The organism is Hyalangium sp. (genome assembly GCF_045802625.1).
GTDB lineage: Bacteria > Myxococcota > Myxococcia > Myxococcales > Myxococcaceae > Hyalangium.
Genome location: NZ_JBJMQP010000075.1, coordinates 1 through 42,286, shown reverse-complemented (window position 1 = coordinate 42,286; position 42,286 = coordinate 1). Strand labels below are relative to the sequence as shown.

32 protein-coding genes and 2 pseudogenes are annotated in these 42,286 nt (G+C 68.3%); 16 read left to right on the top strand and 18 right to left on the bottom strand.

The genetic code is table 11. From position 1 onward, the window contains the following. The 3 genes and pseudogenes from ACJ8AT_RS14965 to ACJ8AT_RS14955 form a co-directional block, all read right to left on the bottom strand. Positions 1–225, bottom strand: a pseudogene (locus tag ACJ8AT_RS14965) (glycogen debranching enzyme GlgX); the annotation flags it as partial. Next, a complete protein-coding gene (gene treY / locus ACJ8AT_RS14960) occupies positions 222–3,320 on the bottom strand; it encodes a malto-oligosyltrehalose synthase (RefSeq protein ID WP_407738400.1) in 3,099 nt (1,032 codons plus the stop codon). The gene treY and the pseudogene ACJ8AT_RS14965, both read right to left, overlap by 4 nt. 153 nt (positions 3,321–3,473) lie before the next feature. Further along, the gene (locus ACJ8AT_RS14955; protein WP_407738399.1) at positions 3,474–3,800 is read right to left on the bottom strand and encodes an SWIB/MDM2 domain-containing protein; all 327 of its coding nucleotides are present in this window, start codon (positions 3,798–3,800) and stop codon (positions 3,474–3,476) included. A 252-nt stretch (positions 3,801–4,052) separates the two neighbouring features. Here ACJ8AT_RS14955 and ACJ8AT_RS14950 point away from each other — a divergent pair, with 252 nt between their 5' ends. From ACJ8AT_RS14950 to ACJ8AT_RS14930, 5 genes are all read left to right on the top strand, one after another. After that, the gene (locus tag ACJ8AT_RS14950; protein ID WP_407738398.1) at positions 4,053–5,030 is read left to right on the top strand and encodes an NAD-dependent epimerase/dehydratase family protein; all 978 of its coding nucleotides are present in this window, start codon (positions 4,053–4,055) and stop codon (positions 5,028–5,030) included. Between the two features lie 89 nt (positions 5,031–5,119). Next, entirely contained in the window at positions 5,120–5,785 is a 666-nt protein-coding gene (locus tag ACJ8AT_RS14945) for an HAD family hydrolase (RefSeq protein WP_407738397.1), read from the top strand. An 11-nt stretch (positions 5,786–5,796) separates the two neighbouring features. After that, positions 5,797–7,410 carry a lactate racemase domain-containing protein gene (locus ACJ8AT_RS14940; protein ID WP_407738396.1) on the top strand — a complete coding sequence of 538 codons (1,614 nt, stop codon included), beginning with the start codon at positions 5,797–5,799 and terminating at the stop codon, positions 7,408–7,410. Positions 7,411–7,438: 28 nt separating this feature from the next. After that, the gene (locus ACJ8AT_RS14935) at positions 7,439–11,851 is read left to right on the top strand and encodes an AMP-binding protein (protein ID WP_407738395.1); all 4,413 of its coding nucleotides are present in this window, start codon (positions 7,439–7,441) and stop codon (positions 11,849–11,851) included. After that, positions 11,848–12,876, top strand: a complete 1,029-nt coding sequence (locus ACJ8AT_RS14930; protein ID WP_407738394.1) for an NAD-dependent epimerase/dehydratase family protein — start codon at positions 11,848–11,850, stop codon at positions 12,874–12,876. The genes ACJ8AT_RS14935 and ACJ8AT_RS14930 overlap by 4 nt, the downstream gene beginning before the upstream one ends. A 19-nt stretch (positions 12,877–12,895) precedes the next feature. On the opposite strand, the gene ACJ8AT_RS14925 is transcribed toward ACJ8AT_RS14930, so the two are convergent. Both ACJ8AT_RS14925 and ACJ8AT_RS14920 read right to left on the bottom strand, forming a co-directional pair. Then, a complete protein-coding gene (locus ACJ8AT_RS14925; RefSeq protein ID WP_407738393.1) occupies positions 12,896–13,981 on the bottom strand; it encodes an ATP-binding protein in 1,086 nt (361 codons plus the stop codon). Beyond that, the gene (locus ACJ8AT_RS14920; RefSeq protein WP_407738392.1) at positions 13,978–15,414 is read right to left on the bottom strand and encodes an RAD55 family ATPase; all 1,437 of its coding nucleotides are present in this window, start codon (positions 15,412–15,414) and stop codon (positions 13,978–13,980) included. The genes ACJ8AT_RS14925 and ACJ8AT_RS14920 overlap by 4 nt, the downstream gene beginning before the upstream one ends. A gap of 250 nt (positions 15,415–15,664) precedes the next feature. On the opposite strand from ACJ8AT_RS14920, the gene ACJ8AT_RS14915 reads away from it, so the two are divergent. Together ACJ8AT_RS14915 and ACJ8AT_RS14910 are read left to right on the top strand one after the other, a co-directional pair. Beyond that, the gene (locus ACJ8AT_RS14915; protein WP_407738391.1) at positions 15,665–16,942 is read left to right on the top strand and encodes a DEAD/DEAH box helicase; all 1,278 of its coding nucleotides are present in this window, start codon (positions 15,665–15,667) and stop codon (positions 16,940–16,942) included. A gap of 139 nt (positions 16,943–17,081) precedes the next feature. Then, positions 17,082–18,191, top strand: a complete 1,110-nt coding sequence (locus ACJ8AT_RS14910) for a pyridoxal phosphate-dependent aminotransferase (protein WP_407738390.1) — start codon at positions 17,082–17,084, stop codon at positions 18,189–18,191. A gap of 18 nt (positions 18,192–18,209) precedes the next feature. Here the strand turns inward: ACJ8AT_RS14910 and ACJ8AT_RS14905 are convergent, their stop codons facing one another. Both ACJ8AT_RS14905 and ACJ8AT_RS14900 read right to left on the bottom strand, forming a co-directional pair. Continuing rightward, complete coding sequence (locus tag ACJ8AT_RS14905) at positions 18,210–18,968, bottom strand: MBL fold metallo-hydrolase (RefSeq protein WP_407738389.1); 759 nt, start codon at positions 18,966–18,968, stop codon at positions 18,210–18,212. A gap of 3 nt (positions 18,969–18,971) precedes the next feature. Beyond that, positions 18,972–19,853 carry a diguanylate cyclase gene (locus ACJ8AT_RS14900; protein WP_407738388.1) on the bottom strand — a complete coding sequence of 294 codons (882 nt, stop codon included), beginning with the start codon at positions 19,851–19,853 and terminating at the stop codon, positions 18,972–18,974. Positions 19,854–20,117: 264 nt separating this feature from the next. Between ACJ8AT_RS14900 and glgC the strand changes: the two genes are divergently transcribed. Further along, complete coding sequence (gene glgC / locus ACJ8AT_RS14895; RefSeq protein ID WP_407738387.1) at positions 20,118–21,347, top strand: glucose-1-phosphate adenylyltransferase; 1,230 nt, start codon at positions 20,118–20,120, stop codon at positions 21,345–21,347. A 7-nt stretch (positions 21,348–21,354) separates the two neighbouring features. After that, a complete protein-coding gene (locus ACJ8AT_RS14890) occupies positions 21,355–21,900 on the top strand; it encodes a GNAT family N-acetyltransferase (RefSeq protein ID WP_407738386.1) in 546 nt (181 codons plus the stop codon). 45 nt (positions 21,901–21,945) lie between these two features. Here ACJ8AT_RS14890 and ACJ8AT_RS14885 read toward each other — a convergent pair whose 3' ends face one another. Together ACJ8AT_RS14885 and ACJ8AT_RS14880 are read right to left on the bottom strand one after the other, a co-directional pair. After that, positions 21,946–22,401 (bottom strand): hypothetical protein, encoded by a 456-nt coding sequence (locus ACJ8AT_RS14885; protein WP_407738385.1) that lies wholly within the window; start codon positions 22,399–22,401, stop codon positions 21,946–21,948. 137 nt (positions 22,402–22,538) lie between these two features. Next, positions 22,539–23,963 (bottom strand): RtcB family protein, encoded by a 1,425-nt coding sequence (locus tag ACJ8AT_RS14880; protein WP_407738384.1) that lies wholly within the window; start codon positions 23,961–23,963, stop codon positions 22,539–22,541. Between the two features lie 315 nt (positions 23,964–24,278). Between ACJ8AT_RS14880 and ACJ8AT_RS14875 the strand changes: the two genes are divergently transcribed. Together ACJ8AT_RS14875 and ACJ8AT_RS14870 are read left to right on the top strand one after the other, a co-directional pair. Further along, on the top strand, positions 24,279–25,766 hold the full coding sequence (locus ACJ8AT_RS14875) for a hypothetical protein (protein ID WP_407738383.1): 1,488 nt from the start codon (positions 24,279–24,281) through the stop codon (positions 25,764–25,766). Between the two features lie 3 nt (positions 25,767–25,769). Next, positions 25,770–26,963: a murein transglycosylase A gene (locus ACJ8AT_RS14870; RefSeq protein ID WP_407738382.1), complete on the top strand. Its 1,194-nt coding sequence runs from the start codon at positions 25,770–25,772 to the stop codon at positions 26,961–26,963. On the opposite strand, the gene ACJ8AT_RS14865 is transcribed toward ACJ8AT_RS14870, so the two are convergent. The 4 genes from ACJ8AT_RS14865 to ACJ8AT_RS14850 all read right to left on the bottom strand — a co-directional run bounded on the left by ACJ8AT_RS14865 (position 26,957) and on the right by ACJ8AT_RS14850 (position 31,579). Next, complete coding sequence (locus ACJ8AT_RS14865; protein ID WP_407738381.1) at positions 26,957–29,029, bottom strand: family 43 glycosylhydrolase; 2,073 nt, start codon at positions 29,027–29,029, stop codon at positions 26,957–26,959. The genes ACJ8AT_RS14870 and ACJ8AT_RS14865 overlap by 7 nt on opposite strands. 69 nt (positions 29,030–29,098) lie before the next feature. After that, on the bottom strand, positions 29,099–29,986 hold the full coding sequence (locus tag ACJ8AT_RS14860) for an alpha/beta fold hydrolase (RefSeq protein ID WP_407738380.1): 888 nt from the start codon (positions 29,984–29,986) through the stop codon (positions 29,099–29,101). Positions 29,987–29,990: 4 nt separating this feature from the next. Then, positions 29,991–31,115, bottom strand: a complete 1,125-nt coding sequence (locus tag ACJ8AT_RS14855; protein WP_407738379.1) for an alpha/beta fold hydrolase — start codon at positions 31,113–31,115, stop codon at positions 29,991–29,993. 17 nt (positions 31,116–31,132) lie between these two features. Continuing rightward, positions 31,133–31,579 carry a hypothetical protein gene (locus ACJ8AT_RS14850; RefSeq protein WP_407738378.1) on the bottom strand — a complete coding sequence of 149 codons (447 nt, stop codon included), beginning with the start codon at positions 31,577–31,579 and terminating at the stop codon, positions 31,133–31,135. Between the two features lie 188 nt (positions 31,580–31,767). On the opposite strand from ACJ8AT_RS14850, the gene ACJ8AT_RS14845 reads away from it, so the two are divergent. Next, on the top strand, positions 31,768–33,177 hold the full coding sequence (locus ACJ8AT_RS14845) for a serine/threonine protein kinase (protein ID WP_407738377.1): 1,410 nt from the start codon (positions 31,768–31,770) through the stop codon (positions 33,175–33,177). A 607-nt stretch (positions 33,178–33,784) separates the two neighbouring features. Here the strand turns inward: ACJ8AT_RS14845 and ACJ8AT_RS14840 are convergent. Further along, complete coding sequence (locus ACJ8AT_RS14840; RefSeq protein ID WP_407738376.1) at positions 33,785–34,246, bottom strand: immunity 26/phosphotriesterase HocA family protein; 462 nt, start codon at positions 34,244–34,246, stop codon at positions 33,785–33,787. A gap of 5 nt (positions 34,247–34,251) precedes the next feature. Next, positions 34,252–35,112, bottom strand: coding sequence for a hypothetical protein (locus ACJ8AT_RS14835; RefSeq protein ID WP_407738375.1), 861 nt, complete (start codon positions 35,110–35,112; stop codon positions 34,252–34,254). 358 nt (positions 35,113–35,470) lie between these two features. Between ACJ8AT_RS14835 and ACJ8AT_RS14830 the strand changes: the two are divergent. Next, positions 35,471–35,683, top strand: a pseudogene (locus ACJ8AT_RS14830) (tyrosine-type recombinase/integrase); the annotation flags it as partial. Here the strand turns inward: ACJ8AT_RS14830 and ACJ8AT_RS14825 are convergent. Both ACJ8AT_RS14825 and add read right to left on the bottom strand, forming a co-directional pair. Further along, entirely contained in the window at positions 35,649–36,428 is a 780-nt protein-coding gene (locus ACJ8AT_RS14825; RefSeq protein WP_407738374.1) for an SDR family NAD(P)-dependent oxidoreductase, read from the bottom strand. The pseudogene ACJ8AT_RS14830 and the gene ACJ8AT_RS14825 overlap by 35 nt on opposite strands. 58 nt (positions 36,429–36,486) lie before the next feature. Continuing rightward, entirely contained in the window at positions 36,487–37,647 is a 1,161-nt protein-coding gene (gene add / locus ACJ8AT_RS14820; RefSeq protein ID WP_407738373.1) for an adenosine deaminase, read from the bottom strand. A 57-nt stretch (positions 37,648–37,704) separates the two neighbouring features. On the opposite strand from add, the gene ACJ8AT_RS14815 reads away from it, so the two are divergent. Continuing rightward, a complete protein-coding gene (locus tag ACJ8AT_RS14815; RefSeq protein ID WP_407738372.1) occupies positions 37,705–38,778 on the top strand; it encodes a PQQ-binding-like beta-propeller repeat protein in 1,074 nt (357 codons plus the stop codon). Here the strand turns inward: ACJ8AT_RS14815 and ACJ8AT_RS14810 are convergent, their stop codons facing one another. Then, positions 38,779–41,103, bottom strand: a complete 2,325-nt coding sequence (locus tag ACJ8AT_RS14810) for an ATP-dependent helicase (protein WP_407738371.1) — start codon at positions 41,101–41,103, stop codon at positions 38,779–38,781. A gap of 194 nt (positions 41,104–41,297) precedes the next feature. Between ACJ8AT_RS14810 and ACJ8AT_RS14805 the strand changes: the two genes are divergently transcribed. Next, positions 41,298–41,945 carry a hypothetical protein gene (locus tag ACJ8AT_RS14805; protein WP_407738370.1) on the top strand — a complete coding sequence of 216 codons (648 nt, stop codon included), beginning with the start codon at positions 41,298–41,300 and terminating at the stop codon, positions 41,943–41,945. Between the two features lie 7 nt (positions 41,946–41,952). Beyond that, the coding region (locus ACJ8AT_RS14800) for a hypothetical protein (protein ID WP_407738369.1) at positions 41,953–42,286 on the top strand (334 nt) is incomplete at its 3' end.

The window sequence follows — 42,286 nt, the reverse complement described above, 5'->3', positions numbered from 1 at the left end:
GTAGAGGGTGCCCGGCTTCAGGCCGGGGACATAGCCGTGCCAGACCTGATAAGTCGTCTCCGGCAGGGAGATGCGGTGGGTCTCACGGGTGGGATCGCCCGGATCGAAGAGGCAGACCTCCATCTTCCGGGCATGCTCGGCGAAGACGGCGAAGTTGACCCCAGCACCGTCATACGTGGCGCCCAGGGGGTACGGCTTCCCTGGCAGCACCTCCGCCCTCCTCATCCCGTGCTCCTCTCCAGCAGGACGACCGGGAAGCTCGCGAGGAGCGGCGAGAGGGGCAGCACCACGCCACCCGTCTTCCCGCGCTCCGTCCGCACCTCGCGCCCGGTGAAGACGTCCCGGAACATCATGCCCGCATAGGCGTCCGGAAGGGTCACGAAAGTGCCTTCGTAGGCGCGGGAGAGCCCGCCCTCCCGCTCCAGCGCGGCGAGCGTGAAGCGCGGTGCGACGGCCAGTACGACCGAGTCCTCGTGCTCGCGAGCCATGGCCACGGCGGCCTGCCCCCGGGGCCCCTGCACCTCCAGCTCCCGGTAGCCGCCGGTGCGGAAGAGGGTGGCCTGGCGTTGGCGCAGCCGCAGGCCCTGGGCGAGCGTGTAGAGCTTCACCCGCCCATCGTCCATGTGGGCCGTCAGCTGGGCGCACAGGAGGGCACTGTCTCGCGCGGCCTCGCGGTCCAGTTCCTCCAGCAGCCGCGAGCGCAGCCCGTAGTCCACCGGGCGCCGGTTGTCCGGGTCCACGAGCGACAGATCCCACAGTTCGCAGCCCTGGTACGTGTCCACCACGCCGGGCGAGGCCAGCTTGAGCAAGAGCTGCCCCAAGGCGTTGAGCTGTCCGGCGGGCTCCATGCGGCGCTTGAACTGGCGCACCTGCTCCAGGAAGGCGGCGCTCTTGCTCCGGTCGAAGCACGCGTCCACGAAGCGCCCCATCGCCGCGTCGTACTCGGCATCCGGGTTGGTCCACGAGGTGCGGACCTTGGCCTCCTTGATGGCCTTGGCCATGTACTCGCGCACCCGGCGCTGGAAGTCCTCCAGCTCCGAGTCCGAGAGGGACTCGCCCATGGGCCAGGCGCCTACCACCGTCTGGTAGAGGAAGTACTCGTCGTTGCGAGAGGGCGCCGGGCCGCTGGGGAGCTTGGAGACGTGGGGCGCGTTGAGCTTCGCCCAGCGCTCCACCTGCTGGCTCCACTCCTCGGGCAGCTCGGTGAGCACGTTGAGCCGCGCCCGCACATCCTCGCTGCGCTTGGTGTCATGGGTGCTGGTGGTGAGCAGGCTGGCCGGCCAGTGCTCCACGCGCTCGCGGTTGCGCTGGTGGAACGAGGCGGGGCGCGTGCCGAAGTGCTCGGGCTCTCCGCCCACCTCGTTGAGCGAGACGAGCCGGTTGTAGATGTAGAAGGCGGTGTCCTCCAGGCCCTTGGCCATCACCGGCCCCGTCACCTGCTGCAGCTTCATGGCGAAGCGCAGCATGACGGCCCGCTCGTTCTCGTCGAGGTGCTCCGGGTAGCGCCGCAGGAGGATGTCCTGGAGGAAGTCATAGATGCTGACGTTGGTGGTGGCGTTGCGCTCCTTGGCGCGGGCGATGGTCCACTCGATGTATTGGATGTCACGCGCGTCCAGCTCCGGCCGCCAGCCGTCCACGTAGGTGCGGTAGACGGGGAACAGGGCGATGAACTCCACCAGCGCCCGGCGCAGGCTGTTGAGCGTGAAGTCCCGCGTGCGCCGGTTCATCTCCGAGATGCGGTTCAGCTCGTGAGCGAGCATGTTGAGCTCGCTCGACATGGCCGTGCTCATGATGAGCAGCTTCTTCTGGCGGACCAGCTCCTCGAAGTCCGGCGCCTCGCCGATGAAGCGGTGGTAGCTCTCCGTCAGGGGCTTCTCGGCCTCCGGCCGCACGAAGACGCCGCCCACCGAGTTGGCGAAGCGGTAGCCGGTGGTGCCGTGCACGGCCCACGCCTCGGGGATGCGCTCGCGGCCGCCCTGGATCTTCTCCACCACCACGTAGAGCGCCTTGCGCAGCGGCGAGTTCGGGTCCTCCGCCACCTCGGTGCGCCAGCGCTCCAGCAGCCGCGGCTCCACCACGGACCAGCGGGTGTCGCTGCCGCCGAACTCCGCCTCGAAGTGCTCGCGCGCCCGCGCCAGGAAGAAGCGCTCCTGGAGCCGGAGGAAGTAGGCCGTCGGATCGAACAGCCCGTCCGGGTGATCGATGCGCAGGCCGGTGACGTAGCCCTCGCGCAGCCAGTCCAGGATGCGCGCGTGGGCCTCCTCGAAGACGTCGGGGTCCTCCACGCGGATGGCGGCCAGCCCGTTGATGTCGAAGAAGCGCCGGTAGTTGATCTCCTCGCCGGCCACGCGCCAGTGCGCCAGCCGGTAGCTGCACCCGGCCAGCAGCGCATCCAGCCTGTCAAACGAGCGCGGGTTGCCCTGGGTGCCGTTGCAGGAGTCCACGCAGGCGTTCACGAAGGTGGCCACCTCGGGGCTGACCTCCACCACCGCCGCGAGCCGCCGCTTGATGACCTCCTTCTCGCGGTTGCGCTCGATGACCTTGGCGCGCTCTATCTCCGTGCGCGAGGGCAGGTGCTCGATGGCGGTGAGGATGGACTGCAGCTCGATGAGGTGCGGGTTGCTGGGGCCCAGCCGGGCCTCCAGCTCTTGCAGGCCCGGCCGCAGCACATGGCCGTACTGCCGAGGCGCCAGGGGCAGCAGGTGATCGTAGTAGTGGATGAAGAAGGCCCCGTCCCGGTAGCCCAGCTTCAGCTCGCCGTTCTCCAGGACGATGCCGTACTGGTCTCCGAGGATGGGCAGGAGCACCTTGTCGCGCAGCTCCGCCTTCACCGGCGCCCAGTCGATGTCGAAGTACTTCGCGTACATGGAGGCCGGACCGTTCTCCAGCACGTCGAACCACAGGGCGTTGAAGCGCTCGATGCCCATGTGGTTGGGCACCACGTCCAGCACCTGGCCCAGCCCCTGCTCGCGCAGCGCCTGACACAGCGCCTGGTGGTCCTCGGGCGAGCCCACCTCGGGGTTGAGGTGCTGGTGGTCCACGCAGTCATACCCGTGGGTGCTGCCGGGCGTGGCCTTCAGGTAGGGCGAGGCGTAGAAGTCGCTGACGCCCAGGCGAGCCAGGTACGGCACCACGGCCCGGGCATCCTGGAAGGTGAACTCCTTGTAGAGCTGCACCCGGTAGGTGGACAGCGGCGTCGTGCGGGCGCGCGCCAGCAGCTCCTCGCGGAGGCGCGCGAACAGCCTGTCGGCGATGGATGCTCCACGCTCCGCCGCATCCGCCGCGGTGGCACTCCCCTCTTCCAATCCTTGGAGAAACATGGCCTTGGAGAGGTAGGAACTTCCGAGGGCGTTGGCCAGTGTGCAGGCGCCGGTTCGCCCTATTTCCAACGCTCTCCAAAAGCAGAGGGCTCGCCGTTGCGTGGCGAGCCCTCGGTGCAACGCGCGCCCGGGTGCGGGCTGGCGCGTGGCGGACTACTCCTTCAGGTGCTTGAAGGCCCCGGCGACCTCGGTCATCTTGATCTGCTTCTTGTTGCCGTAGATCTTCTTGAGGTTGTCATCCAGGTTGATGAGCTGGCCCTGGTTCAGACCGTTCTTCTTGAAGTAGTCCCAGAGCTTCTTGACGACCGCGGTGCGCGGCAGCGGCTTGTCACCAACCACAGCGGCAAGCTCGGGCGACGGATTGAACTCCTTCATGAACGCGGCGTTCGGCTTGCGCTTGGCACCACCAGCGGCCTTCTTCGCAGCGGGAGCCTTCTTCGCAGCAGTGGTCTTCTTCGCAGCAGCCTTCTTAGCGGCCATTCTGTGTCTCCTCCCCTCCGAAGGGGACGTTGAGTACGGCGTTGATGAAGCTAAGCCGTGCGCGGCGTAGTAGCACGGCCGGAGCCGAAAAACAGCCTTTCCGTGCGCATTTCCCTCTGAAAACCGCGCGCTGATCGCTGCCTCACACTCGGCGGTGGGGGGGCGAGGCACCGTTTTCCCCTCGGAAAAACGCTGATCGCCCTCCGGATTTCCCCTTGCCGGGCTCGCCTCTTTGGTCTTGAAGACGAGCCCATGAACACCCTGCTCACTGGTGGCAACGGCTTCCTGGGAACCTGGCTCGCGAGGGCGCTGGCCGCTCGGGGAGACACCGTGGCGTGCCTGCTGCGCCCCTCCAGCGACGCCTCGGGGCTGGCCGGAATCTCCTACAGCCGCGTGGAGGGAGACGTGACGGATACGGCCTCGCTGGAGCGCGCGGTGCCCGGCCGGGACGTGGTCTTCCACCTGGCCGGTATCCGCCGCGCCGCCACGCGCGACGAGTTCATGCGCGTCAACGCCGAGGGCACCCGCAACGTGTGCGAGGCCCTGCTGCGCGCCGGAGGCAAGGCCCGGCTGGTGCTGTGCGGCTCGCTGGCCGCCTCGGGCCCCTCCTCCGCGGGCCACCCCCACGTGGAGGAGGATCCCTTCCACCCCGCAGAGTGGTACGGCGAGAGCAAGGCCGAGGCCGAGCGGATTGTCCTCGCCTACGCGGACCGGCTGCCGGTGACGGTGATTCGCCCCCCGCGCATCCTCGGGCCGGGCGACCACGAGAACCTCACCTTCTTCAAGCTCATCAAGAAGGGCATCCGGCTGGAGATTGGCGGAGGCCCGCGGCCCCTGACACTGGTGGACGTGGAGGACGTGGTGGACCTGCTGCTGGTGCTGGCCGAACGGCCGGAGGCGCTCGGGCAGTCCTTCTTCTGTGGCGGGCCGCAAGACTTCACCATGGAGCAGCTCCAGGACATCGGCGCCCGGGAGCTGGGCGTCCACCCGCGCACCGTGAAGCTCTCGCCCTGGATGCTCAAGGGGCTGGCCGCCGCCGCGGATATGGTGACGCAGGCCACTGGCCGCAAGCTGCCGCTGAATCGAAAGCTCGCGCGCCAGCTCCTCGCCCCCGCCTGGACGTGCTCGGGCGCCAAGGCCGAGCGGCTGCTCGGCTTCCGGCCGAAACGAGACTTGGAGGACTCCATCCGCCGCAGCGCCCGCTGGTACCGGGAGCAGGGCTGGCTGTGAGCCCACCTGCGCGCTTGCCCGAAGAATTCCCACCCATCCGGCGTCGTTGACTCTCCCGTACAGGAGTGTCAGGAAGCCCGCCCAGCCCCATGCCCGCCAAAGCTGCCTTCTATGATGTCGACGGGACGCTCGTGAGGACGAACATCGTCCACGTCTATGCCTATTACGCGATGAACCGCGGTTCATTGCTGGGCATGGCGGGGCGTTCGCTCGGCACGGCCGCCAGCCTGCCCCTGTTCGGCGCCCTGGACGTCATCAACCGCAAGGTCTTCAACGAGTTCTTCTACCGCTACTACGAGGGGCTCACCGAGGACCGCCTGCTCACCGTGGCCGAGGACATGTTCGAGGACGTGCTCAAGCCCGCCCTCTACGAGCAGTCCAAGGATCTCATCGCCGAGGCCCGGCGCGCCGGCTGCCGCATTGTCCTCGTCACCGGAGCGCTGGACTTCACCATGCGCCCGCTCGCCCGCTACCTGGGCGCCGACGAGCTGATCGCCAACAAGATGCAGTTCGTCGGCGGCAAGGCCACCGGCAAAGTGATTCCCCCCATCATCGAGGGCGCCAACAAGGCCAACTCCATCCGGGACTACTGCGTGCGCGAGGGGCTGTCGCTGGCCCACTGCCACGGCTACTCGGACAGCGCCTCGGACTACGCCATGCTGGCCATCGTCGGCCGGCCCACGGCGGTCAATCCGGACATGCGCCTGCGCTCGCTGGCGCGCGCCTACAACTGGCCCATCCTCGATCTGAAGTGACGAAACCTCCTATGCGCCCCATCAAGACGCTCCAGAAGCTCTACGACGAGGAAAGTCAGGTCGTCATCACCGAGAAGGGCAGCCCCCCGCGCGTGCTCTTCTCCGGAGAGAACTTCCTCCTCGAGGATCTGCCCGTCGGCACCCGGGTCATCTTCCCCCGGCCTCCCATGGCCGGCGTGCCCAACGTGAAGGCCGCGATCCGCTGGGCCATCAACCACCCCGAGGGCATGGAGCCGCTGCACGCGCTGATGCGCCCGGGGATGAAGCTCACCTGCGTCATCGACGACATCTCCGTGCCGCTGCCGCCCATGGTGACGCCGGACGTGCGCCAGAGCATCCTCGAGGTGGTGCTGGAGCTGGCCGCCGACAGCGGCGTGGATGACATCCACCTGATCATCGCCAACGCCCTGCACCGCCGGATGACCGAGGCGGAGATGCGCCGCATGGCGGGCCAGAAGATCTTCGACGCCTACTACCCGGACCGCTACTACAACCACGACGCCGAGGACCCGGACGGCATCGTCGAGCTGGAGCGCACCAGCCACCAGGAAGTCGTCGCCATCAACCGCCGCGTGGCCGAGAGCGATCTGATCGTCTACGTGAACGTGAACTTCGTGCCCATGAACGGCGGGCACAAGTCCATGGGCACCGGCGTGGCCAACTACGCGAGCCTGCGCTCGCACCACAACCCGAAGACGATCCGCGAGTCCGACAGCTACATGGAGCCGAAGGCGAGCAAGCTCTACACGAGCAACGCGCGCATCGGCAACGTCATCGACAAGCACCTCAAGGTGTTCCACATCGAGACGACGCTGAACAACCGCATGTTCGGCGCGCCCATGGAGTTCCTCGGCAAGCGGGAGGAGGACTACACCGAGGGCGACCGGCTCAAGCTCCAGGCGGCGCTGTTCGCCCTCAAGCACGCCCCGCGTGCGGCGGCCCGGAAGATCTTCAACGCCGTGCCGGCCCCGTATGACGTGACGGGCATCTTCGCCGGCGCCACCGAGCCGGCCCACGCCAAGACGCTGGAGATGAGCTGGAAGCAGTACTCGGTGCCGGTGGAGGGGCAGAGCGACATCGTCATCTTCCCCATCCCCTTCATCTCGCCCTACAGCGTCAACTCCATCCTCAACCCGCTGCTGTTGCAGGTGATGGGGCTGGGCTACTTCTTCAACCTGAACCGCGGCGTGCCGCTGGTGAAGAAGGGCGGCGTGCTCATCTTCCTGCACCCGGCGTTCGACGAGTTCGATCCCGTGCAGCACCCCAGCTACATCGAGTTCTTCAACCGGCTGCTGCCGGAGACGCGCGACTCGATGAAGCTGGAGCACAAGTACGAGCGCGAGTTCGCCGAGAACCCCTCGTACGTGCACCTGTACCGCAAGGGCAACGCCTACCACGGCGTGCACCCCTTCTATATGTGGTACTGGGGCGAGAACGGCCGCCAGCACGTGGGCAAGGTCATCGTCGCCGGTGCCGAGAACAACCACGTGCCCGCGCTCTTGGGCTGGGACCGGACCGACACCCTCACCGAAGCCATCGAGGAGGCCCGCGGTTTCATGGGCCGCTCGGCCACCATCAGCCTGCTGCGCATCGCGCCCACCCTGCTCGCGGACGTGAAGCTCTGAGCCACGTGCCGCAGCACCCGAGTTGCACATGACTCCGCTTCCCGAACTGAACGTCTCCCAGGTCTTCACAGGCAAGCGCCTGCTCTTCGCCGGCGCCACCGGCTTCGTGGGCAAGGTCACCCTGAGCATGCTCCTGGCCCGCTACGGGCAGGAGCTGGACAAGCTCTACGTGCTCGTGCGCAAGGGCAGCTCCGCCTCCGCCGAGCGCCGCTTCTTCGACAAGGTCGCCACCAGCGAGCCCTTCCAGCCGCTGCGGGACGCCTACGGCGACGAGGGAGCCCTGGAGTTCATCCGCAAGAAGTGCGAGGTGCTGGACGGCGACATCACCGATCCGCTCATGGGCCTGGAGGCCGCTCAGGCCGACGAGCTCACCGGCAAGGTGGCCGCCATCGTCAACTGCGCGGGCCTGGTGTCCTTCACCCCCTCGCTGGAGGTGGGCCTCAACGTCAACACCCACGGCGCGAAGAACGTGGTGGAGCTGGCGCTGAAGTGGAAGGCGCCCCTCATCCACATGTCCACCGCCTTCGTCGCGGGCAACCGCAGCGGGCTCGTCTTCGAGGACGAGGAGGTGCTGGGCTACTTCCCCAAGAAGGACGAGCTGGACGGGCGCGACTTCAGCCTCGAGCAGGAGCTGAAGGACGCCGAGCGGATTGTCGCCCGGCTGCGCGAGCAGGCCGATGACAAGGCGCTCACCTCGCTGTTCCGCAAGAAGGCGCTGGACCGGCTGGCCGAGGAAGGCCGCGACGTCTCGGACGAGAAGACGCTGCGCCTGGCCGTGGGCCGCGAGCGCAAGCTGTGGCTCACCAGCGAGCTGGTGCGCGCCGGCATGGAGCGCGCGCTGCACTGGGGCTGGCCCAACACGTACACGTACACCAAGAGCCTGGGCGAGCAGGTGATGGCCGCCACCCCGGGCCTGCGCTACTCCATCGTCCGGCCCTCCATCGTCGAGAGCGCGCAGCACTTCCCCTTCCCCGGGTGGAACGAGGGCTTCACCACCTCCGCGCCCCTGGCCTTCGCGGGCCTCAAGGGCCAGCGCGGCATCCCCGCGGGCGAGCGCACCATCCTGGACATCATCCCCGTGGACCATGTGGCGGGAGCCACCATCGGGATTACCGCGCACGCGCTCACGGTGGAGGAGCGGCGCGTCTACCACCTGGCCTCCGGCGACGTGAACCCGTTCTACGCTACCCGCTCGGTGGAGCTGGTGGGCCTGTACCGCCGCCGCTACTACCGCCAAAAGGAGTCCGGCAACGCGCTGATGAACGCGGTGCGCTCGCGCGTGGAGCCCGTGCCCGTCACGCGCCAGGCCTTCGAGCGCTTCAGCGCCCCCGCCTTCATCAAGGGCGCCCGGCTGCTCAAGCAGGTCATCGACGAGGTGCGGCCCACCTGGGGGGCCCCCGGCGTGCAGGCCCTGCTGGACCGGGCCAAGGTGAAGCTGGACGGCGTGGAGGAGCAGGTCTCCAGCCTGGCGGGCCTGATCGAGCTGTTCCTGCCCTTCATCTGGGAGAACCGCTACGTCTTCCGCTGCGACAACACGCGCTCGGTGTACGCGCGCATGGCGCACGCGGACCGGATGAAGATCAACTGGGCTCCGGAGCACATCGACTGGCGCACGTACTGGCTGGAGACGCACCTGCCCGGCCTGGAGAAGTGGGTGTTCCCCGGCCTGGAGGAGGAGACGCAGAAGCGCACCGTCATCCCCGCGCACCGCGATCTGCTGGAGCTGTTCGAGGCCTCGGTGCACGCATGGCGGCACCGCGTGGCCTTCCGCATGTTCTCCGACGAGAAGGAGGAGCGCGTCACCTACGGCGAGGTCCACCGCTACGCGGGACGCGTGGGCAGCGCGCTGCTGCTCCACGGGGTGAAGCACGGAGACCGGGTGCTGCTCGTGTCGGAGAACCGGCCCGAGTGGGCCATCTCCTACTTCGGCATTCTCCGCGCGGGCGCCACCGTCGTCCCCGTGGATCCGGCGCTCAGCGAGGCGGAGGTGGTCAACATCGCCCGCCGCGCCGAGGCCAAGGCGTGCCTCATCTCCGAGCAGGCCATGGAGGACTTCCCGGGCCTGGTCTCCTCGCTGACCCAGGGCGAGCGCCCGACGCGCGTGCTCAGCCTGGCCGAGGCCATGTCCGGAGATCCGGCGTTCCCGGATCGCATCGGCCCGGTGCGCAAGACGGCCGCGGCGGATGACGTGGCCAGCCTCATCTTCACCTCCGGCACCACGGGCACGCCCAAGGGCGTCATGCTCACCCACCGCAACTTCGCCGCGCTGGTGGCGAAGCTGGCGGGGGCCTTCAACATCGGCGTGGGGGACGGGCTCGTGTCCGTGCTCCCGCTGCACCACACCTTCGAGTTCTCCGCCGGCTTCCTCACGCCGTTCTCGCGCGGCGCGGAGATCACCTATATCGACGAGCTGACGGCGGACCGGCTGGGCGACGTGTTCGAGACGGGCCGCGTCACCGCGATGGTGGGCGTGCCGGCGCTGTGGCAGCTGCTGCACCGGAAGATCACCCAGGAGATGGCCAGCCGCCCGCCGGTGGTGGAGCAGGCGCTCAAGGCGCTCATGGCCTCGCACGGGGAGCTGCGCAACCGCAGCTCGCTCAACCTGGGCAAGCTGCTGTTCTGGCCGGTGCACCGCAAGTTCGGCGGGAAGATCAAGTTCCTGGTGTCGGGCGGCTCGGCGCTGCCGGACGACGTGCACAAGGCCTTCCACGCGCTGGGCTTCAACATCACCGAGGGCTATGGCCTCACCGAGGCGGCGCCGGTGCTCTCCGTGGCGGAGCCCTCCAACAAGCGCCAGCCGGGCACGGTGGGCAAGGCGCTGCCGGGCATCGAGTTCCGGATTGATCAGCCGGACAACGACGGCATCGGCGAGGTGCTGGCCAAGGGCCCCAACATCATGGCCGGCTACTTCGGGGACCGCGAGGCGACCGAGGCCGTCATCAAGGAAGGCTGGCTGCACACCGGAGACCTGGGGCGGCTGGACGCCGAGGGCCGGCTCTACCTGGTGGGCCGCAAGAAGGACGTGATCATCGACGCCAACGGGAAGAACGTGTACCCGGACGAGCTCGAGGATCTCTACGGCACCCATACGCACATCAAGGAGCTGTCCATCGTCGGCCTGCCCGAGGATGGCGGGGGCGAGAAGGTCGCCTGCCTGTGCGTGCCGGACTACAAGGAGCGGCCTCGCGAGGAGGTCCGCCGCGAGTTGGAGGAGCACTTCCGCAACGTGAGCGCGGACATGCCCTTCTACCGCCGGGTGAAGCTCTTGCGCTTCTGGGACGGCGAGCTGCCGCGCACCTCCACGCGCAAGGTGAAGCGCAAGCTGGTGGTGGAGGAGCTCAAGCGCCTGGAGCGCCTGGCCTCCACGGGCGAGAAGGCTCGCGAGAAGGTGACACACCCGGGCACGGGCGGCGTGAGCGACTGGCTCTACCCGCTCATCGCCGAGGTGGTGAACCGGCCGGTAGCGGACGTGCGGCCGGACGCGCGGCTCTCGGTGGATCTGGGCTTCGACTCGCTGATGCTGACGGAGCTCTCGGTGGCGCTGGAGCAGGCCGGCGTGCCGCTGCCCGCGGTGAATGATCTGACGCAGATCCAGACGGTGGAGGACTTGCGCAAGCTGGTGGTCGCCTCCGGGCGCAGGCCGGCGGTGGAGGCTCGGGCCAAGGAGATCACCGAGGACCACAAGCGCTCCGAGGAGATGGAGATCCCCGTGCCCGAGGTGGTGGCGAACCTGGGCCGGCAGCTGCTCAGCTTCGGGCAGAAGGTGCTGTACGGCGGCATGTTCGAGGTGAAGGTGACGGGCAAGCAGTTCGTGCCGCAGAACCGGAACTTCCTGGTCATCGCCAACCACGCCAGCCACCTGGACGCGGGCCTCATCCGCACGGTGCTGGAGGAGCAGGGCCAGAAGACGGTGGCGCTGGCGGCGCGGGATTACTTCTTCGACACGCCGCTCAAGCGCGCCTACTTCGAGAACTTCACGGACCTCATCCCCATGGATCGCCACGGCAGCCTGCGCGAGTCGCTGCGGCTTGCGGGCGAGTCGCTGCGGCTGGGCTACAACCTGCTCATCTTCCCCGAGGGCACGCGCTCCACCACCGGCGAGCTGCTGGAGTTCAAGCCGACGCTGGGCTACCTGGCGCTCACCTATGAGGTGGACGTGCTGCCGCTGTACCTCAAGGGCACCTTCGAGGCGCTGCCCAAGGGCACCATGTTCCCCAAGTCCAAGGAGCTCGAAGTCCACATCGGCCCGGCGCTGCGGTACGCGGACCTGAGGACGAAGACGCAGGGCATGGCGCGCTCGGAGAGCTACCGCTACGCCACGCGGCTGGCGGAGGAGGCGGTGAAGGCGCTGCGGGCCGGCCGGGTGCTGAACCTGGATGCGGCGGCCACGACGGAGGAGCAGCGGCGCGCGCTGGGCTCCACGGGAGGACAGGACGCGTGAAGCTGCTCGTGACGGGAGGCTCCGGATTCCTGGGCACCCACCTGGTGCCGCGGCTGCTCGAGGCGGGCCACGAGGTGCGGCTGATTGGCCGGACTCGGCCCTCGGCGCCTGGGTCGGCGCGTGCGGAGTTCCTCCAGGGAGACCTGAAGAACCGCGAGACGGTGCGCCGCGCGCTGGAGGGCGTGGAGGCCGTCTACCACCTGGCGGGGCTGGTCTCGTTCCAGGACAAGGACGCGCGGCGGATGTACGAGCTGCACGTGGACGCCACGCGCGAGCTGCTGCGAGACGTGCGCGAGGCGGGGGTGAAGCGCGTCATCCTCGCGTCCAGCTCGGGGACGGTCGCCGTATCCAAGGAGGAGCGGATCGGCACCGAGGAGGACGACTACCCCATCGCCGTGGTGGGCCGGTGGCCGTACTACCTCTCGAAGATCTACGAGGAGAAGCTCACGCTGGAGTACTGCCGCAAGCACTCCATCCCGCTGGTGGTGCTCAACCCGAGCCTGCTGATGGGGCCGGGGGATGACCGGCTGTCCTCGACGTGGACGGTGGTGAAGTTCCTCAACAGGGAGATCCCCGCGATGCCCGGGGGCGGCCTGTCCTTCGTGGACGCGCGGGACGCGGCGGAGGCGTTCTTCAACGCGCTGACGCGGGGCGAGCTGTACGGCCGCCACCTGATGGGCGTGAACATGTCCCTGGCGGACTTCTTCGACCGGCTCGAGCGGCTGACGGGGGTGGCGGCGCCGCGGCTGCGCCTGCCCTCGGACGTGACCGTGCTGGCCGGGAAGCTGCTGGAGCGGTGGGCGAAGTTCCGGGGCACGAAGCCGATGCTCGATCCGCAGGAGGTAGACATCGGCGAGCACTACTTCTACCTGGACGCCTCGAAGGCGGAGCGCGAGCTGGGCTTCCGCGCGAGGGATCCGCAAGAGACGCTGCACGACACGGTCCAATACATCTACACGAAGATGCCGCCGCGGGACCTGCCCGGCATCAAGGGCCAGCTCGCGGAGAAGCGCGAGGGCACCTGAGGCCGTCTCCCGAGCGGACTCAGTGGGACAGCGGCAGCGAGAGCGTGAAGGTAGAGCCCTCCCCCCGCTGCGAGCGCACCTGCAGTGTCCCTCCGTGCAGCTGGGCCAGCGCCGACGCGATGTAGAGCCCCAGCCCGTGCCCCTGGCCCGTGCTGCCTTCCGCACGGTGGAAGCGATCGAAGATCCGCGGCAGCTCGGAGGCGTCCATGCCCTTGCCGAGATCCGTGACCGCGATGAGGGCTCGCCCGGGGGAGCGCTCCAACGTGATCTCCACCCGTGCGGAGGCCCCCCCATACTTGACGGCGTTCGACACCAGGTTGTTGAGGATCTGCCGGACCCGCTCGGCATCGGCCACGGCGATGACGGCCTCGGACGGGAGCTTCAGGACAAACTCGAAGTCTGGCCGAGTGTCCCGCCAGTACCCCACCACTCCCTGCAGGAAGGACTTGAGCTCGCACGGCTCGCGCTGGAGCTTGATGCATCCATCGGCCAGCTGCGACGCCTCGAGCACGGAGCTGACCAGCGTGGCCATCCGATCCAGCTGCTGGAGCGCCACCGCGCCCCGCCTCCGCTGCGCCTCGTTCGCGCCGCTGCCCAGGTGCCGGATCATCATCTCCAGGTTCAGCCGCGCCGAGCTCAGCGGCGTCTTGATCTCGTGCGACACCCAGCTCAGCATCTCCGCGCGCGCCAGGTTCAACCCGTTCTCGGGCGCCTGCGTCAGCGGCGCTCCCTCCCGCTGACTGTCCCTCTTGCGAGAGGAGGCGCGGAGCCCTTCCTGCACCGCGCGCTCGAACGTCTCCAGCGACACCGGCTTGGGCAGATAGGCGTTCGCCTCGTGGGCGCCTTGAGGCTGCGCCGCGCTGACCAGGATGAAGGGCGTATCCGCCAGCCGCTCGTCCCCGCGCACCGAGCGCAAGAACTCCACGCCCGTCATCCCCGGCATCATGTGATCACTGATGATCAGATCCGGCTGGTGGGCCTGGGCGAGCCCCAGCGCCTCGTCCCCGGCGTGCGCCGAGAGCACGGTGTGTCCCAGCTCCGAGAGCACGGACGAGAACACGTCCAGGAGCGCCTCTTCGTCATCTACGACCAGGACGACCTTCAAGGCAGCACAGGCTCCTCTGCCGGCGGGTGGACCGGGCGCGCCATGCCCGTCAGCAGCCCTTCGGCGGCGTTCAGGGGCTTCAGGACCCGGAGCCCCTCGTTGCGAATCTCGAACTCACGCAGGCTCGAGTCGAACTGGCTGTTGCGCAGGTTGAGGATGGACAGCACCCGGTGCAGCCGGCCGCGCAGCTCGACCTGACGCAGGAACAGCAGGTTCTCGGCGATGTTCGCCAGGGGAGACTCACTGAAGTCCAGCTCGGGCCCCACCAGCTTGGAGATCTTCCGGGTGAACAGCGAGGTGATGCCCATGGACCGCAGCCGGATCAGCAGCGCGCCAAAGAAGGCGCGAGCCCGCGCGGGGTTCTCCAGCGAGCGCTCGATCGCATCCACGTCCTCGAACACCAGGCGTTTGGCCCCGGAGCGCTCGAGCTCGGCCAGCACCATCGCGGCGATCTCGTCCGCCTCGATCTCGAAGCAAGGATCATAGCGCACGCTCAACGCCCCCGAGGAGATGAGCGGCTGGAGCTCGAGGTTGACCCGCCGCGCTCTGGAGACAAGGCTGGCCACGGGCTCCGCGGAGGAGAACACGAGCGACTTCTCTCCGCGTGCCGCCCCCGCCGCCGCGAAGTGCATCCCGAGCAGCGTCTTCCCCACCCCCGTGCTCCCGGCGATGAGCGCCGCGCTCTGCAGGGGCAGGCCCCCCTCGAACAGCCCGTCGAGCTCCGGCAGCCCGAACTGGGCGCGCCCTGGGGGCGGAACGAAGTCCACATCGGCCACGGTGACCGCCTCCGCGCGAGGCAGGATGCGGATACCGGGGGTGTCGATCCGCAGCACGTGCCGGCCGGGGAGGTGCCTCATGCCGCGAAGCTTCACCACCTCCGCGCGCCGGACTCTCCCGGAGCGGCTCTCGTCGAAGGAGAGGGAGACAATGCCGTCCACCGTGGTGGACTCGGGGAACTCGATCAGCTTGTCGAGCGGATACTCGGTGATGAAGAGGGCGGTGCAGTCCACCGTCGCCAGTCCCACCGCGAGTTCATAGAAGAACTCGCGCAGCTTCGCCTCGTCCTGCCACAGGTCTCTCACCGAGCGCAGCCCATCCACCACGAGCAGCCGCGCCTTCCGCTCCCGGACGGTGTTGATGAGGATCTCGCGCGCCTCCCGGGCGCCCTTCTTGAGCCACGAGTAGATGCTGAGGAAGAAGAGCTCCTCGCCCAACCTCTCGCGGGTGAAGAAGGAGAAGCCGGCGAGATCCTCGAGCAGCTTGGCCTGGGACTCGGAGGTGGTCGTGGCCAGCACCACGGGGGTGCGCTGAGCCGCATGGTGGAAGGCGATCTGGCTGGCCAGCACCGTCTTCCCCGTGCCGGGCTGCCCGGTGATCAGCACGGATTGACGGACAGGCAAGCCCCCGCCGAGGAGGGCATCAAAGCCAGGCACACCAGTGGAGAGAACTTTTCTGGAGGAACTCACGCATGCCTTTCGGTTTCAACGAAGTGCCTTTACCGAACATCTGTCCTCGGATGAGAGGGCCGCTACCCTGCCGGAAAAAATTCCAGCCTTGGGCATATTCACCAGATAACAACTCTTGCCCACCTTCCCGGCATGAACATGGGAGCAGGACGCCTCGACTCCCCGTACGCCCGCGGCGAGCCCCCTGCTCGCCGTCATGGCATGGTAGGCCCACCCCGTGAGCACCCCCTTCGCCCAGCTTGGCCTCTCGCCCGAAGCCCTCGAGGCCCTGCGCCGCGCGCGCTTCACCCAACCCACTCCCATCCAGGCCCGGACCATTCCTCCGGCGCTGGCGGGCAAGGATGTCATCGGCTGTGCCGCCACCGGCACGGGCAAGACGGCCGCGTACGTGCTGCCCCTGGTGGAGCGCTTCGCCGGGAGGCAGGGCACCCTCGGGCTGGTGCTCGCGCCCACACGCGAGCTGGTGCAGCAGATCTCCGAGCCCGTGCGCTTCTTCTCCGAGCCTCGCGGCCTCACACACGCCGTGGTCATCGGCGGCGAGGACATGGCGGCCCAGGTGGAGGCGCTGAAGCAGCGGCCCTCCTTCGTGCTCGCCACGCCGGGGCGGCTGGTGGACCTGATGGAGGCGGGGGCCGCCGCGTTCCCTCACCTGGAGAGCCTGGTGCTCGATGAGGCGGACCGGATGCTCGACATGGGCTTCCTGCCTCAGATCGAGCGCATCCTCGCCGCCCTGCCTCGCCGCCGGCAGACGCTGCTGTTCTCCGCGACGCTGGGCCCCGATGTGAGCCGGTTTGCCCGCGAGCGGCTGCGCGCCCCGGTGCGCGTGGAGGTGACTCGCAGCGGCACTCCCGCCGAGCGCGCCGAGCAACGCCTCTACCGGGTGAAGCCCGAGGAGAAGTCCCCGCTGCTGCTCGCGCTGCTGGCGCGCGATGAGGCCACGGCGCTCGTCTTCACTCGCACGAAGGAGCGCGCGGACAAGGTGCATCAACTCCTGCAACGGGCCGGCTATCGGTGCGCGGTGCTCCATGCCGATCGCACGCAGAACCAGCGCAAGCAGGCCATGGAGGGCTTCCGCGAGGGCACCTACCGCTGCCTCGTGGCCACCGACATCGCGGCCCGCGGGCTGGATGTGGAGGACGTGGGGCACGTCATCAACTACGATCTGCCCCACGCGCCCGAGGACTACGTGCACCGCATCGGCCGCACCGCGCGCGCCCAGGCCAGCGGCGTGGCGTCCACCTTCGTCACCTCCAAGGACGAGCAGATGCTCGCCCACATCGAGCGCATCATGCGCGCGAAGATTCCAAAGGCTCCCATGCCCCGCGAGGACGCGATCTTCCAGCAGGAATGGGAGCGGGTGCTCGCCGCGCAGCGGGATCCCGGCCCTCGGCAGAAGGACCACGGGGTGCCAAAGCGCGAGCCAGGGCAGCAGCCCGGGCGTCACGCGAGGACGCACAAGCGGCGCCCGCCCGGAGGCTCTGGCAGTCCAGGCTGAGCCCGGTCTGACAGCCAGACAGGTTCTGGCTATCGTGCACCCCGCGGGCGACGCTCCGGAGTCATCGGGAGCCGCCGACTCCTCTCGGTCCAGGTGCTCCATGCCGCGCCATCCTTCCTACGCTCCGTCCATCGCCAGCATGTCGGGCTCGGTGTACAGCGCGCTCACGGCGAAGCTCGAGCACATGGGCGGTGAGGTGTACCCGCTCTACGTGGGCGACACGTGGCTGGAGCCGCCCGAAGGCTGCCGCATGGAGGATCTCCGGGAGGCCGAGCACCCAGGGCTGCACCGCTACAGTCCGGTGCAGGGCCATCCCGCGCTGCTGGACACGATCGTCGAGCACGTCCGGGCCCACGTGGGCATGCCCACCGAGCGCTCCCAGGTGCTCGTCACCACCGGCGCCACGGGCGGGCTCGGCGCCATGGTGGGCGCACTGCTGAAGCCCGGCGAGGAGGTGCTGCTCCTGGCGCCCTACTGGCCGCTCATCGCCGGCATCGTCCAGGCCTTTCACGGAGTCCCGGTGGCCGTGCCGTTCCTCGGGCTGGGCAGCGCCGAGGAACTGGTGGAGGCCGTGCGAGCGCGGCTCACCGAGCGCACGGTGGCGCTGTACCTCAACACCCCGAACAACCCCACGGGCCAGGTGCTGCCCCGCGCCTGGGTGGAGGCCCTGGCCGAGCTGGCCCGGCGCGAGCACCTGTGGCTGCTCACGGACGAGGTGTACGAGCACTACGTCTACTCGGGCGAGCACGTCTACGCGCGAGCGCTGGCGCCCGAGCGCACGCTGTCCACCTGGAGCTTCAGCAAGGCCTACGGAATGGCCGGCAACCGCTGCGGCTGGGTGGTGGGCCCCACCGAGGCCGTGGCGCAAATGCGCAAGGTGAGCACGCACTCCTTCTACAGCGCGCCCACCGCCGCGCAGCTCGCGGGGATGAGGGCGCTCCAGGGCCCCGGGCTGAAGTGGGCCGCCCAGGCAGCCCAACAGTACGAGGACGTGGGACGCAAGGTGGCCGCCCGGCTGGGAGTGCCTCCACCGCAGGGCAGCACCTTCCTCTTCGTGGACGTGTCCCAGCACCTGGACGAGCGCGGGCTGCAGGGCTTCCTGGAGCGCTGCGTGGAGCACCGCCTGCTCGTGGCGCCGGGACCGATGTTCGGGCCCTTCCCCCACCACGTACGGCTTTGCTTCACCGGCTCGCCGCCAGCGGTGGTGCTCCGAGGGGCGGACGTGCTCGCGCGGTTGATGGGGCGCTGAGGCCCGGCGCTCCCGCCTCTACTTCAGCGTCTGGAGCAGCTGCTCCTTCGCATCCACCGTGAGCCCGGCGTGCCCGTCCGCGACGCGGGAGAAGCCCACCTCACGCAGCTTGCGCAGGGACTCGCGGCCCTCCTCGGTGTCCTCCGAGAAGAAGGACGGCGAGGTCGTCAGGCCCTTGTGGCTGTGCACCAGCGCGTCTCCGGTGAAGAGCACGTCCCTCCACAGGTACGCGGCGCTGCCCGGGGTGTGCCCCGGCAAGGTGATGACGCGGATCTTCTCCCCATCCACGTCCAGCTCCTGCCCGTCCTTCACCTCCTCGAGCTTCGAGGGCAGCGGGGGCCTCTTCATGGAGCGCGTGAGCCGGCCGGCCAGGCTCTTCTCGGGATACTCCCCGCGGATCAACGCCGCCTCGCCCGGCCCCGCCAGCACTCGCGCGTGGGGGAACAGGTGCGCGGCGGCCCAGTGGTCCATGTGCCCATGGGTTAAAAGCACGGTGTGCACCTGCTCGGGCTTCACGCCCCGCGCCGCCAGCACCTCCAGCAGGTCCTTGCCCTGGGGATCGGCTCCCGCATCCACGAGCGCGGCGCCGTGCGGCGTCTGCAGCACCCAGGCATACGCGTACCCGTTGCAGAGCACCCCCGTCAGCCCCTGGCCCGCGTCGATGCGAGCCCCGCCCCGCTCAGGCAGCTGAGGCCACAGCCACGCGGCGCCCAGCAGCCCCAGTCCCAAGAGGATGAACAGGGCGCGCGCCAGCCGCGATGGCGAGTCCTTGGCCACCGCCTACCCGACCACCCGGTTCCGTCCCGACTTCTTGGCCTTGTACAGGTTGGCGTCCGCCACCTTGATGAACTGGGTGGGCTCGGTCATGTCGTGCTCCATCTCCGCCACGCCGATGGAGACGGTGACGGGGATCTCCTTGTCCTCGAAGATGAACGTCTTCTCCTCGATCATCTTCCGGATCTTCTCCGCGAACAGGCGCGCCTTGTCCGGCCCGTCCTCGGGCATCACCAGCGCGAACTCCTCGCCGCCGTAGCGCGCGAAGCACTGCTCGCGCCGCACCAGCCGCTTGATGGACTGGGCCAGCTCGCGCAGCACGTAGTCCCCCGCCAGGTGCCCGTGCACGTCGTTGATCTTCTTGAAGTGGTCGATGTCGAACATCATCAACGACAGCGCCCGGTGGTAGCGGTGCGAGCGCCCCATCTCCCGCTCCAGGTACTCCAGGAAGAAGCGCTTGTTGTTGATGCCGGTGAGGCCATCCGCGATCGTCAGCGTGTAGATGGTCTCGTGGTACTGCGTCTCGATGTTGGCCCCGTCCAGGAACTTGAAGATGGAGCCGCCCACCTTGACCAGATCCCCGCTGCGCAGGGGCTGCGCGCCCAGCACCTCCTGATCATTCAGGAAGGTGCCGTTCGTGGACTTCAGGTCCTCCACGAACATGCGATCGTGACTGCCAAAGATGCGCGCATGGCGGCGCGATACGTTGTCCAGGTCCACGACGATCTGGTTGTTCTCGTCCCGGCCGATCGTGTACTCCCTGTCGTCCAGCACGTACTTCTTGCCCAGCTCGGGGCCGTGGATCTGAACGAGGCAGCAATCCCGGTTGACCGCGCTGGGAGCCTTGACCGTGGTGATCTTGGTGACCCGAGTCTCGTCGGAAGCCATCGAAAACGAGGAATACCACGCTCGCCCGGTGGAAGCCATGTAGGCAGGGGGTAACCCACCCAGGGAGTAGGCGGGAGCTTCCCTGGGAGTCGGGGTCAAGACCTACACCCCCGGCGCCCAGGGCTTACGCCGGGAGCGGAAATGGGCCCGGGCGTTGGCCAGCCGCCAAGGGAGAGCCCGGCGCGGTTGGGCACTCAACGAACGCAGCGGGAGCGGCGAGGGCGCCCTTGTCGGAGGAAAGCGCGCGGCTAACGTCCGGCGCCTATGGCAAAGCTGCTGGCGATGATTCTGGCAGGTGGTGCAGGGACCCGGCTCGAGCCGCTCACGCGCGAGCGCGCGAAGCCGGCGGTCCCCTTCGGGGGCCGGTACCGCATCATCGATTTCGTGCTCTCCAACTTCGCGAACTCCGGTGTGTACCGGATGAAGGTGCTCACGCAGTACAAGAGCGACTCGCTCAACAACCACCTGTCGCGCGCCTGGAGGATGACGGCCTTCCTGGGCCACTACGTGGAGTCGGTGCCGGCGCAGATGCGCACCGGCCTGGACTGGTACAAGGGCAGCGCGGACGCCATCTACCAGAACCTCAACATCATCACGGACGAGGAGCCGGACTACACCTTCGTCTTCGGCGCGGATCACGTGTACCGGATGGACGTGCGGCTGATGCTGGACTTCCACCTGGCCAAGAAGGCCGCGTGCACGGTGGCGGCGATCCCCGTGCCCATCGAGGAGGGCAAGGAGTTCGGCATCATCGACGTGGGGCCCAACGGGGAGATGCGCGAGTTCCTGGAGAAGCCCAAGAACCCGCCGCCCATGCCGGGCAACCCGAAGATGTGCCTGGCGTCCATGGGCAACTACATCTTCTCCACGGACACGCTGGTGCAGGAGGTGGTGCGGGACGCGGCGGACGAGGGCAGCGCGCACGACTTCGGCAAGTCCATCATCAGCCAGCTCTACAAGCGCGCGCCGGTGTTCGTGTACGACTTCGCGCAGAACCGGGTGCCCGGCCAGGAGGAGAAAGAGCACGGCTACTGGCGGGACGTGGGGAACATCGACGTGTACTACCAGTCCAACATGGATCTGGCGGAGGTGGACCCCATCTTCAACCTCTACAACGACAAGTGGCCCATCTACACCGCGCCCCACAACCTGCCGCCGGCCAAGTTCGTCTTCGCGGACAAGGCCAACAAGCGCGTGGGCAACGCCACCGACTCGCTGGTGGCCGAGGGCTGCATCATCTCCGGCGGCTCGGTGAACCGCTCCATCCTCTCGCCGAAGGTGCGCGTGCACTCGTACTCGGAGGTGGAGGACTGCATCCTCTTCGAGAACGTCTCCATTGGCCGGCGCTGCCGGATCAAGCGCGCCATCATCGACAAGAACGTGGAGATCCCCCCGGGGATGACGATTGGCTACGATCTCGAGGAGGACAAGCGGCGGTTCCACGTCACCTCCGGCGGCGTGGTGGTGATTCCCAAGGGCATGAAGGTCTCCTGAGGCCGCGGTGGCACGAGGCCTGAGCCTGCGCCCAGCGGCCGTGGAGGACCGGCACGCGCTGTGGCGGATCCACTCCCGCTCCGTGGCGGCGCTCTGCAAGGGCGCCTACTCCTCCCGCGAGGTGAGGACGTGGGTGGAGCTGCTGCGCGAGGACGGGTACCTGCGGCCGGAGCAGGCTCGCACGGTGCTGGTGGCCGAGCGCGGGCGGCACCTGGTGGGCTTCGGGCAGCTCGACACGTTCCTGGGAGAGCTGGAGGCCCTGTACGTGGTGCCCGAGGAGGTGGGCCACGGCGTGGGCTCGGCGCTGCTGGCCTCGCTGGAGGAGCTGGCGTGGCGGGCCGGGGCGCAGGTGATGAGCCTGGATGCCAGCCTCAACGCGGAGGCCTTCTACCGGGTCCGGGGCTATGTGCGGCTCCACGCGGCCAAGCGCGTGCTCACCCCGGAGGTGCAGCTGGCCTGCGTGAGGATGCGCAAGCAGCGGCCAGTGCTGCCGCGGCGGCTTGGCGGAGAGCGCCGGAGCGAGGCCTCGAGTTCACCTCGCCCCGAGCCCTGAGCCACGGCCCGGTGGGTGCCGGACCGGGCTCCGAGTCATGGCCCGCTATGACGGCCGGAAGCCGGCCTTCACCTCGGGCTTGTTGAGCACGATCAGCGACCAGATGCCGACCGGAATACCGATGCAGCAGCACGAGCCGATGCAGGGGATCACCGCGATGATGGAGGCGGCCATCGCCAGCCCGTAGCTCTCCAGGTTCTTCATCTTCAGCCCGCCAAAGACCGTCACACCGCCGAGAACGAGCTCGATGATGTTGACGAAGATGCCGCCCTTGGTCATGCCGGCGAGCATGGACCTGGCCCCCTCGGGAATCTGCGGGTTGGCCAGCACCTGCTCCATCTGCGCGGCATTGGTGCCCATGAGGTTCTGGACCACCCCCCACAGCGCGGCCGCGACGGTGATGCCACCCACCACCATCAACAGGATGGCGGGCGTGCTCACCATGTTCCGGGCATTGCTGCCCCCTGCCCCCGCTTCGGGGTTACCGAAATTGTTGGTCATCTTCCCCTCCCTGAATCCGCTTCGATGCGGTTCCGTGACGGGCCTGGGCCCGTACGGGGGAGATTCCACATGGCGAGCGCCATGTTCGCCAGTGAATTAACGCGGACCGGCTCATTCCCTGCTCCCTCCGGCGGCGCTCAGGCCTTGAACGTGAGCAGCGGGGCCAGCCGCGCCACCTCGCGGACGAGCCCGGCCTCCACCTGGGAGGCCACCACCGGTCCGATGGGCTTGTACGCGGCGGGGGCCTCCTCGATGCGGCGCTCCTCGCGCAGGGTGATGCAGTCCACGCCGGTGAGCCCCAGCGCCTCGTCGCGCCGGTCCGCCCCGCCCCGCGCCATGGAGAAGCGCGAGCGCGCCCGCCCCGCCCCGTGGGAGGCCGAGGCCAGCGACGCCGTGTCTCCACACCCCACCATCAGATAGGACAGCGCGCCCATGGAGCCGGGGATGATGACGGGTTGGTCCGCCTCGGCGGGGCAGGCCCCCTTGCGCGCCAGCCAGCCGCCCTCCCACGGCAGGGTGATGTTGTGGGGCACGTCGTAGACGAGCGGGGCCTCCACCTCGCCGAACAGCTCGCGCAAGGTGTGCCGGAGCAGCTCCGCCAGCAGCAGCCGGTTGAGGAACGCGTAGTTGGAGGCGGTGGCCTCGGCCCGGAGGTACTCCGCGACGAGCGCCGGATCCGCCAGCGGGAGGATGCCGCTCTCCGGGAAGGGCTCTCCCGCGGGCCAGGCCTCGCGCGCACGAGCCTGCCAGGCCATGCCCACGTGCTTGCCCACGTCCCGAGAGCCGGAGTGGATCATGAACGCGAGCTGTCCCTCGCGCACGCCCCACTGCCAGGCCCGCGTCCGGTCCACCACGGACTCCACGCGCTGCACCTCGACGAAGTGGTTGCCGCCGCCGATGGTGGCCAGCCCCGCGTCTCGCACGACGCCGGGCTTGATCAGCCCCGAGGGAGCCCAGCGCGGGTCCCCCTCCAGCGCCCCGCCCAGGTGGATGCGGGTGGACTCGCGATCGAGCTGCGTCAGGTCCGCCTTCGCGGCGCAGCCCAGCGGCCGGTCCAGGGTCTCCAGGAGCCAGCCGGGGATGCCGTCGCGCATGAGCGCCTCGGCGGCCCGAGAGGACATGGCCACGTCTCGCGTGCCGAAGAAGTAGTGGCCCTTCATGCGCTCCACGAAGGCATCGCGGCGGGAGAGGAACTGCTCCACGCCCAGGTCGGCCACGTGCAGGCGCATGCCGCAGTTGATGTCGGTGCCCACCGCGGCGGGCACCACCATGCCGCGCGTGTGCAGCACCGAGCCGATGGCCACCCCGGAGTCACCCGGGTGGAAGTCGGGGGTGGCGCGCACGCGCAGCACAGCGCCACCGCTGGGGTGCTTCAGGGAGGCGAGGTGGGCGAGCTGCCGGAAGGCCTTGCCCTCCACGGGCAGGTCCGGCGGGAGGAGGACCTCGGCGGGCGGCGCGTTGGCGTCACCCTGGAGGCGGACGGTGTAGAGGCGACCGTCATAGGTCACCTCGAGCCCCTCGCGGGCAAGCGCCCGCAGGAGCCGATTCAGTTTCGGCTGCATGACCCAACTCGGAGCTACCTCGCGCCCGGAAGAGCACGAGGGGACGTGGACGAATGAGGGAGACCTCGGGTCAGCAGCCGCGGTCGCGGGACGGCGCGAGGCCATCCTTCGGGCGCCCCGGACGCGAGGCTCCGAGCCCCCCTGACAGCTCACCCTGAGGCCAGAGCGTTCCCGGAGCCGCCTGCCTGGCCTGCTACCGGACGTCCGCTGCTGGATTCGCGCCACGGCAGCCATTCAAGGGTAGAAAGGCACCGAGCCCACCGTGGCCACTGGACCCCCGGGTAAGTCCATTGCACGATGTGGGAGGAACTTCCCATGGCGACCAAGCAGAGGGGATCTCTCCCCCCGGTGCTCTCCACCGAGGAGACTCGAGTCAAGCCTCCCGAGGAGGACGAGGAGGAGTTGCCTTCCGAGCCTCCCTCGTGGGATCCGCAGCGCGACTCGACGCAGTTGCTCCCCAACTCCACCTCGCGTCCCACCTGGAACGAGGGGGACGAGGCCACACCGCCCGTTCCGCGGAAGATTGATCCGATCCCCCTGGAGGATCCCGAGCTCCAGGGGCCGGACGAGGCCACGCGCCCCATTCCTCGCAAGGGCGGAGCGCGCCCCGCCACGCAGGAGCCGGACGACTCGACGCGGCAGATCCCCCGGAAGACGGGGACTCGCCCGGCCCTTCAGGAGCCGGATGACTCGACGCGGCAGATTCCTCGGAAGACGGGGACTCGCCCGGCCCTTCAGGAGCCGGACGACGCAACGCGCAACATCCCTCGCAAGACGGGGACTCGGCCCGCACTGCAGGAGCCGGGCGATTCGACGCGCCCCATCCCTCGCAAGGCTGGGTCCGTGCCCCCGGCGGCGCGCGAGGCTCCCCGGCAAGAGACTCCCCTGCCCTGGGATGCGGGGGGGAATGACGCGTCCGCGCTCCCCACGCGGGCCCAGTCCCTGCCACCGATTGTCATGGGGTCCGAGCAGGCCCTGGTGTCGCCTCCGCACGGCCCGCCGGTGCTGGTCCCTGTGAACACCGAGCCCCACTACATCCGCCAGGCGCCCAGCGTTCCGGTCATCCCCCAGCCCAACTACGCCCCGCCGCCGGCCTCGGCGCCGATGCTGACTTCGCCCAACTACGTCCCACCGCCGCCTCCCGTCCTGAGTCCGGTCGTGACGGCGCCCCACCTCATCTCCTCCCTGTCTCCGCCTCCGAGCGAGCCCCTGCCGGGAGAGGAGCCGCTGCGGACGACGTTCTCGAACAAGGCGGCGATGGTCGCGGACCTCGTCAAGTCGACGTTCGCGCGGCGGAGCTACGGGACGGCGCCCTACCGGCTGCGCATCGACGAGCCGGATGGCCCCAGCACCGCCGGAGGCCTCCACGCCCGGCAGCCCATCTCGCTCGTGTCGAACCTGGAGTCGGTGCCCGCGATCGTCTGCGGCTGGGTGGATGTCGCCAAGAAGGAGTCCCAGCTCCGCAGCTACGGCGTGGTCGCGAGGCGGCACAAGAGCCGCTACACCCACGAGCTCGACATCAACGAGGCGGAGTACGAGCAGTTCCTCAACGAGCTGGTGGAGACCCTGTTCTACGGTGGCATCAAGATCGTCGTGCAGGTGCCCGATGATCCGGAGCCCACGCAGGCCCAGGGGACGCAGGCTCAAGGCGCGCAGGCCCAGCCCCAGCGCTCGGGAGGCTCGTGCCTGAGCACGCTGTTCCTCCTGGCGCTGACGTTCGCCCTGGGCATCGGCGTGGGCATGAACACGGAGCGCCTGGCGCCTCTGATCCAGCAAGTGAAGGCGCTCATCCCCCAGCACTGAACCATGGCCTCGCGGTGCGCTCGACTCTTGTGGCTGGCGGCCTGCATGCTCGTGGCGGGCTGCCGGCATCCGTTCACGCCGGTGACGCGGCCCGAGGACGCCCTGCACGAGCTGTCCCAACCGCTGGAGCTCCGGGATGATGGAGAGCCCGCGGCGCTGCGAGCGGCGATCGCGGAGAGCCTTGTCTGGCTCAACACCCGGCCCGGGGATCAGCGCTTCATCTTCGGCAAGCGCGAGGTGACCGCCGCCGAGCTGCGCGCCGCGCTCGAGCACCTGCAGTCACGCCTCACCGACGGCCTCACTCCGGCGGAGCTGTCGGCGCGAGTGCTCGAGGACTTCGAGCCTCTGGAGGCGGCCGGCGGCGAGGATGGCCTGGTGCTCTTCACGGGCTACTACGAGCCCGCCATCGAGGCGAGCCTCACCCGGACCGAGGAGTACTCCACGCCCATCTATGGCGCCCCGAAGGACTTGATCGAGGTACCGCTCGAACCGTTCGGTGACCGCTTCAAGTCGGAGAAGGTCTTCGGACGGCTCGATGGACGGAAGCTGGTGCCCTACTGGAGCCGTTCCGAGATCCGCGGCGGCAAGCTGTCCAGCCAGGGCCTGGAGCTCGCGTGGGCGAAGGATCCGGTGGCGCTCTTCTTCGTCGAGGTGCAAGGCAGCGGCACGCTGCGCCTGCCGGATGGGACCGAGCGGCGCATCGGCTACGCGGGCTCGAACGGGCGGCCGTATCGCAGCATCGGCTCGCTGCTCATCCAGGAGGGCATCATCCCCCGCGAGGCCATGTCCATGCAGGCACTGCGCGCGTGGTTGGCAGCGAACGGGCCACAGTGTGATCGCGTGCTGGACTACAACGAGTCCTACGTGTTCTTCCGCTACCTGGAAGGCAGCGCGGTGGGCTCGCTGGGGAGGCCGGTGACGCCGGGCCGATCGATCGCCACGGACTCGAAGCTGTTCCCGCGCGGCGCGCTGGCCTTCCTCCAGACCGAGCGGCCCGTGGCGCTGCCGGACGGCACGGTGCAGTGGCAGCCGCTGTCCCGGTTCGTGCTCAACCAGGACACGGGCGGCGCCATCAAGGGCGCGGGCCACGTGGACGTCTTCTGGGGACGAGGCCCCGAGGCGGAGCTGGCCGCCGGGCTGATGAAGCAGAAGGGCCGGCTGGTGTTCCTCGTCCCGCGCCGGACCGCGGCTCAGTAGACGCGGTAGTTCGTGTACTCGGCCTGGGCGTCCTCGGCGACGACTCCCGTCTGGCACCCCGTGAGCCCCACGCTCCGGGACTGCTTCTGCACGCCGTCCACGTACACGGTGAAGGTGGAGCCGCTGCGAACCACCTTCAGGGTGTGCGTGCTGGTGAAGGTGAGCCCGCTCAGCGCCGTGTTCTGCCAGCCCAGGTCCACGCCTCCGCCCACGGCGTGGGTGGCCAGGAGCGAGTTCTTCGGATCCAGCCACACTGTCATGTAGTTGGACCCGTTCTGGAAGCACCCGTAGATGCCGTACTTCGGGAACGCCGTGGTGCCTTGCGCGAGCAACCGAGCGCCGGACTCCACGGTGTAGTTGCCCGTGGTGGGCGCGGCCTTCTTCCAGAGGCTCTTCCAGCCCGCGCCGAACTGCCAGGCGACGAGCTCGCCAGGGCCGCGGATCTCATACATCCCGTTCTCGGACCAGTCGTAGGCGGGGTCTCCCCAACCCTGGACCGAGTCCATCGTCACGTTGGTGTAGTCGGCCTGCGTGTCCTCCGTCACCAGCCCCATCATCCCGAACACGTTGTCCAGCGCCCGCGTCTGCTGGAGCGCGCCGTCGAGATAGAACTTGTAGTTGCCGCTCCAGCTCCGTTCGATGCGCAGGTTGTGGGCCACCGTCCACGAGAACCCCACCGGGAGCGTCGAGTTCTGCCAGCCCTTGGCCGTGCCGCCGATCACCGCGTAGGTGGCGAGCACCCCGAACTTCTTGTCCAGGAACGCAGCCACGTAGTTGTTCTGATCCTTGTACGTGCCATAGATGCCGAACTTGGGCGTGGTGGAGCTGGTGCCCGTGGCGATCCACCGCACATCCGCCGAGGCGGCCACGGTCTCGAGGTTCGGGTTGCCGCGGAAGAGGTTGGCCCAGCCCGTGCCCAGCGTGTTGCTGGTGGCGGCCGTGGGGCTGCTGATGGTCCACGAGCCGGAGCGGCCCACGCCCTCGAACGAGCTGCCCCAGCCGTTGCCGTCGACCACGTTGGCGGAAGCGGGCGCCCCACCCTCTCCCGAGGGCTTCGGCTGCGCGATCGACACCGAGCGGGCCACGCCCAGGTTCAGCGAGCCGGCGCTGTCCACGTAGAACTTCTGGGCGCGCACGCTGCGGTCTCCCCACCCATCCGTGCTCAGGCGCTTGGCGTGGTAGGCGATCCAGCTCTCCGTGCCGTCCGCCGACTTGGTGAAGGTCGGGTGCCCCACGCCGTACACGTCCCCGTTCTGCCGGAGCACCGGCCCGGTCTTCATCCAGGACTTGGGGTTGAGCAGGTTGCCATCCGTGTTCGTCAGCAGCCCGAGGTTGTAGTCGCGCGTCCAGCTCCCGCTCGCCGAGAAGATGATGCCGTACTTGCCTCCGAGCCGGAGGGGCTGGGGCCCCTCGTTGAGCGTCATCCCCCGGCCCTCCCAGGCGAACGTGGGCTGAGAGATCAGCACGCGATCTCCGCTGATCGTGTACGGGTTGCTCATGGCGGCGATGTAGAGGTTCTGCTGCCCGTCCGTGTCTCCCGGCCAGCCGGACCACACGAAGTACAGCGAGCCGTCGTCCTTCTGGATCACCGCGCCGTCGATGGCCCACTTGTCCGTGGTGGGCCGGAGCTGTCCCTTGAAGGTGTACGCGCCCTGCGGATCCAACGTGGTGGACTCGAGCACGTACATGCGGTGGTTCGCGTTGTTGCTGTCCGCGGCCGCGAAGTAGATGTACCAGTGGCCGTTGATCAGCTGCAGCTCCGGCGCCCAGACCTGCTGGCTGTAGAGCCCCGTGGCCGGCGCCGTCCACACCTTCACCGCTGGCGCGCTCCCCACCCCCGTCAACGTGGCGGACTTGCGCACGTTGATGCCCAGATCTCCCGCGCTGGACGCGTAGTAGTAGGACCCGTTGTAGAGGACGATCGACGGATCCGCCGACGTCTCGGGCACGATGGGATTGGTGAACGTCTGGGCGCTCGCGGCCGTGGCCGTGAACAGCGCCGCCGCAAGCAGCAGCCCTCGGACACTCTCCCCGCGCTCACGGCGAATGCTCGCTCCTGCGCTCATGAAGTTCGCCCTCCCAGGTTCCACTCAGGAATTCCAGTTTTGCCGGGATAGCAAACTTCACCCGGAATGTCACTCCGGGCGCACGAGCTGCGTGAGGATGTCCTTCCAGTACGTGTAGAGGGAGAAGTGCCCGCCACCCGGGAGGAAGTGCGGCACGGTCCGAGGAATGCGCGCGGCCAGGTAGCGCCCCATCTGCGGCGGGACGATGGTGTCTCCCTCCCAGTACCAGAGGTGCACCTCGGGGCGGATCTCCTCCAGCCGGAAGCCCCACGGAGAGACCAGGATATGGGCCTCGCGCCGCATGCCGCTGACGCCCTGGCGCGTGGCCTCGAGCCTCCAGCCCTGCACCTGGGCGGCGATGGCCGGATCCGACAGGGTGGCGCGGTCATCGGCCGAGCAGTGCGCCATCAGCCCCGCCAGAGCGCGCCTCGGGTTGCCGCGCACCGAGCGATCATGCAGGGCCATGACGGGATGCAGCAGCCACTCGGGCCAGGCGGCCAGCGTGTACGCATTGCGGTAGTCGCGGTTGACGCCCTGCATGGCCCCGGGCCGATCGAACGGCGCGGCGCCGGAGACGATGGCCGCGCGGGTGATCCGCTCACCGAGCCGCCATGCGCACGCCGCGACGTAGGGGCCTCCCGCGGACACGCCGAGCAGGGCAAAGCATCCCAGCCCGAGCATGTTCGCGAGCTGCTCGAGGTCCGAGGCGCTATCCACCAGCGTGCGGTTCGGCTGGTAGTCGGACAGCCCGTAGCCGGGCCGATCCGGAGTGATGAGCCGCACGCCCAGGCGATACGTCAGGCTGTCGTCCGGGTGGCGCATGTAGCGCGAGCCCGGATTGCCGTGGAGGAACACCACCGGCACGCCCGAGGGGTCTCCGGACTCGGCGAACGCGAGCCGCCTCCCATCCTTGAGGCGGATCGAGCCTTCGCGCAGCGGCGCCATCGAATTACGCATTGCGTCATGATTCCATGGGCCGCGAGCGGGCGGCAACCCAATCCGCGATGGCGGGCCACACTTTCACGGGGCTCTTGCTGGAGGCCGACAGGCCAATGTGGCCCACCGGGAAGCGGAGCGTCTGGGTGTCCTGGGAGCCCACCAGCTTGTTGAGCGGCTCGCTCATGGGAGGCAGGGCGATGGTGTCCTGCTCGGCGATGACGTTGAGCAGCGAGGCGCGGATGCGGCTCAGCTCCACGCGCTCGCTGCCCACCTCCATGCGGCCCTGGCAGAAGAGGTTCTGCTGGTAGCAGTCCTTGATGTACTGGCGATAGACCTCGCCCGGGAAGGGCACGGCGTCGGCGCCCCAGCGCTCCATGGCGAGGAACGTGGTGACGTACTCGGGCTCGTCGATGTGGCGGCACACGTCCAGCCACCGGGTGACGCGCTGGATGGGAGCCGCCGCGAGGAAGCCGCTCTCCAGCACCCGCGAGGGGACGTTGCCGTAGGCGTCCACGAGCGAGTCCACGTCGAAGTGGCCGGGCTGCGTCCACAGCGAGTAGATGCCGCCCTTGCTGAAGTCCACGGGCGTGGCCTGCGCCACGAAGTTGCGGATGCCGTCGGGGTAGAGGCTGGCGTAGGCCAGGGCCAGGGTGCCGCCCATGCAGTAGCCGTAGAGGGTGAGCTCGTCGCTGCCGCTGGAGCGCAGCGTCCACCGCACGGCCTGGCGGACCAGATCTCCCAGCAGATCAGCCCAGGACAGGTGCTGCTCGTCTGGCCCGGCGATGCCCCAGTCGATGGCGTAGACGTCGAAGCCAGCGCGGGTGAGGAACTCGATCAGGCTGCGGCCGGGCAGGAAGTCGAGGATGTACCAGCGGTTGATCATCGAGTAGGCGAAGAGGATGGGCGTGCGCCAGCGGCGGTGCGGCGCGGCGTAGCGCAACAGGCGCATGCTGCCGCGCGTGTAGACCACCGAGTGCGGCGTGGGGCTGATGGGTGGCTCTCGCACGCCGGAGGCCTTCTCGATGATGGGCCGCAGATAGGGATAGGGGTTGAGGGAACGCTCCTGGACGACCTGCGCGAGCGCGCGAGACAGCTCGACCTGGCCCGAGACGAAGGAGCGGAAGCGCTGGAAGGTGTTCGACGACATGGGCGGGCTCTCGGGACTCAGGTGCCGCGGCGGCGGGCGATGGGCTCGGGCGGCGGAGCCTCCTGGAGCGAGCCAGTGGCGCGGTCATTGCGCTGCTGACGCTCGAGCAGCTCCACAGCCATCTCGAGCTGCGAGCCGAGGGCCTCGACTTGCTGGCTCAGGCGGCGGACCTGATCGCGCATGGACTCCACATCGGAGGACGCGGGCATGCGCAGGGCCTGGAGCACCCGCTCCTGGAGGGCTCGACGGCGGATGCGCAGATTGAAGCGCCCACGCATCACCCCGCCGCTGAGGCGCAGCCAGGTGGGGCTCTCGCTCAGCTTCGAGGAGACCTGGGTGAGCCCGCTCTCGGCCTTGGCGAAGACCTTGCCCGAGCGCGTCTCCGGGCTGGTGAGGCGCCCGACCAGCTTCAGGCCACGGTTGAGCAGGCCCTTCTTCGGTGGGCGGGAGGAGGAGGAAGCCATGGCCTACAATCTATCCAATTACGGGGGGCGCGGCTGAGGCGAACGCTCATGTCGCCTTCATGCTCGCCCGCCCGGTCTCCCGGTTCGCCCCGGAGACGCGTCATGAACGTGGGGCGCCCGTCTCCTGCTGGAACAAAGCCTACCCACGAAGTAGGGTGCTGCCTCTCAAACTCAGTAGGAGGGGATTGATGATCGGCAGCGATCTGACACATGCACAGCCTCACGCGGAGCTCGTGCCCGGGGCCATCGTCGGCCCATGGATCATCAGGGAGCGCTGGGACCGAGGCTCCTTTGGCGTGGTCTTCAAGGCGAACCGCGCGGGCCACCCCTCAACGGGCCTCTTTGCCTTGAAGGTAGCCGTGGCTCCGGACGACCCACGCTTCAAGAGAGAGGTGACCCTTCTCCAGTCGGTGCATCACCCCTCGGTGCCGCGCTTCGAGGACCGCGGATGGTGGAAGAGCGGCAGTGGTGCGCAGTACCCCTACCTCGTCATGGAGTGGGTGGACGGAATGCCGCTGTACGAGTGGGCGCGGCAGCAGAAGGTCACCTCCGCCCAGGTCCTCGAGATCCTCGCGCAGCTCGCCGGCGCCCTGGCCGCTGCCCACGCTGCCGGCGGGGTCCACCGGGACGTGAAGGGGGACAACGTCCTGGTGGCCCCCAACCAGCGGGCTGTCCTCCTCGACTGGGGGGCTGGAATGTGCCGGGGGGCGAAGGGCATCACCGACACGGTGTTGCCGCCGGGCACCTCGAGCTACCGGGCTCCCGAGGCGGTGCGCTGGGCCTGGGCGCATCGGAAGACAGGCGAGCCCTACGAGGCAGGCCCTCCCGACGATGTGTACGCGCTGGGGGTGACGGGGTACCGCCTCTGCACGGGCACCTACCCGCCCGCGCCCGAGGAGGGCTCGCTGCCTCAGCGTCGGCTGCTGCCCCCGCGTGAACTCTCGACGGTGAGCGTGGGCCTGGAGCGGATGCTCCTGGCCTGTCTCTCCCAGGATCGCCAAGCGCGCCCTTCCGCCGCCGCCCTGGCCATCGGCCTGTCGGTCGCTGGTGGCGCGCGGGATGCCGCGGCGCCTCTCGCCCCCGCTCAGGCCGCGGCGGACACCGACTCAACCTCGAGGCCAGGACCGCAGCCCCACTGGACATGGCCCAGTTGGGCGTCCACGGCAATCGCAGCACTGGGGGGCGGGCTGACAGCCGGCGCGGTACTCCTTCTCGCTGTCCATGGTGGCTCCGAGAAGCCCACAACCGCCCCGCCCCGCGCTCCCGCCTGGGAACCCAGCGTTGCGGATGAACAGCCCACTCCCGAGGCCCCGGATGGAGGTGTGGGTGAGGAGGCACTCGCCAGCGTGCAAGATGCGACGAAGACGATGCCTAGGTTTTTCTTGTCGTATGGAAGGCCGATGCCTTCAACGCCGCAGCCCGGGCAGAAGAAGCCGCCATGCGAGCGGGGGCAGAAGGCGATCAACGGAGCGTGTTGGTTCGGGCCTCTCAAAGGCCAGTCGGCCCCATGCGGCGACACCATGTTCGACTATGCAGGCGAGTGCTACCTGGCAACCGGGGAGCCGCTGCGCCAGCCCGCCTCGGAGGAGCCGCGATGAGCGTGTTCAAGCTCTTGCCAATCATGGCGCTCCTCAGCGCCAGCGGACTTGGAGACGACCTCCTTTCCTCGGTGGTGCAGGCCCCATGCGACGTCGTGCTCTTGGCTGCGGCTTGTGTCCGCGAGGGATTCTCCCTGCACGCCGATACGCCCCTGCACGCCAACACTGGCCTATCGCCTGCCGCCTCCTCATGGGAGGGCGGCTTGAGCAGGCGTGTACCTGATTGGGCTGCGGGGGGGCGCACCGACGTGCCACTCGGCCCTCCTGCACTCCTCAGCAACCCTCCTCTGCCTCTCTGCTCTCGCCCGTTCCCTTCACCTGTGCCCCTTTCTTAAAGGGAGAGCGCTTGAGAGCGGCGGGTTGTTCTGCATGGAGGCGGCGGCAATCGAACCCGCGCCGGGCGTGCAACATGGCGGAGGGGGCTTCACCTTTGGGGCGTCCAGGCAAGCGAAGCGGCGCAACAGGCGGGGTCTGTCCTCTGCAAGAATCTCTGCATCGCGCACGTGATCATCAGCGATGATGCAATGGATCCCCGCTCTTCGTGAATAGCCCAGGCTCAAGAATGAACCTGGTTTGTGTGTTGGCCGCATGTCCTAAAGGCACTCTGCTACTCCAACTCCTTCCATAAGTGCTCTAATGAATCATTAGGCCGTCCCATGAAGGTATCAAACAGACGTTCCTCGACACCGTGGGACTCCCAAACAGCCGCTGGCTCAAGCCCAATACATTCTTGGGGGGACGCCTCTCTCGAATTGCCAAGGCTGTCGAAAATCCAACAGCGCCGGAGTGGGCCCACTTCCATTCTGAATTGGACAATGGGTTGAGTCAGGCGCTCCTCAAGCTCTCTCCACCCAATGAGTTCCCATGACTTCGGGTATGGATGCTTGACAACAATCCTGAAAAGAATGGGCTTTGATGCGATCCTGTCCAGGTCCGCGTCTGGGCTGGTGGTTCTGTAGTCATAGAAGGCATCAAATGGTACTTCGAGAACCCTTCCATAGCCGAAGGAGCCGTCTGCCAGAGGGATTCTCAAGAATGAACCTGGTTTATGTGTTGGCCGCAGGTGCATGTCGCCTAATATCCTGTGTAACGGTGAATCTGTCCCCAGCGAACTGTGGCAGCGTCGTGAAACTGTCTACCTCTCGGGTTGTCTTTTGCCACGGCACGCACGATGTTCTCGGTTCGATAAGGCTTGCCCGTGTCGGACTGGGCGCCTCCATGGAAATCTATCAACTGCTGCTCTCTTCCGCGAATCCGCCAATACGCTGGGTCATCATACCGCAGATTGTAGTCGATGGCATTTCCAAGCTCGAATACATCAAGTAGTGCTTGAGCAAATGAAGCATCCTTCGGGTCTTCTTTCTCATCAATATGATGATTCATGTCTCGGAACCGAATGGCCAACTGTGCCTGGAGGTCAAGGGGCAGACCGAGATCAATGACCATGCTGGTCCGCCCCGAGTAGTAGAGCTTGGTTCTCTTGTTGAGCTTTCTGTAGGTCACATAGAGACGGCCGCGTTTCTTTTTACTTTCTCTGTCGGATTCCGCAGCTGGCCGTCCACTGGGAAGAGCGTGGGGAGAAGACACCGACTCAGGTTGGGACGTGGGCGCGCTTGTCGTCACTTCCACTGTGCCGTCAGGCGCCTGGTGAATGAGGATGTCTATCTCGATGGTGGCCGGATGCGCAGAGCCCTTTGGGGGATACCGGCCTCGAACCCATTCAGAAACATCGCCGAAGTGGGTGCCGTAGAACTTGTCCGCGATGTCGATGGGGGTCTGCTCCCCGGCCACAACCGCTTTGGCGGTGAAGCAAAGCAGCAGAACGCTGCCCGCAGCCGCAACCACCGCCCCACCTGTGACCAGGGCTTCTCCTGCCGCAGCGCCAGTGCCTGCTCCTGCCGCGGTCGTGCCGCCTTGCGGCACCGGGCGGAGCATGCCGCGGGGTACCCCATCTCCTGTGCCCCCGCCAGGAAGCCCTCTCAGCGGTGGTGGTGAAGGGGGCAGTGGAGCCGTCGGCGAACCCGCCCCTGGCGCAGGCACAGCGGCAGATGCTCCACCTTGTGCTGCCTGCTCAAAGTCGCTGCTCGAGACATAGACGCAGTACCTTGCCTGTCCAGTGGCAGGGCGAACGCTCCGGGGGGCGCTGCTACACCCCACAAGCAACATGCATGTCAGCAGAGCCACCCCTCTTGGCACCCAGCGCCTCCTGGCATGGGCTCCACTCGCGAGGAGCCCCACGCGGGATTACAGGGAGGCCGTGCGGCCGAGTCAACCAAGGGACAGCGAGCGCGAGGAGCGTATCGGCTGGCACGACCTACGCCACACCTACGGCAGCCGTCTCGCCATGCGGGGCGTCCCACTCAAGGTCATCCAGGAACTGATGGGGCATGCCACCATCGACATGACGATGCGCTATGCCTACCTGAGCCCGGACACGTGCGTGGGGCGCGAGGCCGGACTGATTATACGCTTCAGACCACGTCACAGAGGCCGCCATCCACGTTGATGGCCGTGCCTGTGACATAGGAGGAGCGCGCCGAGAGCAGGAAGGCCACCACGTCCGCGAACTCCTCCGCCTGCCCGATGCGTCCCAGCGGCACCCCCGCCTCCTTGCTCCGCTCGGCGTAGAAGGCCTCCGCGGGCTTGCCCGAGGCCTCGGCGCGCCGGTTCCACTGCCCGCTCTGGATCATCCCCACGAGCACCGCGTTGACGCGAATCGCATCCGGCCCCAGCTCCTTGGAGAGCACCTTCGTCAGCGACATGCCCGCGGCCCGGGACACGGAGGATGGCGTGGTGTTCTTCCCCGGCTCCTTGGCCTTGATGGACAGCACGTTGACGATGGAGCCTCCACCCGCCGCGCGCAGCAGCGGCACCGTGAGCCGCACGGTGCGCATCGCCGCGAACACCTTGAGCTGGAAGTCCTCCTCCCACTCCTGATCCGTCACCGAGAGGAACGGCTTGGCGGACGCGGAGCCGGCGTTGTTCACCAGCCCATCCACGCGGCCCCAGCGCTCGTGCGCGGCCTTGACGAAGCGCTCCAGGTCCTCGGCGCGAGACACATCCGCGGGGACCGCGAGCACCTCTCCGCCCTGGGAGCGCAACGTGGCGGCGGTGGCCTCCAGCCGCTCGGGCTTGCGGGCGCACAGCGCCACGCGCGCCCCTTCCCACACGAGCCGATTGCACACGGCGGCTCCCAGTCCATCCGAGCCACCCGTCACCAGCACCACCTTGCCCGTCAGTTGCAGATCCATACGAGAGGGCCTCCCTCCAGAAGAGACGAGGCCTTCTCCTTACCACCGGCCCCCGGGCTCAGGCCGGCTTCTTCACCGCCGTGGGGCGCTTCTCGAAGGCGGCCAGCGTGGTGGCGATCTCCTGGTTCACCGCGCGCAGCATGTCCTGCTTCTCGCGGAACGGCAGGAAGGCGCTCTTGAAACCGGAGACGATGATGGTGGTGAGATCCTCCAGCTCCAGGCCCAGCTCCTTGTGCGCCAGCCACAGCTCCTTGGTCACCGTGGTGTCGGTGATGAGCCGGTTGTCGGTGTTGATCGTCACCCGCAGGCCGTAGTCGAAGTAGAACTTGAGTGGGTGCGCACTGAGGCTCGGCACCGCGCCGGTCTGCACGTTGGAGCTGGGGCAGACCTCCAGCGGGATGCGGTGATCGTTCACGTAGTTGAGCAGATCCCCATCCTCGCGCAGCCGCGTGCCGTGGCCGATGCGGTGCGCGCCCAGGTAGTGGATGGCCTGGGAGATGGACTCGGGGCCGAACGCCTCGCCCGCGTGCGCGGTGCAGTTGACGTTGTTCTTGAGGATGAGCTGGAACGCATCCTTGTGGTCCTTGGCGGGGAAGCTCGCCTCGGCACCGGCGAGATCGAACCCAATCACGCCCCGGTTCTTGTAGGCCACGCTCAGCTCGGCCAGCCGCATGGAGGTCTGCGGGTTGATGTGGCGGATGCCGCAGACGATGACACCGCACTTGATCCCCGTCTCGCGCTTGGCGGCGCGCAGGCCCTCGAGCACCGAGTCGATGACGGTGGTCATCTTCAAGCCCTTCTGCAGGTGCAGCGCGGGCGAGTAGCGGACCTCCAGATAGCGCACGTTCTCGGCGGCCGCGTCCACGGCCAGCTCATAGGCGGAGCGGTAGAGCGCCTCGGCCGTCTGCAGCACGGAGAGGGTGACGTCGAACGCCACCAGGTACTCCTCGAGGCTCTTGCACATCTGCCCCATGTGGATGGCCTGGGCCAGCCCGTCCACGGAGTCCGCGGGCAGCTTCACCTTCTGCTCCTCGGCCAGCTCCAGGATGGTCTTCAGCCGCATGGAGCCATCCAGGTGGCAGTGCAGGTCCGTCTTGGGCAACGCGTGGAGCAGCTCCTCCGTCACCTCGATGGCCGGGGGTGGGGAGATGTCGGCACGGCGGGCGGCGGAGGGAATGCCCGTGGCGTTGGGGAGCTCGTCGTCACGAATGGAGGCCATGGTGAGGTTCCTTGCTTGCCAACCCTCGTGCGGGTCGGAAGATGCATCCCTCAAACCATGCTGCCGCGCGCCTGTCCATGCATCCGCCTGTTGCTCGTGCTCCTGGCGACAGGTGCGGCGGGGTGCAAGCGGCCCGCGGAGCCGGTGTTTGCGTTCTCGACGGATGCCTCCTCCCGGGCCGGGCTGGTGGCGCTGGAGGACGGCGTGCTGGTGGGCAACGAGGCGGGCACGCTGGTGCGGCTGAACCGGCGAGGGGAGGCGGTGTGGAGGGTGAAGTTCGCCCAGGAGGTGGCGGCGCGGCCCACGGTGTCCGGGGACAGTGTGGTCGCCGGGACGGTGGGCGGGGAGCTGGCGCGGCTGGGGCTCGCGGATGGAGCGGACCGGTGGCGCCTCACCGGGGAGCCGCCGGTGCTCGCGGCGCTCGTCTCGGATGAGGCGGCTGTCTACGCGCTGGGGCCGGATGGCGCGGTGCGTTCCTACGCGCTGGACACGGGGCAGGTGCGCTGGAGGCGGCCCGCGCCGAAGGCCGAGGAGTCCCACATCGATCCCAGCCAGCGGCTGCCCGCGCCGGTGCTGGCCGGAGGGGTGCTGGTGGTGTCGCTGGGAGACACGGGGCTGGTGGGGTTGTCCACGGCGGACGGGGCGGTCCGCTGGCGTCGACCGATGGCGCAGGTGCTGGGGATGACGCTGGAGGGTGACACGCTGTACGTATCCATGCGCACCGGGAGAATGGCCGCACTTGGGGTGGAGGATGGCGCCCCACGGTGGGAGCAGACGCCCGCGACGGTCCTGACCAGCCCGCCGACGTACCTCCAGGGAGTGCTCTGGGTCGGCACCGAGCCTGCTCAGCTGCTGGCCATCTCGCCCACGGATGGCCGGCGCCTGTCGGGGATCACCCTGCCCTCCCCGCTCGTGACGCAGCTCACCGCGTACGGGGAGCAGTTGATCGTTCCCACGAGCGGGCGTGAAGGCCTGCTGCTCGGCCTGCGGCGACAGGGAGGAGCGCCCGTCTTCTCGGTGCGCACGGACACTTCGTTGAGGACGACCCCGGTGGTCATCAGGGATCAGATCTTCGTGTTGGGGCTGGACGGGCGGGTGCTGTCCTGGAGCATCCGCGCGCTGGAGCCGTGATCAGCCCGGCATGAGGAAGCGGGCGATGACGCGCTTGAGGCCCACCCCGTCCCCGAAATCCACAGTCATCTTGGCGTTGGGCCCCGAGCCATCCGCGGAGATGACCCGCCCCACGCCGAACTGCTCGTGACGCACACGCATGCCACGCACGTCCCCACTCATGCCCTCCATGTCCGAGGCCTGGGAGTAGGATCGATCGATGCGCGGGCCCTCATCCTCGTCATAGGACCGGCGGCGGGGAGCCACAGGCGACGGAGCGGGACGCTGAGCCACCTGGGCCTCGGGCTCGATGCCAAAGAGGTTCGGCGGCACGTCCCGGAGGAAGCGCGAGGGCGGGTTGTAGCGCAGCTCCCCGAAGAGCGAGCGGCACTGCGCGAGGCTCACGAACAGCCGCTTGCGAGCGCGAGTGAAGCCCACGTAGCAGAGGCGTCGCTCCTCGGCCATCTCCTCGCTCTGCTCGGGATCCTCGACGGCGAGCGAGCGCGAGTGCGGGAAGACGTTGTCCTCCATGCCGGTGAGGAACACGGCGTCGAACTCCAGGCCCTTGGCCGCGTGCAGCGTCATCAGCGCCACGCGGCCCTCGCCCACCACGGCATCCGCCTCGCCCACCAGACTGATCTGCTCCAGGAACGCCTGGAGCGGAGGCACGTCCGCGGAGAGCGGCGCTGCCTCCAGATCGGGCGGAGGAGGCTCGGCCCCTTCAGCCGGCTGCGCCGTTGCAGCAGCCACCGCGGCGGCGACGCGATTCAGATCGAACTCCTGCGCGGCGCCGAGGAACTCGCGAAGGTTCTCCGCGCGGGTGAGGGACTCGTCACTGCCCTCGGCGGTGAGCGACTCCACGAGCTTGGTCTCCTGGAGCATCTGGTCCACCGCGCTCGCGGCGTCCTTGGCCTCCTGAGCGAAGGCGTTCAGCGAGGCCACCAGCGAGTGGAAGCCCGCCAGCCGCCGCGAGGCCGCCGCGTTGAGCGAGGGAATGCGCTCCGGCTGGGCGATGGCCTCATAGAGGCTGATGCCCTGCTGGTCGGCATGATCGGAGAGGCGCTCCACCGTGGTGTCGCCAATACCGCGCGCCGGCGTGTTGATGACGCGCAGCAAGTCCGCATCCGAGCGCGGGTTCACCATCAGGCGCAGGTAGGCCGCGGCGTCGCGAACCTCGGCGCGATCATAGAAGCTGCGGCCGCTCACCAGCGTGTACGGCACGCGCGCCAGCCGCATCGCCTCTTCGAGCACGCGGCTCTGGGCGTTGGCCCGGTAGAAGACGGCCATCCCCGAGTACTTGATGAAGCCCTCGCGCTGCAGCGCGTGGATCTGCCGAGCCACCTCCTGGGCCTCGGCGCGCTCATCACGGTTGATGAGGAGCTGGAGGTGCTCGCCCCGCTGGCGATCACTCCACAGCTTCTTGGGCATGCGCCGCCGGTTCTTGGAGATGACGGCGTGCGCGGCCTCGAGGATGTTCTGATCCGAGCGGTAGTTCTGCTCCAGCTTGACGACCTTGGCGCCCGGGTACTGCTCCGGGAAGCGGAGGATGTTGTCCACGCTGGCACCGCGCCAGCGGTAGATGGACTGGTCGTCGTCGCCCACCACCACGAGGTTGGCGCTCGGAGGGGGCGCCAGCAGCCGTAGCAGTTCGTACTGCACCGGGTTGGTGTCCTGGAACTCGTCCACGAGCACGTGGGAGAAGCGACGCCGGTACTGGGCCAGCACATCCGGGCGCTTGCGGAACAGCGTGACGAGCAGCAGCAGCAGGTCCCCGAAGTCCACCGCGTTCGCGGCGCGCAGTAGCCGCTGATAGGCTTGGTACACCCTCTTCACCACCATGCCGCGCACGTCATCCACGTCCACGTGCATGTCCTCGGGCAGGCGCGCGGCGTTCTTCTCCTGATCGATCCGGTGGAGGATCTCCCGCGGCTGGAGCCCAGGCTCCACGCGTGCATCGCGCATGGCGCGCTTCACGAGCCCCAGCTGATCCCCGTCGTCATAGATGACGAAGCTGCGGGTGAGCCCCACGGCCTCGGCCTCGCGGCGGAGAATCATCGCGGCCGATGAGTGGAAGGTGCTGACCACCAGCTCATTGGCCTGCGCGCCCAGGAGCTGTGTGAGGCGCTCGCGCATCTCTCGCGCGGCCTTGTTGGTGAAGGTGACGGCGAGGATGCGCCAGGGGAAGACACGGCGGACCAGCACCAGGTGCGCCACGCGGCGAGTAATGACGCGCGTCTTTCCGCTCCCGGCCCCCGACAGGACGAGCAGCGGACCATCCCCATGCAGGACAGCTTCCTTCTGGGGCGGGTTCAGATCTTCGAGCAGGGCTTGTTCGTGCGGATTCACGGCGAGTCTGGTGGGAGTCGGAAGCTTTGTCTTCTAACGCCTTTCCGCGCTCCGCGAAGGAGGTTCTGCATGACTCGCGGCCCGATTGCCTGCCTGGAGACCCTGTGACCGGCTCGCAGGCTCGAAGTGGCTGCGCGAGCGGCCTCCTACCAGGCATCGCCTGAGCCCCGGGAGTCTGTCAGACTGAGGGCTTCATGGTGTTCCGCTCGCGCCTGCTCACCTTTCTGCTGGGCGGGGCCCTGCTGGGCCTCGGCATCATCCTGCTGATGTCGGTCGATCCCTGGCAGGCGGCCACGCTCCACCGCTGGGAGAACACCGAGCCTCCCGTGCCCATGTTGGTCTTTTCGGGCGCCCTGTTCGTGATGGGACTCGCCCTCATCGTGGCGGTCGTGATTGGAATGCTCGGCCACACGGCGTTCCGGGAGACCACGCTCGAGCTCCCCGAGGGAGGCGCGCTCCTGGGAGGCGATGCGCAAGTCCGGGTGCGTCTGGTGCCTCGGGGGAGCGTGCGAGTGAGCTCCGCGGAGCTGCGCCTCATCACCGAGGAGCGGGCCGACTACGAAGAGAAGTTCCCAGAGCTGTCACACGACTCGGAACAGCAGACGGGGCACCTCTCGAGCGTCATGGAGGTCCACCGGTGGAGCTCCCGGCTGGCGCTCCCGGAAGAGCTGAGCGAGCCCTGGGAGCAGTCCGTCCCGGTCCCCATTCCCCTGGAGCTGCCGCCCAGCTTTCGCTGGACGCGCCACTCGGTGGCGACCCGCCTGGAGCTGGAGGTCGTCCTGATCGGGCGGCTGGACCTGCGGTTGGAGCGGGAGCTGCTCATCCTCCCCCGTCAAGCCTGAGCCCGCCATGGATCTGATCTGCACGGTGGCCTTCGAAGCACCCGAGGTGGAGGCAGGCGGCACGCTCGAGGGCCGCGTCCGCCTCCTGGAAGACACCTCGGCCGTCAGGACCGCGCAGTCCATGCGGCTCCGAGCCATCTGCCGCATCGAAGGCCCTGGAGAACCGGAGTCACGTGTGCTGAGCATCGCCGAGCTCCCAGGCCCTTTCCATCCCCGCATGGAGGTGCCCTTCACCCTGTCCCTTCCCGAGCGCGTCCCCACGAGCTACCAGGGCATCGTCCTGCGCATCGGCTGGCACCTGCTGGTACAACTGATGACGCCCGAGGACGGCTCTCCCGAGC

Bases quoted from the DNA above. Each gene is read 5' to 3' on its own strand.
- ACJ8AT_RS14840 (WP_407738376.1), bottom strand. From the start codon at position 34,246: ATGCACCTGCGGCCAACACATAAACCAGGTTCATTCTTGAGAATCCCT.
- add (WP_407738373.1), bottom strand. From the start codon at position 37,647: ATGGCCTCCATTCGTGACGACGAGCTCCCCAACGCCACGGGCATTCCC.
- ACJ8AT_RS14875 (WP_407738383.1), top strand. From the start codon at position 24,279: ATGGCGACCAAGCAGAGGGGATCTCTCCCCCCGGTGCTCTCCACCGAG.
- ACJ8AT_RS14850 (WP_407738378.1), bottom strand. From the start codon at position 31,579: ATGGCTTCCTCCTCCTCCCGCCCACCGAAGAAGGGCCTGCTCAACCGT.
- ACJ8AT_RS14870 (WP_407738382.1), top strand. From the start codon at position 25,770: ATGGCCTCGCGGTGCGCTCGACTCTTGTGGCTGGCGGCCTGCATGCTC.
- ACJ8AT_RS14815 (WP_407738372.1), top strand. From the start codon at position 37,705: ATGCTGCCGCGCGCCTGTCCATGCATCCGCCTGTTGCTCGTGCTCCTG.
- ACJ8AT_RS14935 (WP_407738395.1), top strand. From the start codon at position 7,439: ATGACTCCGCTTCCCGAACTGAACGTCTCCCAGGTCTTCACAGGCAAG.
- ACJ8AT_RS14845 (WP_407738377.1), top strand. From the start codon at position 31,768: ATGATCGGCAGCGATCTGACACATGCACAGCCTCACGCGGAGCTCGTG.
- ACJ8AT_RS14860 (WP_407738380.1), bottom strand. From the start codon at position 29,986: ATGCGTAATTCGATGGCGCCGCTGCGCGAAGGCTCGATCCGCCTCAAG.
- ACJ8AT_RS14950 (WP_407738398.1), top strand. From the start codon at position 4,053: ATGAACACCCTGCTCACTGGTGGCAACGGCTTCCTGGGAACCTGGCTC.
- ACJ8AT_RS14900 (WP_407738388.1), bottom strand. From the start codon at position 19,853: ATGGCTTCCGACGAGACTCGGGTCACCAAGATCACCACGGTCAAGGCT.
- ACJ8AT_RS14885 (WP_407738385.1), bottom strand. From the start codon at position 22,401: ATGACCAACAATTTCGGTAACCCCGAAGCGGGGGCAGGGGGCAGCAAT.
- ACJ8AT_RS14940 (WP_407738396.1), top strand. From the start codon at position 5,797: ATGCGCCCCATCAAGACGCTCCAGAAGCTCTACGACGAGGAAAGTCAG.
- ACJ8AT_RS14805 (WP_407738370.1), top strand. From the start codon at position 41,298: ATGGTGTTCCGCTCGCGCCTGCTCACCTTTCTGCTGGGCGGGGCCCTG.
- ACJ8AT_RS14825 (WP_407738374.1), bottom strand. From the start codon at position 36,428: ATGGATCTGCAACTGACGGGCAAGGTGGTGCTGGTGACGGGTGGCTCG.
- glgC (WP_407738387.1), top strand. From the start codon at position 20,118: ATGGCAAAGCTGCTGGCGATGATTCTGGCAGGTGGTGCAGGGACCCGG.
- ACJ8AT_RS14855 (WP_407738379.1), bottom strand. From the start codon at position 31,115: ATGTCGTCGAACACCTTCCAGCGCTTCCGCTCCTTCGTCTCGGGCCAG.
- ACJ8AT_RS14865 (WP_407738381.1), bottom strand. From the start codon at position 29,029: ATGAGCGCAGGAGCGAGCATTCGCCGTGAGCGCGGGGAGAGTGTCCGA.
- ACJ8AT_RS14945 (WP_407738397.1), top strand. From the start codon at position 5,120: ATGCCCGCCAAAGCTGCCTTCTATGATGTCGACGGGACGCTCGTGAGG.
- ACJ8AT_RS14835 (WP_407738375.1), bottom strand. From the start codon at position 35,112: ATGCTCCGCCCGGTGCCGCAAGGCGGCACGACCGCGGCAGGAGCAGGC.
- ACJ8AT_RS14880 (WP_407738384.1), bottom strand. From the start codon at position 23,963: ATGCAGCCGAAACTGAATCGGCTCCTGCGGGCGCTTGCCCGCGAGGGG.
- ACJ8AT_RS14955 (WP_407738399.1), bottom strand. From the start codon at position 3,800: ATGGCCGCTAAGAAGGCTGCTGCGAAGAAGACCACTGCTGCGAAGAAG.
- treY (WP_407738400.1), bottom strand. From the start codon at position 3,320: ATGTTTCTCCAAGGATTGGAAGAGGGGAGTGCCACCGCGGCGGATGCG.
- ACJ8AT_RS14910 (WP_407738390.1), top strand. From the start codon at position 17,082: ATGTCGGGCTCGGTGTACAGCGCGCTCACGGCGAAGCTCGAGCACATG.